At 52.4% G+C, this 57180-nt stretch carries 58 protein-coding genes (2 of these 58 running past the window's edge); 50 read left to right on the forward strand and 8 right to left on the reverse strand.

Annotated elements, in window-relative coordinates; translation table 11 throughout:
* From ACLD72_RS02435 to ACLD72_RS02445, 3 genes are all read right to left on the reverse strand, one after another.
* Positions 1-271: the 5' end (the start) of a glycoside hydrolase family 32 protein gene (locus ACLD72_RS02435; RefSeq protein ID WP_410998163.1), read on the reverse strand. The gene continues 1199 nt to the left of window position 1, outside the view; only the first 271 of its 1470 coding nucleotides appear in the window; it begins with the start codon at positions 269-271; the stop codon falls past the left edge of the window.
* A gap of 141 nt (positions 272-412) precedes the next feature.
* Complete coding sequence (locus ACLD72_RS02440; protein ID WP_410998161.1) at positions 413-1414, reverse strand: LacI family DNA-binding transcriptional regulator; 1002 nt, start codon at positions 1412-1414, stop codon at positions 413-415.
* Positions 1415-1522: 108 nt separating this feature from the next.
* Positions 1523-1753, reverse strand: coding sequence for a hypothetical protein (locus tag ACLD72_RS02445; protein ID WP_458475514.1), 231 nt, complete (start codon positions 1751-1753; stop codon positions 1523-1525).
* Positions 1754-1770: 17 nt separating this feature from the next.
* Between ACLD72_RS02445 and ACLD72_RS02450 the strand changes: the two genes are divergently transcribed.
* The 7 genes from ACLD72_RS02450 to ACLD72_RS02480 all read left to right on the forward strand — a co-directional run bounded on the left by ACLD72_RS02450 (position 1771) and on the right by ACLD72_RS02480 (position 9980).
* The gene (locus ACLD72_RS02450; protein ID WP_251589122.1) at positions 1771-2457 is read left to right on the forward strand and encodes a FadR/GntR family transcriptional regulator; all 687 of its coding nucleotides are present in this window, start codon (positions 1771-1773) and stop codon (positions 2455-2457) included.
* 59 nt (positions 2458-2516) lie between these two features.
* A complete protein-coding gene (locus ACLD72_RS02455; protein ID WP_410998157.1) occupies positions 2517-3746 on the forward strand; it encodes an MFS transporter in 1230 nt (409 codons plus the stop codon).
* A 12-nt stretch (positions 3747-3758) separates the two neighbouring features.
* Positions 3759-4541, forward strand: coding sequence for an ABC transporter ATP-binding protein (locus ACLD72_RS02460; RefSeq protein ID WP_410998155.1), 783 nt, complete (start codon positions 3759-3761; stop codon positions 4539-4541).
* A 173-nt stretch (positions 4542-4714) separates the two neighbouring features.
* Positions 4715-5674, forward strand: a complete 960-nt coding sequence (locus tag ACLD72_RS02465) for an AAA family ATPase (protein WP_410998153.1) — start codon at positions 4715-4717, stop codon at positions 5672-5674.
* A gap of 21 nt (positions 5675-5695) precedes the next feature.
* Positions 5696-6325: an RNA ligase family protein gene (locus tag ACLD72_RS02470; RefSeq protein ID WP_410998151.1), complete on the forward strand. Its 630-nt coding sequence runs from the start codon at positions 5696-5698 to the stop codon at positions 6323-6325.
* 313 nt (positions 6326-6638) lie between these two features.
* Positions 6639-7703 carry a suppressor of fused domain protein gene (locus ACLD72_RS02475; protein WP_410998149.1) on the forward strand — a complete coding sequence of 355 codons (1065 nt, stop codon included), beginning with the start codon at positions 6639-6641 and terminating at the stop codon, positions 7701-7703.
* A 15-nt stretch (positions 7704-7718) separates the two neighbouring features.
* A complete protein-coding gene (locus ACLD72_RS02480) occupies positions 7719-9980 on the forward strand; it encodes a hypothetical protein (protein ID WP_410998147.1) in 2262 nt (753 codons plus the stop codon).
* A 193-nt stretch (positions 9981-10173) separates the two neighbouring features.
* On the opposite strand, the gene ACLD72_RS02485 is transcribed toward ACLD72_RS02480, so the two are convergent.
* Both ACLD72_RS02485 and ACLD72_RS02490 read right to left on the reverse strand, forming a co-directional pair.
* Positions 10174-10779: a pentapeptide repeat-containing protein gene (locus tag ACLD72_RS02485; RefSeq protein ID WP_410998145.1), complete on the reverse strand. Its 606-nt coding sequence runs from the start codon at positions 10777-10779 to the stop codon at positions 10174-10176.
* Between the two features lie 28 nt (positions 10780-10807).
* Complete coding sequence (locus ACLD72_RS02490; RefSeq protein WP_410998143.1) at positions 10808-11044, reverse strand: RNA chaperone Hfq; 237 nt, start codon at positions 11042-11044, stop codon at positions 10808-10810.
* Between the two features lie 276 nt (positions 11045-11320).
* Here ACLD72_RS02490 and glpX point away from each other — a divergent pair, with 276 nt between their 5' ends.
* From glpX to ACLD72_RS02520, 6 genes are all read left to right on the forward strand, one after another.
* Positions 11321-12313, forward strand: a complete 993-nt coding sequence (glpX, locus tag ACLD72_RS02495) for a class II fructose-bisphosphatase (protein WP_410998141.1) — start codon at positions 11321-11323, stop codon at positions 12311-12313.
* A gap of 84 nt (positions 12314-12397) precedes the next feature.
* Positions 12398-12565, forward strand: coding sequence for a hypothetical protein (locus ACLD72_RS02500; protein ID WP_410998139.1), 168 nt, complete (start codon positions 12398-12400; stop codon positions 12563-12565).
* Between the two features lie 127 nt (positions 12566-12692).
* Complete coding sequence (locus ACLD72_RS02505; protein ID WP_410998137.1) at positions 12693-13214, forward strand: GNAT family N-acetyltransferase; 522 nt, start codon at positions 12693-12695, stop codon at positions 13212-13214.
* Between the two features lie 21 nt (positions 13215-13235).
* On the forward strand, positions 13236-13469 hold the full coding sequence (locus ACLD72_RS02510) for a hypothetical protein (protein ID WP_410998135.1): 234 nt from the start codon (positions 13236-13238) through the stop codon (positions 13467-13469).
* A gap of 125 nt (positions 13470-13594) precedes the next feature.
* Positions 13595-13756 (forward strand): hypothetical protein, encoded by a 162-nt coding sequence (locus tag ACLD72_RS02515; RefSeq protein ID WP_458475515.1) that lies wholly within the window; start codon positions 13595-13597, stop codon positions 13754-13756.
* 321 nt (positions 13757-14077) lie between these two features.
* Complete coding sequence (locus ACLD72_RS02520; RefSeq protein WP_410998131.1) at positions 14078-14587, forward strand: SecDF P1 head subdomain-containing protein; 510 nt, start codon at positions 14078-14080, stop codon at positions 14585-14587.
* Between the two features lie 5 nt (positions 14588-14592).
* Here the strand turns inward: ACLD72_RS02520 and ACLD72_RS02525 are convergent, their stop codons facing one another.
* The gene (locus ACLD72_RS02525; protein ID WP_410998129.1) at positions 14593-14766 is read right to left on the reverse strand and encodes a hypothetical protein; all 174 of its coding nucleotides are present in this window, start codon (positions 14764-14766) and stop codon (positions 14593-14595) included.
* 193 nt (positions 14767-14959) lie between these two features.
* Here ACLD72_RS02525 and ACLD72_RS02530 point away from each other — a divergent pair, with 193 nt between their 5' ends.
* The 21 genes from ACLD72_RS02530 (at position 14960) to ACLD72_RS02630 (ending at position 40717) form a co-directional block, all read left to right on the forward strand.
* On the forward strand, positions 14960-16537 hold the full coding sequence (locus tag ACLD72_RS02530) for a diguanylate cyclase (protein ID WP_410998127.1): 1578 nt from the start codon (positions 14960-14962) through the stop codon (positions 16535-16537).
* A gap of 64 nt (positions 16538-16601) precedes the next feature.
* Positions 16602-18197 (forward strand): DcuS/MalK family sensor histidine kinase, encoded by a 1596-nt coding sequence (gene dcuS, locus ACLD72_RS02535; RefSeq protein ID WP_410998125.1) that lies wholly within the window; start codon positions 16602-16604, stop codon positions 18195-18197.
* Complete coding sequence (locus ACLD72_RS02540; protein ID WP_410998124.1) at positions 18190-18900, forward strand: response regulator; 711 nt, start codon at positions 18190-18192, stop codon at positions 18898-18900. Before dcuS ends, ACLD72_RS02540 begins: the two co-directional genes overlap by 8 nt.
* 158 nt (positions 18901-19058) lie before the next feature.
* The gene (locus ACLD72_RS02545) at positions 19059-20414 is read left to right on the forward strand and encodes a 2-hydroxycarboxylate transporter family protein (RefSeq protein ID WP_410998122.1); all 1356 of its coding nucleotides are present in this window, start codon (positions 19059-19061) and stop codon (positions 20412-20414) included.
* A gap of 223 nt (positions 20415-20637) precedes the next feature.
* Entirely contained in the window at positions 20638-21915 is a 1278-nt protein-coding gene (locus ACLD72_RS02550; protein WP_410998358.1) for an NADP-dependent malic enzyme, read from the forward strand.
* Positions 21916-22263: 348 nt separating this feature from the next.
* The gene (locus ACLD72_RS02555; RefSeq protein ID WP_410998120.1) at positions 22264-23202 is read left to right on the forward strand and encodes a toxin Cry1Ac domain D-VI-related protein; all 939 of its coding nucleotides are present in this window, start codon (positions 22264-22266) and stop codon (positions 23200-23202) included.
* Between the two features lie 202 nt (positions 23203-23404).
* Positions 23405-23950, forward strand: a complete 546-nt coding sequence (locus ACLD72_RS02560; RefSeq protein ID WP_410998118.1) for a GrpB family protein — start codon at positions 23405-23407, stop codon at positions 23948-23950.
* Between the two features lie 24 nt (positions 23951-23974).
* A complete protein-coding gene (locus tag ACLD72_RS02565) occupies positions 23975-24865 on the forward strand; it encodes a PhzF family phenazine biosynthesis protein (protein WP_410998116.1) in 891 nt (296 codons plus the stop codon).
* 36 nt (positions 24866-24901) lie between these two features.
* Entirely contained in the window at positions 24902-25534 is a 633-nt protein-coding gene (locus ACLD72_RS02570) for a VOC family protein (protein ID WP_410998114.1), read from the forward strand.
* Positions 25531-25917, forward strand: coding sequence for a VOC family protein (locus ACLD72_RS02575; RefSeq protein ID WP_410998112.1), 387 nt, complete (start codon positions 25531-25533; stop codon positions 25915-25917). The genes ACLD72_RS02570 and ACLD72_RS02575 overlap by 4 nt, the downstream gene beginning before the upstream one ends.
* A 556-nt stretch (positions 25918-26473) precedes the next feature.
* A complete protein-coding gene (locus tag ACLD72_RS02580; RefSeq protein WP_410998110.1) occupies positions 26474-27490 on the forward strand; it encodes an NAD-dependent epimerase/dehydratase family protein in 1017 nt (338 codons plus the stop codon).
* Positions 27490-28563: a dihydrodipicolinate synthase family protein gene (locus ACLD72_RS02585; protein ID WP_410998103.1), complete on the forward strand. Its 1074-nt coding sequence runs from the start codon at positions 27490-27492 to the stop codon at positions 28561-28563. The genes ACLD72_RS02580 and ACLD72_RS02585 overlap by 1 nt, the downstream gene beginning before the upstream one ends.
* Before the next feature lie 45 nt (positions 28564-28608).
* The gene (locus tag ACLD72_RS02590) at positions 28609-30705 is read left to right on the forward strand and encodes an alginate lyase family protein (RefSeq protein WP_410998101.1); all 2097 of its coding nucleotides are present in this window, start codon (positions 28609-28611) and stop codon (positions 30703-30705) included.
* 161 nt (positions 30706-30866) lie between these two features.
* Positions 30867-32258 carry an ABC transporter substrate-binding protein gene (locus tag ACLD72_RS02595; protein WP_410998356.1) on the forward strand — a complete coding sequence of 464 codons (1392 nt, stop codon included), beginning with the start codon at positions 30867-30869 and terminating at the stop codon, positions 32256-32258.
* Between the two features lie 20 nt (positions 32259-32278).
* A complete protein-coding gene (locus tag ACLD72_RS02600; RefSeq protein WP_410998354.1) occupies positions 32279-33238 on the forward strand; it encodes a carbohydrate ABC transporter permease in 960 nt (319 codons plus the stop codon).
* A 36-nt stretch (positions 33239-33274) separates the two neighbouring features.
* Positions 33275-34099, forward strand: coding sequence for a carbohydrate ABC transporter permease (locus ACLD72_RS02605; RefSeq protein ID WP_410998099.1), 825 nt, complete (start codon positions 33275-33277; stop codon positions 34097-34099).
* A gap of 846 nt (positions 34100-34945) precedes the next feature.
* The gene (locus ACLD72_RS02610) at positions 34946-35944 is read left to right on the forward strand and encodes a Gfo/Idh/MocA family protein (RefSeq protein WP_410998097.1); all 999 of its coding nucleotides are present in this window, start codon (positions 34946-34948) and stop codon (positions 35942-35944) included.
* Positions 35928-36929 carry a sugar phosphate isomerase/epimerase family protein gene (locus ACLD72_RS02615; RefSeq protein WP_410998095.1) on the forward strand — a complete coding sequence of 334 codons (1002 nt, stop codon included), beginning with the start codon at positions 35928-35930 and terminating at the stop codon, positions 36927-36929. Before ACLD72_RS02610 ends, ACLD72_RS02615 begins: the two co-directional genes overlap by 17 nt.
* 44 nt (positions 36930-36973) lie before the next feature.
* Positions 36974-38302: a transcriptional regulator gene (locus ACLD72_RS02620; RefSeq protein WP_458475517.1), complete on the forward strand. Its 1329-nt coding sequence runs from the start codon at positions 36974-36976 to the stop codon at positions 38300-38302.
* Positions 38303-38407: 105 nt separating this feature from the next.
* Positions 38408-39706 carry a hypothetical protein gene (locus ACLD72_RS02625; protein WP_410998091.1) on the forward strand — a complete coding sequence of 433 codons (1299 nt, stop codon included), beginning with the start codon at positions 38408-38410 and terminating at the stop codon, positions 39704-39706.
* Between the two features lie 24 nt (positions 39707-39730).
* Positions 39731-40717 (forward strand): dihydrodipicolinate synthase family protein, encoded by a 987-nt coding sequence (locus ACLD72_RS02630; protein ID WP_410998089.1) that lies wholly within the window; start codon positions 39731-39733, stop codon positions 40715-40717.
* Here the strand turns inward: ACLD72_RS02630 and ACLD72_RS02635 are convergent.
* Positions 40692-43016: an Ig-like domain-containing protein gene (locus ACLD72_RS02635; RefSeq protein ID WP_458475518.1), complete on the reverse strand. Its 2325-nt coding sequence runs from the start codon at positions 43014-43016 to the stop codon at positions 40692-40694. The genes ACLD72_RS02630 and ACLD72_RS02635 overlap by 26 nt on opposite strands.
* Positions 43017-43533: 517 nt before the next feature.
* On the opposite strand from ACLD72_RS02635, the gene ACLD72_RS02640 reads away from it, so the two are divergent.
* The 5 genes from ACLD72_RS02640 (at position 43534) to ACLD72_RS02660 (ending at position 47969) form a co-directional block, all read left to right on the forward strand.
* A complete protein-coding gene (locus tag ACLD72_RS02640) occupies positions 43534-44109 on the forward strand; it encodes a DUF1572 family protein (RefSeq protein WP_410998085.1) in 576 nt (191 codons plus the stop codon).
* Between the two features lie 17 nt (positions 44110-44126).
* Complete coding sequence (locus ACLD72_RS02645) at positions 44127-45659, forward strand: YcdB/YcdC domain-containing protein (protein WP_410998083.1); 1533 nt, start codon at positions 44127-44129, stop codon at positions 45657-45659.
* Between the two features lie 416 nt (positions 45660-46075).
* On the forward strand, positions 46076-46492 hold the full coding sequence (locus ACLD72_RS02650) for a hypothetical protein (protein ID WP_410998081.1): 417 nt from the start codon (positions 46076-46078) through the stop codon (positions 46490-46492).
* Positions 46493-46547: 55 nt separating this feature from the next.
* Positions 46548-47108, forward strand: coding sequence for a GNAT family N-acetyltransferase (locus ACLD72_RS02655; RefSeq protein WP_410998079.1), 561 nt, complete (start codon positions 46548-46550; stop codon positions 47106-47108).
* A 51-nt stretch (positions 47109-47159) separates the two neighbouring features.
* Positions 47160-47969 (forward strand): GNAT family N-acetyltransferase, encoded by an 810-nt coding sequence (locus ACLD72_RS02660; protein ID WP_410998077.1) that lies wholly within the window; start codon positions 47160-47162, stop codon positions 47967-47969.
* Between the two features lie 109 nt (positions 47970-48078).
* Here the strand turns inward: ACLD72_RS02660 and ACLD72_RS02665 are convergent, their stop codons facing one another.
* A complete protein-coding gene (locus tag ACLD72_RS02665) occupies positions 48079-49326 on the reverse strand; it encodes an RICIN domain-containing protein (protein ID WP_251588980.1) in 1248 nt (415 codons plus the stop codon).
* 188 nt (positions 49327-49514) lie between these two features.
* Between ACLD72_RS02665 and ACLD72_RS02670 the strand changes: the two genes are divergently transcribed.
* The 11 genes from ACLD72_RS02670 to ACLD72_RS02720 form a co-directional block, all read left to right on the forward strand.
* Positions 49515-50075: a shikimate kinase gene (locus tag ACLD72_RS02670; RefSeq protein WP_410998075.1), complete on the forward strand. Its 561-nt coding sequence runs from the start codon at positions 49515-49517 to the stop codon at positions 50073-50075.
* A gap of 128 nt (positions 50076-50203) precedes the next feature.
* Entirely contained in the window at positions 50204-50635 is a 432-nt protein-coding gene (locus tag ACLD72_RS02675) for a VanZ family protein (protein ID WP_410998352.1), read from the forward strand.
* A complete protein-coding gene (locus ACLD72_RS02680; RefSeq protein ID WP_410998073.1) occupies positions 50632-51090 on the forward strand; it encodes a GNAT family N-acetyltransferase in 459 nt (152 codons plus the stop codon). Before ACLD72_RS02675 ends, ACLD72_RS02680 begins: the two co-directional genes overlap by 4 nt.
* A gap of 13 nt (positions 51091-51103) precedes the next feature.
* On the forward strand, positions 51104-51616 hold the full coding sequence (locus ACLD72_RS02685) for a GNAT family N-acetyltransferase (protein WP_410998071.1): 513 nt from the start codon (positions 51104-51106) through the stop codon (positions 51614-51616).
* 24 nt (positions 51617-51640) lie between these two features.
* Positions 51641-52156, forward strand: a complete 516-nt coding sequence (locus ACLD72_RS02690) for a hypothetical protein (protein ID WP_410998069.1) — start codon at positions 51641-51643, stop codon at positions 52154-52156.
* A gap of 40 nt (positions 52157-52196) precedes the next feature.
* Entirely contained in the window at positions 52197-52928 is a 732-nt protein-coding gene (locus ACLD72_RS02695) for an SDR family NAD(P)-dependent oxidoreductase (RefSeq protein WP_410998067.1), read from the forward strand.
* A 29-nt stretch (positions 52929-52957) separates the two neighbouring features.
* Positions 52958-53836 (forward strand): pentapeptide repeat-containing protein, encoded by an 879-nt coding sequence (locus ACLD72_RS02700; RefSeq protein ID WP_410998065.1) that lies wholly within the window; start codon positions 52958-52960, stop codon positions 53834-53836.
* Complete coding sequence (locus ACLD72_RS02705; RefSeq protein WP_410998063.1) at positions 53833-54753, forward strand: GyrI-like domain-containing protein; 921 nt, start codon at positions 53833-53835, stop codon at positions 54751-54753. Before ACLD72_RS02700 ends, ACLD72_RS02705 begins: the two co-directional genes overlap by 4 nt.
* Complete coding sequence (locus tag ACLD72_RS02710) at positions 54750-55448, forward strand: YjjG family noncanonical pyrimidine nucleotidase (protein ID WP_410998061.1); 699 nt, start codon at positions 54750-54752, stop codon at positions 55446-55448. Before ACLD72_RS02705 ends, ACLD72_RS02710 begins: the two co-directional genes overlap by 4 nt.
* A gap of 788 nt (positions 55449-56236) precedes the next feature.
* Positions 56237-56758 carry a GNAT family N-acetyltransferase gene (locus ACLD72_RS02715; RefSeq protein ID WP_410998060.1) on the forward strand — a complete coding sequence of 174 codons (522 nt, stop codon included), beginning with the start codon at positions 56237-56239 and terminating at the stop codon, positions 56756-56758.
* Between the two features lie 81 nt (positions 56759-56839).
* Positions 56840-57180, forward strand: the 5' portion of a protein-coding gene (locus ACLD72_RS02720; protein ID WP_458475519.1) for a GNAT family N-acetyltransferase. The gene runs 136 nt beyond the window's last position; only the first 341 of its 477 coding nucleotides appear in the window; the start codon lies at positions 56840-56842; its stop codon lies off the right edge, out of view.

Consider the following 57180-nt stretch of genomic DNA (forward strand, 5'->3'; position numbering starts at 1 on the left):
CCGCGCTGTCCCAGGCGGTCAGATCGGCGGACTTGGTATGGTACCAATATTTCATGCCATGTTCAGGCCCCAGAGGGAACCATTGATAGAATAGGTGATATTCGCCTTGATAGTATGAAAAGCCGTTCGGATCGTTGAGCAACCCTGTCGGGGGTTGGATGTGGTAATTTTGCCGCCAGACGCAGCGATCGACTTTATTCCGGAGCTCCGCCAACTCACCGGGTTTCGCCTGTGCAATCAGCCGGTATTTTTCTTCTCTCGTCATCTTCATTGATGTACTCCATTCTGAGTTGTGATCGATCACATCGGAACCGGTTCCACTCCAATGAAAAAAATATATCGGAACCGGTTCCAGTTGAAACCAAAATTTATCCGGCCCACCTTTATTAAGGTGGAACCGGTTCCTGTGAAACTATAATAACGGATGGGATAATAAGTTGTCAACGCTTTCCCGTTGGATTAGTTCAACGTCCATCAAGGTCAGCTTGTCAACCGCTTTCTCATTCACCAGCTGGATGATGTTGTCGGCCGCTTTTTTTCCCGCCTCATAATAATGATATTTCACTGTCGTCAGGGCAGGGTGGACGATTTCCGTGATATCGTATCCGCCAAAGCCGGTAACCGACATCTCCTCGGGGATGCGAATTCCCCTTACATGGGCCGCTTTAATCACGCCAAGCGCGATATTGTCGGTGGCGCACACGATGATGGAAGGCCGCGCGTCTTCGAGCAGCCGGGAGGCCGTGACCACGGCGTCGGACATTTTAAAGCTTGTCTCCAGGTAGCTTGCCTCACAGCCCGGACAGGCGGCCAAAGCTTCCCTGAAGCCTTCTTTTCTGCGTATACCAACAGCCTCGTCTTTTTCGGTAACCCCGAGGTAGACAATCTTCCGGTGTCCCTTGCTTAATACATGCCGCCCCATCAGCCGGCCGGCCTGTTGGTCGTCGTGAATCAAGCTGTGAATTTGCTCATTTTTCTGTCCCACCAGGATCACGGGGATGTCGATCTTCTTGATCGCCGTTAAGTGGGCTTCTGTGACTTGGGCGGCCAACAGGATAATGCCCGAAATTTTTTGCCGGGCAAAATCATAGATCGCTTCAATTTCCCGTTCCATATTCTGACTCGTATTCGAAATCAGCATTTGATAATGATGGCTCCGGAGTTCTTCATCGATCCCGATCAAGGTTTGCGAGGTGGCGAAGGAATCGAGGCGGGGAACCACGGTGCCGATAAAATTGGTTTTCTTTGCTTTCAGGCTTTGGGCAAAGGTGTTGGGGACATAATTTTGCTTTTTAATGATATGCTCAATTTTCTGCCGCGTCTTTTCGCTGACCGGTCCGCCGTTTAAGTAACGGGAAACCGTGCTTTTGGCCACGCCCGCCATGCGGGCAATATCAGAAATCGTGTTTATCATAATAACTCCTCTGCGAACAGTTCAACATGTAATATAATAGGCTTCCTCACTATTATACTCATTTCTGTTCCATGAGGCTAAGCTGGATCAACGGCCCTTTAAAAAAACTCAAGCAAGCGATGCTCCAAGCTCGCTTACTTTCTCTAGCCACTTGGCAAGCATGGCTTCCGTCGAGGAAGAAACCGGGCTGAACTCCGTTATGCGCACCGTTTTAATGCCGCAAAAGCCCAAAATATTACGCTTCATCACGAGATGGCCCGCCCGCCAGTTAACCCAGCGGTTGTACAATAAGGATGGAATTTTTTGTTGTGTGATGTTTAGCCGTGTGATAAACTTCATAAACAGGAGATGATCAGATGAATGATAAATTGTCGTTTAAGACGATAAGCCATCACAAGCTTGTGGATGATGTCGTCAATCAATTGCAGCATAAAATTTCGAGGGGGGATATTCGTCCCGGAGATAAAATTCCGACGGAGCCGGAGCTGATGGAGATGTTCGGAGTAGGGCGGTCCACCATCCGGGAAGCGATCCGCGTTTTGGTGCACGCCGGACTGCTGGAGAAAAAACAAGGGTTCGGGACCTATCTCAAAGCCAGCCCGGTTATCCAGGAACCCCTTGTGCAGCGCTTGCATCGCGCTGAGCTCATGGAGGTGTACGAGGCAAGAAAGATGCTGGAGTTGGAGATTTCCCGATTGGCCGCTCTCCGCCGCGATGAAGAGGATCTGCAAAATATGCGCAAACATTTGGACGAGCGCGGCTTGGCCCTGCAGCAAAACGACCGGGAACTCTACGCCAAATCCGATATCGAGTTTCACATGGCCGTGGCGATCGCCAGCAAAAACGGCGTGATTATCGATTTGTTCCGTACTTTTTCCGAGGTGCTGTCCGATGCTCTGCGCAAATTAAACAAGGAATACGGTTCGCATGATCCGCATTCTTATTATCACGAGCAGTTGTACGAGGCGATACAGCAGCAGGACCCGGATCTTGCCGTAAAGTGGACGCTTCTTAATCTGGAAGGCACGATTGCCGAGCTGTAACCTAATTTTTTTTGTGTTCAAACATCTGATGATAAGATGTTAATGATCGGAGGAGAACAATGAAACCTTTAACATGGCAAGCCACCGTATACTCCATATTATTTTCGGTCAGCCTGGTCCATCTGCTGAACGACTCGATTCAATCCGTTATTCCCGCCATATTTCCGGTTCTGCAACAATCGCTGCAGTTGAGTTATACGCAAATCGGTTGGATCGCCTTTACTTTGAACATCACGGCTTCCATGTTTCAGCCGCTGATCGGGTTATACACGGATGCGAAACCGAAACCTTTTTTGCTGCCCGCCGGCGTCGTGTTTTCTTTGCTCGGAATGGTTGTTTTGGCTTTCGCCTCCGATTTTTGGCAGGTCATTTTGTCGGTTGTTCTCATTGGAGTCGGTTCTTCGGTGCTTCATCCGGAAGCTTCCCGGGTCGCTCATCTGGCGGCCGGACCCCGCAAAGGGTTGGCCCAATCCATCTTTCAAACCGGGGGGAACGTCGGTCAGGCCTTGGCTCCGGTGTTTACGGCCTTGATTTTCGTCCCGCTCGGGCAGTTTGGCATCATATGGTTTACGTTGGCCGCGCTGGCCGCGATTATCGTGCAAATTTACGTTGCTCGTTGGTATCGGGGGTATCTCCAGGGGCAAGCCGTAAAGAAAATAGAGAATCTTCCAAGGGAAAACCGGCTGCCCGCAGCGAAAGTGGCTTACGCCATCGGAGTTCTGATTATGCTGCTGTTTTCAAAATTCGTATATATGGCCAGCATGACCGGTTTTTATGCGTTTTACCTCATTGAAAAACACGGAATAAGCACGGGGCAAGCGCAAGTTTTCCTGTTTGTACTGCTGGTCGCCGGAGCGCTGGGAACCTTTGCCGGAGGGCCGATGGCGGACCGGTTCGGCCGGCGCAACATGATCTGGTTCTCGATTTTGGGCACGGCGCCTTTTTCGATGCTGCTTCCTTTCGCCAATCCGTTCTGGTCCGCGGTGTTATGCTTTTTTATCGGATTTATTTTGCTGTCGGGCTTTTCCGTGATTATCGTTTACGCGCAGGAACTGCTGCCGGGGAAAGTGGGCACCGTTTCGGGACTGTTTTTCGGCCTTGCTTTTGGACTCGGCGGCTTGGGATCGGTCGTACTCGGCACTCTGGCCGACCATACGAGCATCACGTTTGTCATTCAAATTTGCGCGTACCTGCCGCTAATCGGTCTGCTCGCCGCATTTCTTCCGACGGATGCCGCGTTAAGGCTGAAACCGGCAGCGATCGAAGCATCGATTACCCCAAATGCATAGGAGGAACTGATTATGACTAATCGAATTGAGATCAAAGACGTCCTTTGGAGACGCGAGCAAAAAATCATTTTAAAAGACATCAACTGGACGGTCCGCAAAGGAGAGCATTGGGCGATCCTGGGATTGAACGGTTCGGGAAAGACGACGCTGCTTAATATGATCACCGGCTATCTTTGGCCGACGCAGGGAGAGATTACCGTGCTGGGCCATCGCTACGGGACGGTCGATTTACGGGAGCTGCGCAAGCGGATCGGCTGGGTAAGCTCGTCCTTTCAGGAACGGATTCACCCGGGCGAAAAAGCGCAGCATCTCGTGATCAGCGGGCTGCACGCATCGATCGGATTATTCGATAAACCGGGGGAAGGACAGGTTCAAAAAGCCGTCCACCTGATGGAAACGCTCGGCTGCGGGCACCTCATCGACCGCGGGTACCAAACCTGTTCGCAAGGCGAAAAACAAAAGCTCCTGATCGCCAGAGCGTTGATGGCTTCGCCGGAGCTGCTGATCCTGGACGAAGCCTGCAACGGACTGGACATTTTGTCCAGGGAATCGCTGCTGCAAGCGATCGCCAAACTGGCGAACCAAGAGGATGCACCCACGCTTTTGTATGTGACGCATCATGTGGAGGAAATATTGCCCGAATTTACGCACACCTTGCTGCTTCGCAAGGGCAGCGTATTTGCCGCGGGAAGAACCCCCGAGGTGATTAACGGCGAGCGGTTGTCGGATTTATTTGAAACCCCCGTGCAGGTCGATTGGAGAAATCAGCGAGCCTGGCTGTCGCTTGTGCAGTAGGGCGTCCGGACAAGAACTGCCTCGATCCCTATCGGCGGGAGTCCTATCGGCGGGTTCATGCATTTATTGCCTGATTCCGCCTTTTTGCTGTGAGAAAATAGGCGCATTTTGCACACATTCCGCAACTTTTTACCGATATACATCATATTACATGGTGAAAGGAGGTGATAACGATGAGTACCGTACACATGCTGGCCGGGATTCCGGGCAGCGGCAAAAGCCACTACGCCAAGGAGTGCTGCAAGCGGCACCGCGCCGTACTGGTGGCGACGGATTCCATCCGGGAGAGATTGTTCGGCAGCGAAGCCAAGCAAAAAAATACGTACCTGGTGTTTCAGCAGGCCCATGCGGAGGTCGAACAAGCGTTGGCGGCGGGAAGAAATGTCGTGTTCGACGCGACCAATGTCGGCCGGGACCGTCGGCTCCAATTTCTGCAAAAATTCAAGGATGTCCCCGTAGAATGCCATATCTTCAACACTCCGTACGAAATCGCCAGGGAAAGGACTCGGGCGAGAAAGCGCAAGATCGAGGATAAGGTGCTGGAGAAGTATGCTAAGAACTTTGAATTCCCCGTCCTGGGCGAGGGTTTCACACGCCTGCATATCGTCCATGCGCCCGCGGAGGTGAAGCTGGACAGAGCCGGACTGGAAGGAGTGTTGGCGGGCAAACCGGACCATGACGAGCTGTTCGGATATCTGCGCGCCTCTCCTTATTTCGCGGCCATGCTGGGGTATGACCAGGAGAACCCGTACCATTCCAAGACGTTGTCCGCGCACACTTACGCAGTGCTGGAATATATCAACGCCTTTTATGAAGGGGAATATCTGCTTCAAATGCAGCTCGCGGCGCTGTTTCATGATGCGGGCAAACCGTTCTGCAAGGTGTGGAAGCCGGCCCGAGGCTATTATTCGTATTTCGGACATGAGCATGTATCGGCGGAGATCGCCTGCCATGTGCTGAAGGAGCTGGGCTATGACGATGATTTCATTTTGCGTGTCGTAAATATGGTCAGCTTTCACATGGAGATTCTGCACGGCGGGGATGCCGGCGCGTCGAGGATTTATCATTTGCTGGGCGGGCATCTGCTGGCGGAGCTGTATTTTTTCGCGGAAGCCGATACGTATGCTAAATAGAAGGGAAAGGGGGGATGATCCATGAGAATGAAATATCCGAAAACGATGCATCTGCCCTGGTCGAGAAGCTATACGGACGACGATAAAATATTGCGGAGCACCGCACATTTTGCCGGGCAAGAGGTCGTCATCACCGAGAAAATGGATGGGGAAAACACCACGATGTACCCGGATTTTATCCACGCCAGATCGCTGGACAGCAAAGATCATTCGTCCCGGCATTATGTCAAAACGCTGCATGGGGGAATACGTTATCTGATCCCGGAAGGCTACCGCCTGTGCGGGGAAAATGTGTACGCCAAACACTCGCTGTCTTATTCTTCTTTGCCGGGTTATTTTATGCTCTTTTCGGTGTGGAACGAGCGCAATCTTTGCCTGTCCTGGGATGAAACCGAGGAATGGGCGGCGAAGCTGGGCATTCCTCACGTTCCTGTCCTGTACCGCGGACCCTGGAGCGAGGAGGCCGCCAAAGCGTGCTACACGAAGCGGTCGCGCTGCGGCGGCGAGCAGGAAGGGTATGTCGTCCGCTTGGCCGCGGCATTCGCCTATGAGGATTTCAAACGTTCCGTCGCCAAATTCGTGCGGAAAAACCATGTACAAACCGATGAGCACTGGCTGAGCAAACCGGTTGAACCAAACGGGCTAATATAGACTAAATTTGAGTTAGGAGGGGGCTATCATGTAATCCTAAAGCTGTTTTTCAAAATTGCGTCATTGGAACTATTCACCTCGAATATTAAATAGGGATCACGGACTTATATGTGATAGGTCCAAGGAATCCTTTCTCCTTCCCGGCGACCTCGTTAATTGATCATACATAGCGCATAGCCTTATACTAATACATCAGCAGGCTATGGAAATCCCTTCCTTCATATAATCCGCCTATGGAAAATAGGGGATCCAATCTCCTGATTTTTATACATATTAATAGTGGGAATCAACTTTATATTTGGAGGAAACAACAATGAGCGAAGAAGAAGTGGTTACGACCGGTTGGGACGCCATTGAGGCGCAAATGCAGCGGATTTACGAAGACCAGGAGCCGAAGCATTACGGTACACTGATTAAATATGTGCTGGGAGGTCCGGACCCGCTGGACGGGATCAGCGCCTATATGGCGGATAAGCCGGTTCCGCATTGGCATTTTGTCACTTTCGGGTTCTCCGAGCTGTACGGAAAGGAATCCGAGGATACTGAGTACAGCGGGTATGGCTTTGAACTGACCTTCCGGCTGACGCGCGCGGAGGATGAGGAAGAGCCGCCGGCCTGGGCGCTGAATTTGCTGCAAAATATGGGGAGATATGTGTTCAGAAGCGGAAACGTGTTTAGAGCGGGCGATTATTTGGATGCCAACGGGCCGATCTGCGTCGGCGACGATACGCAGTTGACCGCCTTGGCATTCACCTGGGACCCGGAGCTGCCGGAAATCGACACGCCGAACGGAAAGGTCGAGTTTTTGCAAATGATCGGTATTACGGGCGATGAACTTGAGGCGATGCAGGCTTGGAATACGCGGGGGATGCTGAAGGCATGCGAAGGACAGCTGCCGGGTCTTGTCACGGATCTATCGCGCGATTCCGTGCTGGAGGTTCCGGCGATTGCCGAAGCGGTGCAAAACGGAATGGAGCGGGACGGCTCGAGCACCGGCTTTTTATTTGTGGATCAGCTCGCCTGGGAGCCGGGGAAAAATCGCTTGTTCGGCAAAACGCCGGCCGCGCTTACGCTTGGAGCCAAACAGGCCGGAGTTGTCGGGAAACTGATCCGGGGCCGGATCCTCAAAGGCAAGGATCTTACTCTGGTAGGCCAGGGGATCCGGGTTGTCCTGAAGCCGGGAGAGCAGGCCGGATTCGAAGCCGGAGAGGACGAGGTTGTGCTGCGGCTGGATGAAGCGTCCGTCGCCGAGCTCGCCGGGCAAATGCAGCCGAAGGAAGCAACGGTTAAGCTTTCTTCCTTAAAAGGGATGGTCATTCAAGTCGTAAAAACGCATATCAAGGATCAGGAAGGTAATGTGGTAACGACGATTGGATAGGGGAGAGAAAACAGGATGAAAAAAAGCGGACTATCTCTCATGAACCTGGTATTTTTTATACCTGCGATTATTCTAAGCGTTCTCGTGTGGAACGACTACAATGGATATATCACGAATATCGATGATCATCTGCCGTCTCTGGACGGCCTTTACTTTTTGGATGAAGGCAGAAAAGCCGTCGGTTTAAGCGATGAGCACGACGGGACGCGCTACCGGGTTCATCTGTTTGATACGGCAACAGGGACACTTATCAAGGAAACATCGGTGCGCTCCAATATCCATGGGCCGTTGGATGCCGCGTCCTATCAGCAAGGCGGCGTGATTATCCCGACCTATGACGACAGCTTGGGATTGCAGCTTAATTTTTTCCGGCCCTCAGGCGAGGTGGATGAGCTTGCTCAAGGTACGCTGCAGGTTCCCGGATATTTAAGCTCTGGCGTTTATTCATGGCGCGGAAGGCTGCTTATTACCGGAGAAACGCCGGGTTCGGCATTGTATCTGGCCCAGGTGAAGGAGGGCAAGCTCGATACAGTACTCTTGAATAGTCCGGACCTGCTTCCCGCCAGGCCGGTCAGGCTCATGGAGGTACACGGCAGCTTCGACAACGATCAGCCGCTCCCGATCTTTGAAGCGGATTTAAAAGATGACAGAACTGCTTATATAAGCGGGATTTTGGACAAAAACAACCAGCCGGCCTTGTTGATGCAGTCGAAGGAGGAAACTTCTTTTGATGCCCGGGACAGGGCCGGAGCTAAATTCGCCCGCCATTTTGGGATCGACAACACGAAGCTGGTCAAAGCCGATACCCGTTATCCGGGGCAGGCGCATTTTTATAATGCTGTGAAAGAAGAATGGGGAAACGCTGTTCCGACGCCAAAGCCGGTTTATCAAGCCAAGGTTTTTCTGCTGAACGAGCGGGAGGTGCTGATTGCCGGATCGTCCGCGGAAGACGAACTCAACGGCAGCGTTGTGGGCTATGTGTTTAACGAGAAAACCGGCGGGTTTACGGATGTGACCGGACTTGCCGGCCAGCTTGCTTATGAGGATTTGCAGAACGCGGAGATGCGCTTTTTTAAGGAGCCGGATCGCGATATGCTTTATTTCTCCATGGAGCAGAAGTCGGCCGGAGCCTTTGACGTGAAGAGCGGTGCCGCACAGGTTGTCACGACGGATCAGGCCAAGCGGTGGCTGCTTGCGGACGGAGAGGACCGGATCTCGCCGAGAAGCTTCTGGAATTACGTGCGGCAGGGAGACGCGCTGGTTGTCAACTGGGTGATGTGGCTGGTCTTGCCGGTGCTTAGCTATATCGGGTTGGCTGCGCTTGTGCGCATTTTAAGGAGCAAGCAGTCCCGCCAAATCGCCGAGGGGATTATTCTTCCCGGCACCATCCTTCGGATGGAGGAAACGGGTGTTTACGTGAACGAGCAGCCCCAAGTCCGGTTTACCGTCCGCTTCGAGGATGAGGGACGAATGAAAGAGGTTGCGATCAAGAAAGTGATTTCTTTTTTGAATGAGGTGAAGGTCGGGAACTCGGTCGTCATCAGCTATAACCGGAAGAAGAACAGCGCGGTTTTTGTGACCGGTGAGGACCTGCCGAGGCAAACGGAGCCGGAAATCATCCGGGACGCGGTGCTGCGGCGTATCGAAACGTGCGGAAACGTAAACCGCAGCAAGGTGCTACAGCTACATTTCACGGCTGGGGGCAGTGAATTTAGCGTGCCGGTCGTGCAGCCGCCCGGATTTGAATATCGTGTCGGAGAGCGGGCGAATCTGGCCTTGGTTCAAGGGATGGCGAGAATCCACAGCTACGGGAACGATGTGCGTCTCGAAGCATCCGGGCAGATTTCCGCGCAGGGTGAGGTCATCCGTATCGAGGAATTCCCGGTCACGATCGGGAATCGGCAGTTGATGATGTTGGAGGTTATGGTTTCTGAGGGAACGGAGCGGATACGCAAGGTGAACAGTCTTTTTGTGCCCAAAGGACTTCCCGTGAAAGCTGGGGCGGTTATTCCGATCGTCATGCGAAAAGAAGATTACGAGAAGGAGCTACGGCTGCAAAAAGGGAAGCAGGGAGCCGCCAAAGTGACCTCGGTCCAATTCGACGGTACGCTTGGCGAACGTCCGCTGGCACAGATTACGGCGGAAAGAGAGGGAGTAAGTTACCGTATCCACCAGTCCATCGAACCGATATACGGGGTAGTGACCGGGGACGAATTGTGGATCGCCTATGATGAGAATTCGCGGGAAGCGGTTATTTTAAACTATTCATCACTGTAGAGGTGAAACGATCATGTCGGTATGAATTCCGGGCAAAACGGAAGGCTCGGAGCGACGATCTTGCCGACCACAGCCGCCAAAACGGGCGGATTTCGATTTAGGGGAAGGTATTTTCTATATGTTTCTATGTCCGGAGGATCGGCTGACGGCCACGGTGTATCAGCAAAGCTGAGCTATGGCCCCTCCGGAAAACTTAACCTATCTTGGCTCCGTAAGAAAGCGAAAACAAAACGGACTGCTCCCTGTCCATTTTTAACCCGGTAACATCAAAGGTTTTAAAATTCACGCCTTCCATTTTGGCTCCCCGGATGTCGGCACCCTGCAGTTTTGCTTTGGCAAGCACGGCCATGGTCAGATCGCAGTCTCTTAGATCGGCTTTATCCAGGTTGGCTCCGGACAAGTCCGCTTCGTAAAATTTAATCCCACGCAAGTCCTGTTTCACCAGACGGGCATGCCGTAAATTTGTATAGGACCAATCGCCCTGTAAAATCGTGATCCCATCCATATGGCAGCCGGAAAAATCCGAACCGGTCATTTTGCATGTGTCGAATTTGGCAACAAACAGATCGGCGCCATGAAAGTTGCAGTTCACAAAAGCGGATTCTTTATGAATGGAACCGTTTAAAGACGCCCCGCGAAAATCGCACTCTACAAATCGGCAGTTGCCCGACACAATCTCGTCCAGTGATCCATTAGAAAATGAGCAGCGGTTAAATGTGCAGCCGATGAGTTCGCCGTATTTTAAATCTTGCGTGCTAAAGTTTACTCCTTCATAGGTCTGATTGCTGTATTGAAACATTGAACGCCTCCTGTGTTTCGTTAGAGAGTTAGTTGGTAGTTTTATTTGTCGGTTCGGCAATGATCGTGGATAACGCGTGTTTGTAAATCATGCTCTGTTTACCGGAGAGTGTGCGAAACAATATGACATATTTATCGAATAATTCAACCGTTCCCTTGAGGGGTACGCCATTTTTGGTGATGGCCGTGCATTCCAGCCTCTCTTTCCATAGGAAGTATAATTGTTGATCTTGATCCAATTCCTTGTCTCCGTGATTTTCAAGCATCCATGATCCCTCTCCTCGCTTAAAAAATGGGTTCTTTCTCATTATATATTAACGAGCCATTATTCTGTGGAATCGCACCTTAAATATAGCATACGGTTGTCAAGTACCTGTATGTTTAGCGCCAAAAGTCAAGGGTAATATTTTTCTCATTCCTATAAACCTCATCTATATCCATATTAAAATATATCAATTTCTTAAATGGTTCGATTCGTATTATAGTGGAACTACAAAAAATTACCTAGTCCCTGAATGGATAAAGAAAGGTGGAGAATTAGTTTGAACCGTGAATTAGAGTTGGCGGTCGTTCGCGTTACGGAAATGGCCGCGCTGCAATCGGCGCCATGGATTGGCAGAGGAGATAAGATCAGCGCTGACGATGCGGCAACCTCGGCGATGAGAAGCACGCTCGACTCCTTATCCATTAAGGGAACCGTCGTCATTGGCGAAGGCGAAATGGATGAAGCTCCGATGCTGTACATCGGAGAGAAGGTGGGGAACTGGCACGGCGTGGAGGTTGACGTAGCGGTGGATCCGCTGGAAGGCACCTCACTGGTGGCGAATGGCCTCAGCAACGCTTTGTCGGTCATCGCAATCGCCCCGAAAGGCAATTTGCTGCACGCGCCCGACATGTATATGGAAAAATTGGCAGTAGGGCCTGCATTGGCAGGGAAGCTTAGTTTGCTTGATCCTGTGGAAGTTACGTTAGCTAAAGCCGCCGAAACGCTAGGGAAGAAAATATCCGATTTAAGCGTAATGGTGCTTGACCGCGAGAGACATCAAACGTTGATTGACACGCTGCGCAAGTGCGGCGTGCGGATTAATTGTTTGCCCGATGGCGATGTCGCCGGCGCAATGGCCCCTGCTTTTCCGGAAACGGGAATTGACCTTTATCTCGGCTCGGGCGGCGCGCCGGAAGGCGTTTTGGCTGCTGCCGCACTGAAGGCTTTGGGCGGCGAATTCCAAGGCCGGTTAATGCCGGACGGCCCGGTTCAATACGAGCGCTGCATCTCGATGGGGCTTGCCGACCCCTATCAGGTATTGTTGATGAAAGATCTGGTGGGCGACGATGATGTCATTTTTGCCGCCACCGGCGTAACAAATGGAGATTTTTTGGGCGGGGTAAGGAGCCTGACGAACCAACGCGCCGAAACGCATTCCATGGTGCTGCGGGCCAAAACCGGAACGATGCGGTTTATCAGGACCGTTCACCACCCTGCGAAACATGCCGGCCACGATGGGGAATTTTTCGATAGAGCTATGGTGATCTGACGAATTCCCCCTTTATGCATAAACAAGTATGGAAAGTGCATCCTAAAGTTCGAGGAGATCGTAACCTAGGAGGTGTTTTTTCGAATGGAACATAAGCCAAACCAGCAAGCCAAAGCGGAGGAACAAACAGCGAAAATCAACAAAACCCGGGAATCCGGGGAAAACGATACGGAATTTGCCGAAGATTTCAGCGCCCACGATTACCGCTCCGCTTTTAAAAATCCGAAAACGGGTGAGGAACGGCTGTACTAGCGGATTGGGGGATGAGTGATAGGATTGGGTCAGGAGGATTTTGGCCTCCTGGCTTTTTTGTTTATTTTCTCATCGGTCCTATGATGTATAATCATGGAAGAAGGTTGAACAAGAAAGGACGTTTTTGATGAACACTCTCGCGTTAATTGAACCGGCGAAAGCATATCAAAGCCAATACATCGAAATGATCGAGGAATGGAAGGAAACCGGAGAGAAGCTGGTTCCTTTTGTGCTGAGATTCGATTACGAAGATTTCGATTCATTTCTGGAGCGATTAAACATTTTAAGGGACGGCCCGATAGAAGATGGAAAGACGGTAAACAGTTCAACGTTTTGGCTTGTTGAGGATCATGAAAGGGTGGTTGGCGCGGCGAATATCAGACACAGACTAAACGATTCCCTGCTGAATATCGGCGGGCACATCGGATATGGAATAAGACCTTCGGCCAGAAAAAAGGGCTACGCCACAGAGATTCTCAAACAGGCATTAATACACGCCAAATCAATGGGAATATCGCGCGCTTTGGTGACTTGCGACAAGGATAATATCGGATCGGCAAAAGCGATTCAAAAAAACAACGGCATTTTGGCTTCCGAGGCGGTCGTCGGCGGAGTTGAGATACAACGTTATTGGATCTCTTTAACTTAATATTAAAGCGAGGGCTAATTGATGAGAAACCATGAGCTTTTTCCGGTCATTGAAAGGTTAGAAAAGTGCAACATTACATATTCTCTGGGCGGCAGCGCGCTATTGTATTATTTGAAATTGGTTGATGCCATAAATGATTGGGATATCACCGTAGATTGCGCAAAAGAAACCCTTATCGAGGCCATCCAAGACTATGACTGGGTGGATCAAAAAAGCGGAGATCATCCATTTGCCAGCCAGTATCGGATCAATTAGATTCGCTCAATATTGAATTCATAGGTTATTTTGCCTTACATACGGATCATGGAGTGCTGCAGCTGCCGGTGAGTCATTTGGGGACGTGGGACGGCATTCCTATTTCTAGCCCTGAAATATGGTACGTGGCTTATTATTTGATGAATCGAACAACCAAAGCAAATCTGCTGCTAAATTATCTGAAAGAAAACAAGGATAAAGCGAATGCTGCCTTAATACGTGAGTTGATTAATACAAAGATGTTAAATGATGAATTGGAACAAGAATTGGGCTTTCTATGTAATTAACCAAAAAATGAGGGCTTAACCTAAAAAACAGTGCTTTACGGCCGGCTACTGGACGACCAATGGCGGTCTAAACCCAGCCTCCTCAAATAGCGGAACTTTATGCCCTTATTATCCGGAAATGCTCATGTTGATCCTCATTAGCGGGATTTTTTGTCCTTATTTTCCTAGGAATGGTCCAGTTTGCGGGCATTTCGTTGCGATTTGAGAAAGTAGCGACATTATTTTCCGCTATTTCTATTTGAATGGGGGGATCGCTGAAATAACGCCATTTTTTGCCGTTATGTTTCGCCTAAAAGATACTCCGAGAGGATTTCAATCCTCATGCTGCACGCGGAACCCACGGATCGAAGGGTCATTAGCAATTTTGTGATCGATTATGAGCACATGACCGATTACAGCCCGGAAACTGAAAAAAAGGAGATCAAGTTAATGAAATTCAAGGTTATTTTACTTTTTATGCTGATATTTTTAAGCGGCTGTCAAGTTTTGGATGTTTTTGAGCAACAACCACAAGACAAACCGACAGTTACTTTTGAAGATAAGGACCGGAACGTAATGGCGACCGGGGCCGATCTAAGTTCAGTTTCGTTATCTTTCGGCCCCACAGGCAAGGAATATTTTATAGTCGGACGATTTAAAGAACCCAAGAAGCTGGAAGAGATCACTCAAAAACTGTTAGGTGAAGAATTGTCCATATACTGCGATGAAGAATTAATTACTTCCCCCATCATACAGCAAGTGCTGACATCGGGAGAGTTCAGCATAGGCGGGGAATATTCCCTGGAGGAAGCAAAAAGTTTGGTTGATAAGATCGAACAAAGCATGGAATAAAAGGTTCAACAAAAGGCCGCACCCAACAAATGCGGGCTTATGCCGTACAGCGAGTCCTGTTGTTCCGTCTTCCGGACGATTTCCAGCAATCTGGCTTTGGCTTCGGGATCGTCCCACTTTTCTTCAAAGGCGGGCACGATCCAGGCGGGCCCTTCCACGCTGTAAATCTCAATGTTCATTAAGCCGGCGTCCGTTAATTCCTGCCTTAGATGCCGCTTGGTTTTAGCAGCCTTTTTGCCTCGGCCATCGCGGCCAAACGATCTTCTCTACGTGTATTTCGCCGTACCGTATAGACTCGGGTGCGTTTCTGAAGTACGATGATAACAGTTTGGCAGCAGGTTAATTTATCACGAGGAGTAGGAAGCCGGCTTCATGCACATTTCTAAACAATCCATCAAAATCAGTCTTTCCCTAGTATTGTCTGTCATGGTTTGCTTCTCCATTCTGATCACCATGTCTATCATGACATACATCCAATATAATAATGAAAAACATTCCCTCTTCCAAAATACGATGTCGCACAATCTATCATCGGCGCAAAAAATGGCCGTCACGACCGAGGCGCTTTTTTCATCGATGCGGAAAACCCTCCATTCCGTAACCAACATTGCGCAAATCCGCACCATGGATATATCCGATAAGGAGGAATTGCAGCACATTTTTGATCTTGTACTGCAAAGCAGTCCGTATTTCAATTCGATATTTTGGACGGATGAAACTGGACAATTTCAGGTTGTTTCTCCTTATGGCAGCAATATGAACAATGCTCGGGTAACGACGAAATGGGCTCTGGAAGCTTTAAAGGGGAGGAAATCCTACATCTCCGATCCATATGTGAGCCCTACAGGACGCTTGATCGTTTTTGTAAGCGAGCCGGTTTTTGACGAACTTGGCAGTTATCGCGGCATGATCGGGGGGACGATTTACTTGGAGAAGGATAATATCCTGCATAGTATTTTTGGCTCAAATGCGGGTAATGAAACGGATTCCTACTCCTATATCGTTGATTCCGCGGGCAAGCTGCTTTACCATCCGGATAAAAACCGCTTGAGGGAAAATGTGCCTGAAGAGGTGGTACGGCAGTTTCAGGCGGGCAATAGCGGTGAACTGCATTTGAAAAATACGCAGGGCGATGATTATTTGGCGGGTTACGCGAGAGTCGCCATCAACGGCTGGGTCATTGTCATGCAGACCTCCAAACTATCGATTATGGCCGATGTCAACGACAACCTGCTGCACTTGATCCGGGGCATGCTCGTTCCGATTGCGGTCATGTTGATCCTTGCCGGATATATTGCCGCCAAAATCGCCGCGCCATTTGCCCGGTTATACAAAATCACGAAAGTTATTGCCGCCGGACAAGATGTTTCTTTGCAGGAATTCAAACCGCATTGGAACCGGGAAGCTGATCAATTGAACCGGATGATGAAAGCGGCGGCCGAAACGCTGGCGAAGCAAACTTCTTCGTTGCAGCAGGAAGCGATCACCGATCCGTTAACCGGACTGTTCAACCGCAGAGAAATGGAACGCAACCTGGATTTATGGGATAAAAGGGGGGATCGGTATGCTATATTGCTGCTGGATATCGACCACTTTAAGGCGGTAAACGATACGTATGGTCATCAAACCGGCGATGAAGTTTTAAAAACGGTCGCCAGCGTGATCACGGAGTCCAGTCCTGCAGAGGCGGTATGTTCCCGTTATGGCGGGGAGGAATTTGTCATCCTCCTTCGTGAGCATGATATGGAGCAGTTATACGCTATCGCCGAACGAATTCGCCTAACGATAAGCACCGAGCCAACCCCTTTTTCCCGGAAGATTACCGTCTCCATCGGCATCTCATCATCTCCGGAGCATGGCGTAAGCCGCGTTGAGGTGCTTCAAGCGGCGGATGAGGCTTTGTACCGTGCCAAACGCGAAGGGCGTAACCGGACGATCGGATTCACATAACCTTCACTGACTTTTGGCGAAATAACGGGGTATAATCAAAGAAAACTTCGAAGGATGGCGAAATATGAAATTCTTCGGCCGAACGTTGCGTTTGCAAACGACGATTACCCTGATGGTCTGCTCCGTGCTGGCTTTGGTCCTGCTGGCCGTCTATTTGCTGTTTAATATGAAAATCTCCGGGCTGACCCGGGAAGATTTGGAGCATAAAGCGATTACAATCGCCCGCACGGTGTCCAAGGATCCAACCGTTCAGAGCGCGCTAAACGGCCAGGCCGACGCCAAGCTTGTGCAGGAGTTTACCGAAGAAATCCGCACGCTGAACGGGGTGCAGTTCATCGTCGTTATGGACAAGCAAGGCATCCGGCTATCCCATCCCGATCGGGATAAGATCGGGCAGCATTTTATCGGCGGCGATGAAGCCGAAGCGCTAAACGGGAGGGAATCCGTATCCATCGCCAAGGGAACCTTAGGGAAATCCGTGAGAGCGTTTTCTCCGGTGATCGTTGGCGGCAAGCCGGTTGGCGCGGTTGCGGTTGGGCTGGCGCTGAACGATGTTAATTCGGCGGTGCGGCAGAATCGCTGGATTATTTATTTGGGGATGGCTGCCGGCGGCGTGCTCGGCGTGTCCGGGGCGGTGCTGCTGGCCCGCAGGCTTAAGCGGATGATGTTCGGCATGGAACCGGACGAAATCGCCAAGCTGCTTGAGGAACGCAGCGCGATGCTGCAATCCGCCAAGGAAGCCATCATCGCCGTGGATGCACGGGGGTATATCACGTTGATCAACGCCGAAGCGAGGAGACTTATCGGTATAACCGAAGCCGGTGGCAACGCGCAGGAGCTTTGCCCGCTGCTGCGCATGGACAAGGTGCTGGAGACCGGGGAGCCGCTGAACGACATGGAGATGGAGCAGGACGGGATGACGCTGCTGGCCAATGTTGTCCCCGTCAAAGTGAACGGGCGAACCCAGGGCGCCATCGCCACGTTTCGGGACAAGACCGAAATCGACGTTCTGATGGAGCGGTTGTCGGGCGTTTCGCTGTATGTCGAAGCCCTGCGGGCCCAGACTCATGAATTTATGAACAAGCTGCATGTCATGGCCGGATTAAACCATATGCGGCGCTACGATCGTCTTGAGGAATATCTGAGCGGAACCATCCGGCATTTCCAGTCGGAGGCCGGTATGCTCGTGAAGCAGGTGAAGGAACCCGTGATGGCCGGCTTTCTGCTGGGCAAGCTGAGCCGGGCGCGCGAAGCCGGGGTGAAGATGCATATTCTCGAAGAGGACGTGCTGCCGGAATGCGCGGATGCGGAAACGGCCCATGAGCTGGTCACCATTGTGGGCAACCTGCTGGAAAATGCGCTGGAGGCCGAACCGGGCGAAGACAGCAAAGATATTTCCGTCGGCTTTTCCCATGAAAACTCGCAGTTAACCGTGACCGTTAGCGACAACGGCGCGGGCATCCCGGGAGAGATGATCAAACGGATCTACGAGCAGGGCTTTTCGACCAAAGGCAAGAGCAGAGGCATCGGCTTGTACCTGGTGATGCGCGGCGTCAACAAGCTGGGCGGGCATCTTTGGTGCCAAAGCGCACAAGGCGCGGGAACGAAATTTATCGTACGCATACCGTACGAAGCAAAAGCATGGGGGACTCATGATTAATGTACTCATTGTTGAAGACGACCCGATGGTTGCCGAAATGAACAAATTTTATTTGGAGCAGATTCAGGATTTCCGGGCCGAAGGTTGGGCCGAATCCGCCGAGCAGGCGCTTGGTCTGCTGGATTCCGCGCATTACGACCTGCTGCTGCTCGACATTTACATGAAGGGAAGCAGCGGGCTGGAGCTGCTAAGCGAAATCCGCCGCAAAGCGCTGCCTACGGATGTAATCGTCATCTCGGCCGCCAGAGACAAGAGCAGCATCCGGCAGGCACTGAACAACGGGGCGGTTGATTATTTGATCAAGCCGTTTGAGTTCAACCGCTTTCGCATGGCTATGGACGCGTATCGCAAGCGGGCTACGCTATTCAAGCAAGCCGATAGCATGGTCCAGTCGGAGCTTGACGCGATCACGCATGCCGCCGCGAACGACGGTCAAAGCCAACCGCTGCCCAAAGGCTTCACCCGCAAGACGCTCCAAGCCGTATGGAACGCGATCGAGGCGGCTTCTGCCGAAGGCTTCACAAGCGTGGACATCTCCGCGGCGACGGGGATTTCCCGGGTTTCCGCCGGCAAATACATGACCGAGCTGGAGGCCAGGGGCATCCTCGAAATGGAGCTGATCTACGGGACCGTAGGCAGGCCGGTGCAGAAGTACAAAATAACGCCGCACGGAAAGATCCAAATCACGAAATATTTGCAATAAAGTACGCCCTCCTTGCGCGAGCAAGGGGGGTTGTCTATTTTGTGACAGCGCTTACTTTAAAAACTTTAAAAATTCGATCAATATCTACATAAAAACAAAAGCGCTTACAAAAAAGCTATGATGAGGCTGAATTTAATCAAAGGAGGCCTATTTCCCCTATGGAAAAAACTGTACAGACGCAGGCCATTTCGCGTGAACCGAAGTCACAGCCTGCCGACAAGGCGGACGGTTTGCTGTCCAAAGTGCTCAGCGTAAAGATCGGTGTGATTCCTTTGCCGATTTACATCGTGCTGGCTCTGGTCATTTTCGCTGCCGCCGCCGTTGGCGAGCTGCCAAACGACATGATCGGCGGCTTGGCCGTCATCATGATTATGGGCGTGCTGCTGAGCCATCTCGGTTTCAAGCTCCCGCTGCTGAAGAACATCGGCGGTCCGGCGATTTTGTCCCTGATGATTCCGTCGTTCCTCGTTTTTTGGAATGTGCTGAATCCTCCGGTCGTTGACGCCGTGCACACACTGATGAAAACGTCCAACTTTCTTTATCTGTACATCGCCTGCCTGGTGGCGGGAAGCATTACCGGGATGAACCGCCAGACGCTGATCAGCGGGTTTATCCGGATTTTCATTCCGATGATCGCGGGTACGGCCGCCGCCGTTGCGGTCGGACTGGGCGTGGGCATGCTGTTTGGCTATACCGCCCACCACACGCTTTTCTACATTGTCGTTCCGATCATTGGCGGCGGCGTAGGCGAAGGCATCCTGCCTTTATCGATCGCCTTCTCGCAAATTCTTGGCGGAGAATCGGGGCAATATGTGGCGCAGATGATTCCGGCTGCAGTTATCGGCAACGTCTTTGCGATTATCGGGGCGGGTATTCTGAAGAAAATGGCCGACAAAAACCCGTCGATTACCGGCAACGGCGTTCTTGTCCGAGAGAAGGGCGGTAAGCAGCTTGGCGGAAGCCATTACGATGCGGAAAAAATCGATTTCCCGCTGATGGGCGGCGGCCTGCTGTTTGCCTGCAGCCTGTTTATCGCAGGTAGCTTGCTGTCACCCTATGTTGGCATTCCCGGCCCGATTCTGATGATCTTTGGCGCGGCGCTGCTGAAAATTTTCAGGCTGCTTCCGTACAAAATTGAACAAGGCGCGTACCACCTTTACAAATTCGTGTCCGGCACCCTGACCTGGCCGCTGATGGTCGGTCTCGGCATTTTGTACATCCCGCTGGAGGATGTTGCCGCGCTTATTTCCATTCCTTACGTACTCGTCTGCGCATCGGTAATTGCCGCGATGATTGTGACAGGCTATATAGTCGGAAAATGGATCCGGATGTACCCTATAGAAGCCGCCATTGTGACAGGCTGCCGCGGAGGGCTCGGAGGAACGGGTGATGTGGCGATTCTTTCCGCATCGGGCCGGATGGAACTGATGCCTTTTGCGCAAATCTCCACACGAATCGGCGGGGCGCTGACCGTTGTCGCGGCCACGCTGCTAATCTCCGTTTGGGGAGGCTGAACTTAAGGATTTATTGATTGGATAAGAGCATTGTTATACAAAAATACAAAATCAATTTGGGAGGCGACCCGCGATGAATCAAACGCTGGATCATTCTTACTTGTTTTCGCTGCGCGTGCAGTACAAAAGCGGCAGCGACTATATGGCAAACCTGGTGAACATTGTGGAGACGTATCAAGGAACCGTGCTCCAAGTCGAGCTTCAGGACCCGAACGAACAAGGGATGGCGGAGGCCGAGGTGAAGATCTCGGTGCAATATCAGGAGGACAGAGAATTGATCGAAACTGCGGCGCAAAAGCTTGGCGGCGGCGATATCGTGGAGCGGTTAATGGAGATTATGCAATTGCATGAGGGCGGAAAGCTGGAAACGACGCTCAAGCATCCGATTCTCAGCAAGGAAGATCTCTCTAAGGTATATACGCCGGGGGTTGCCAAGGTTTGCCAGGCTATTGCCGAGGACCAGGAAAAGGCCTATCAGCTTACGACAAAAAAGAACACCGTCGCCGTCATTTCGGACGGAACGGCTGTGCTCGGCTTGGGAGATATCGGACCGAAGGCGGCGATGCCGGTCATGGAGGGCAAGGCGGCGTTGTTCAAGCAGTTTGCCGGGGTGGACGCCGTTCCGATCTGCCTGGATACGAAGGATACGGAGGAGATTATTGCGATCGTAAAAGCTTTGGCTCCGACCTTCGGCGGCATCAATCTGGAGGATATCGCTTCGCCCCGTTGCTTTGTCATCGAGGAGCGGCTGAGAGCCGAGCTGGACATCCCCGTATTCCATGACGATCAGCACGGAACGGCCATCGTGGTGCTTGCGGGATTGTTGAACGCGCTGAAGGTATGCGGGAAAAATATCCGCGAGGTCAAAATCGTCGTCAACGGCGTTGGTGCTGCGGGCATCTCCATCTCCAAAATGCTGCTGCAGGCGGGCGCGGTCAATTTGATCGGCGTCGACCGCGAAGGCGCCATTAATCGCAACGTAGCTTACGCGAACCAGCACTGGAGTGAATTTGCTAAATATACGAATCCGCACAATGAACAGGGACCATTGTCGGAAGCGATCAAGGGAGCGGATGTGTTTATCGGGGTCTCGGCTCCAAACGTGCTGAAAGTCGACGATCTGCGGAACATGGCCAAAGATCCGATCGTGTTCGCCATGGCCAACCCGACGCCGGAAATCGATCCTTTGCTTGCCGCGCCCTATGTCAAGGTGATGGCGACCGGCCGCTCCGACTTTCCGAACCAGATCAACAACGTGCTTTGTTTCCCGGGGATTTTCCGTGGAGCTCTCGATTGCGAGGCCACGGACATCAACGACGCGATGAAGCTGGCGGCGGCGGAAGCGATCTCCTCCGTGATTGATCCTTCGGAGCTAAGCGAAAACTATATCATCCCGGATGCGTTTGATTCCCGTGTGGTGGAACGAATCCGGCTGGCGGTGGCCAAAGCTGCCATAGACAGCGGCGTAGCGCGCAAAAATTTGCTTGTCGAGATAAAGTAAAATGGCGGGCTAAAACCCGGACTATATTCGGAAATGGCAAGTGATGTCGGCTAAAACTAAAAAAATAAGCGAGGCTGTCGCCCCATGGTTGTAAAAGGTATGATCATGGCAGGAGCTCAAGGCCGCAACCGACCCACCTGGGATATGAGTTATCTAAGGTTGGGTCGTTTTCGTTTGATGAAACTTTGAAGTCGTCTCTTGCAGCTCCAGAAAATATTTGGTAATGTTAATTTATTACTTTTTACCTATGAATCCTTGGAAGTCCGAGAGTCTTAAGTCATTGAGATAGGACTGCTAGGTTTGTAGTGACGCCTCGCGCTAGTTACATCATTATAAGGAGAATGGAACATGAAGAAAGCACCAATCATTGCTATTGCATTTGCTTTAATAGTAGTGTGTGTGGCCGGTTTTATGGTTTGGAAAATTAACGATGACAAAGTGAAAAAAGAGATGGCTATCCTAGCGGATATTTCTAGTATTCAAGAGCAGGTAAACACCCTTTATCAAGACGAACAAAAAAAGAATCTGGCTGATCCGATTGACAAAGATATGATCCAAAGAGTACATAATTTATTTGCAGCCTATGATAATAAAGAGCTCTCTCCCGAAGCTTCCGCACTATTAGCCAAAGCCTCTTCGGACATAAGTGATGTAGATAAGATGTATGCTTTAAAGCAGAGCATAGATAATCTGTTCGACGAGAATGGAGCAATCGTAGAGTCACCTGACATAGAGTCCAGCAAAAGTCAGCTGGAGGCATTGAAGTCGGATAAGCCAGCCTTTGTAGCTGATTTAACGATTAAAATAAATGAGGCTGCAAGTCAATTCAAACAAATCTCGGCAGCAACCAAGAAGGTGGATTCATTATTTACATCATCAGAAAAAACGGCTGTCAAAAAATCCATCAAACAAACCGAAATTAACGAGGCAAAAGCAAGTGTAAAAAAGATTAAACAACATAAAGCAAAAACAGATTTATTGTCGTATGTACAAGTTGCTGACGTATATCTGGATGCTAAGATAAAAGCAGAAGCAAAGGCAAAGGCCGAAGCGGAAGCTAAAGAAAGAGCTACAGCCCAAAAAAATTCTTCTTCTAAAAAATCTAATGACACTTTAGATCTTAAAGGATGGGTACCCTATAGTACAGGGGATGCAGCCACCTTGCTGAAATATCTAGCATCGGGTGATGTTGTTGAATATAACGGCCAATATTGGGCTTCTCCAGAACTGGTAAATATGATGGCGAACGAAGAGGTTGTATATATTCAAGATATAGCAAATGATTAGAACAAGCCTATCACCAAGCATGCTGTAGCAATATTGTAACGAAAAGACGGCAAACCTTGCATTCAAGACATTTCTTGAGCTAGGGCTTGCCGCTTTCTTTCGTTATGCAGACCAATTTGCTCTCTTACGCTTGCGGAATTGTATATGAGGAGGGCGGCACAAGGTAGATCAACGGAGTTGTAAAAAAAAGGAGCTGTTAAACATGGAGGACCAATGGAAAATAGCCAAGTATGATCCGGCATGGAAAGATTTATTTTGGCAGCTTGGTGACAGGTTGAGAAATACGCTTCAAGAAACGGCGTTACGCATCGATCATGTCGGTTCGACGTCGATTGCAGGAATGGACGCCAAACCGATTATCGATATCCAAATATCCGTTGCCGTTTTGGAGGATGAACTCAGCTATCGCGATAAAATCGAATCATTGGGATTTCAATGGAGAAGCGATAACCCGGACAAGTCCAAACGCTATTTTCGCGAAGTTCCCGGGAGCAGAAGAACGCATATTCATGTAAGGCGCGCCGGAAGTTTTGCGGAACAAATGACGTTGCTTTTTAGGGATTATTTAAGGGAACATCAGGAGGAATACAAGAAATACGCTGATGAGAAGCATCGGCTGATGAAATTGTTTGCGCATGACCGTCCCAAGTATGTGGAGGGCAAGGGCCCCATCGTATGGGAGATATTGCACCGGGCCCATCTCTGGTCGCAAGAAACCGGATGGCAGCCGGGAGAACCTGATGCGTAAACCGGAATGTTTGGAGGAGAAAACGTGAAAAAAGTAAAAGTTCTGCATTATGACGCCTTTTCATCCGTTGTCAATCAAGGAAATCCGGCTGGGGTGGTGCTGGACTGCCAAGGTTTGAACGAAGACGACATGCTCCGCATTGCGGGGAAAGTCGGGTTCAATGAAACCGTATTTGTCCTGAAGTCGGACAAAGCGGATTTAAGGCTAAAGTATTTTACGCCCGGACACGAAATGAACTTATGCGGTCATGCTACCATCGGCGCATTATATGCCCTGAGAACGCGGGGGGTGCTTGAGGACAAAAACAACTTCCATATCGAAACCAATGTTGGCGTGCTGCCCGTTTCTTTTGAAAATAAGGATGAACAGATTTTGATTACAATGAAGCAAGACGCTCCCCGCTTTATTCCGTTTGAAGGGGATGTACAAAAATTGGCCGAATCCATCGGCTTGGCTAAGGAAGATCTCGATCTATCCAAACCGATCGTGTACGGCAGCACAGGGACATGGACGTTGTTGATTCCCATCAAGGAGTTAAGTAAGTTTAAAGCCATGCAGCCCCGTAACGAGAAATTCCCTCAGATTTTGGTCGAAAATCCGCGCTCATCCGTACATCCGCTTTGTTTTGAGGCACATGACGAGAAGGCCTTGATGCATGCTCGGCATTTTTCTTCGCCTTATTCCGGTACGGTGGAGGACCCGGTCACCGGCACGGCTTCCGGCGTGATGGGGGCGTATTACCTGAAGTATATCGACGATCGGCTGCCTTTGCTGGAATTTGCGGTTGAACAAGGCCAGGAAATAGGCAGGGACGGCAGAGTTTGGGTGAGAGTGGTGCGCAATGGCGGCAGTATGGACGTTTTTATTTCGGGGACGGGAGTGTTTGTAAAAGAAATGGAAGTTGCGATGGAGTAAAGGAGGCGACAGCTTATCATTATTAAACAGCTAAAATTGAAAACCAATAAATTTAGCGAATTGAAATCATTTTATCGCGACGTGCTTCGATTTCCTATTCTGGAAGAAACGAATACTTCATTTTCCGTGGATGCGGGGGAAACCGTGGTTATTTACGAAAGCGGTGATTTGCATACGTTTTACCACTATGCTTTTTTTGTGAATAAAGCGCATTTTGATAGAATACTTGAAAAAATTGTTGAACATAGCCCATTATTGGCGGATGAAACGGGTCAGACCGAGTTTATGTCAGGAGTGTGGAAAAGAAAACAAGTGTATTTTAAGGATGCTCAGGGCAATATTTTGGAAATTCTCCCTACTGGAGAGGAATTGTCCGCTGAAAAGACTTGGGTTCGCGTGCAAGAATTCGGCGTTCCCGTCGATAATCTCGATGAATTCATTTCTGAAGTCAATCAGATATCCAATATATTCCCCAAAAATTCCGATCATTTTTGTTTTTATGGGGATGAGAGCGGGGTTCTGGTCCTTGTAAAAGAAGGCAGACCGTGGTTCCCCACGGATCTGCCGGCGATTTCGTCACCGGCGGAATTGATCGTCGTCGACGATTGTCAAATGGAAGTGGAGAGTGGGGGCTTTAAATTGAAAGCTCACCGTGAAAGAACGCCATGATTCACCATGTGGAACTTAATGTTTCGGATTTGCCGGCTACGATCGATTTTTGGGGCTGGCTGCTAACCGATCTTGGCTACAGGGAATATCAAAAGTGGCAATATGGAATCAGTTGGAAACATGGGGAAAGTTACATCGTTTTTGTCCAAACGGAGGAAAAATATCTGGATATCCCGTACCATCGGAAGCGGACCGGACTTAACCATCTCGCATTTTATGCCCGTTCGCGGCGACATGTCGATGAGCTGACGGAAAAACTCACGGAAAAGGGAGTGACGGTTTTGTATAAAGACAAGCATCCTTTTGCCGGTGGGGAAGGCCATTATGCCGTTTTTTGCGAAGATCCGGACCGGATTAAAGTGGAGTTCGTCGCGCCGGAATAACGTAAAGAAAAATAAGCAGACGCCTTGGCTGAAAGAGACGAAACTCTTGGCCGGGGCGTTTTTTATTGGCGGGAGAAACGTAACATTGGTTTGAGGCGCGAAGCCTAACGGAAGTGAGGGACGTTATTTGTTGCAAAACAGGGCTGCGAAAATTTTAACGGACCCAGATGACCTTATTCGCTATAAATTCTCCAAAATAGACTCATCTGGAGCTAAATAACGTCTCCTCGGTCCGTTACGGCGGGAAATACCAGGGAAATGAGCAAATAAGGTCTTTCCAGTCCGTTAGGGTTTCGCACTGGTTTTGCGCTGGCTTCTCACTGGTTTTGCACTAGGGAAGTCCACCTCGAAATATGGAGCCGCCAGGCGGCCGACAGTCATCCAAACATGCCCCGGACCACTCAACGCGCGCATAAGGAGAAGTTCGCACGGCCTCACATAGCACAGGCAATTTAGGACGATATATGGTCGTTGTCTCGTATTCCCGCCGCTTCTAACATAAAGGTAACGCAGCAGGACATTTGAAAAAAATAGTTGCGCGGAAGAGGTGGGAGCTGTGAAAACGGTAAATGAGCTGGAGCAGTGTTTAAGCGAGCCGTCCGACCGGCTTGTTGGGGACCTGGCCAAGCTGGACGGCGATTTCCTGATCCTGGGCGTCGGCGGAAAAATGGGGCCCAGCCTGGCGAGGCTGCTCCGGCGGGGGCTGGCGGCGGCCGGAAAACCGGCCAAAATCACGGGGGTGTCCCGGTTTTCGTCGGGGGACCTGAGGAGTGAACTGGAATCGGTCGGGATCGCTACGCTGGCGGCCGATCTGCTTGATGAGCAGGCGCTGGCAGGCCTGCCGGAAGCGCAGAACATCATTTACATGGCCGGCAACAAATTCGGGACGACCGGCCGCGAATATTTCACCTGGGCGATGAATGCGTATTTGCCGGGGCGGGTGGCCGAAAAGTACAAAACTTCGCGGATCGTGGCCTTTTCGTCCGGGAACATTTACCCGCTGACCGACATTAAGCTGGGCGGCGCATCGGAAGAGACCGCACCGTCGCCGATCGGTGAGTACGCACAGTCCTGTCTGGGGCGGGAGCGGGTATTCGAATATTTTTCCCGCAAAAATGGGACTCCGCTGGTAAACTTCCGTTTAAATTATGCGATCGATATGCGGTACGGCGTGCTGCTGGAGGTCGCCAAGGCGGTCAAAGAGGGCCGCCCGATCGATCTGAACATGGGAATGGTCAACGTGATCTGGCAGGGGGATGCCAATGAAATGGCCATCCGTGCGCTGCTGCTTTGCGAGTCGCCTCCGGTCACGCTGAACGTAACCGGCCCGGAGACGGTATCGGTGCGCTGGTTGGCCGAACGGTTTGGCGATGCCTTTGGCGTGAAGCCGGTTTTCGCCGGCGAAGAGCAATCGACTGCGCTCCTAAGCAACGCTTCGGCCGCCCATGCCAAATTGGGTTATCCGCGGGTATCGCTCCGGCAGATGATCGAATGGACGGCGGGATGGGTGGAAGCCGGAGGAGAGACGCTTAGCAAGCCAACGCATTTTCAGGAACGGGCAGGTGCGTTTTGATGGGAGAAAATTTAAAACCCGAAATTCAGCAGCTGCTGCATCGCGGGACCGTGATTCCGGCCCACCCGCTGGCGCTCGATGCCGGCCGCCGGCTCGATGAACGGAGACAACGGGCGTTAACGAGGTATTATATAGCGTCCGGGAGCGGCGGAATCGCCGTAGGCGTGCATACGACGCAGTTCGAAATCCGCGAACCGGGGATCGATCTGTATGAGCCGGTGCTGCGGCTTGCCGCCGAAGAAGTGGAGCGGGCGCGGCTGGGCCGCCCGTTCATTAAAGTGGCGGGGATCTGCGGGCCGACCGGGCAAGCGGTGCGCGAAGCGGAAACGGCCGCCGGACTGGGCTACGACTTGGGTCTGGTCAGTAACGGCGGGCTCATAGACTTGAGCGAAGCGGAGCTGATTCACCGCTGCGAAAAGGTATCGTCGGTTATTCCGGTGTTTGGCTTTTATTTGCAGCCGGCGGTTGGCGGCAAGCGGCTCAGCTATGCGTTTTGGCGGGAGCTGGCGGAGCTTCCCGGAGTGAAGGCGATCAAAATCGCGCCGTTCAACCGGTACCAGACGCTGGATGTCGTTCGCGCGGTGTGCGAGTCGAGCCGCGGAGACGACATTGCGCTATACACGGGCAACGACGACAACATTGTGGCCGATCTGCTGACAGTGTACCGGTTCCGGACCGCGGACGGACAATGGGCGAAGAAAAACATCGCCGGCGGCCTTCTGGGGCACTGGGCGGTGTGGACGTCAAAGGCGGTGGAAATGCTGGAGGAAATCATCGCGCTGCGCGAGCGGGGGGAAGTCCCTTCCGCCGAATGGCTGAGCCGGGGAGTCAGGATCACCGATGCGAATGCGGCTTTTTTTGACGCGGCGAACGGGTTCAAGGGCTGTATTCCCGGCATTCATGAAGTGCTGCGGCGGCAAGGGCTGCTGGCGGGCAACTGGTGCCTCAATCCGGACGAACAATTGTCGCCGGGACAAATTGCAGAGATTGAACGCGTCTATCGCGCATATCCTGATCTTAATGACGATGAGTTCGTCCGCAGGCATCTGGACGAGTGGCTCAATGAAGCGTAGGCTACCGTATTTGAGCAAAAACCCGAATCACAAAAAAGGAGGCGGATGAAGCCGGTGTTGCCAAACGATACCGCAGCGGGAAAGAGATCACTGGAGGCGAGGCGTTTCTACTGGAAGGAGGAAGATCGCGGGTTTATTGCGGACGCTTGCCGTAGGCATTGGCCGGAAGAGGTGCGGGAGGTGATCCACCGGGCCGAACTGGCCTGCCGGAACACGTTTATTTTTACCCATCGCTGGGATATGGAGCGCTGCGAGGAAGAGGTCGTGTTTCCGGGGCGGATCAACTGGAATTATCGTCACCGTGGCGACCTGGAGTGGCTTGTGATGCTGAACCGGGCGAGATATATGGGCGAGCTGGGGCAAGCCTATTGGCTCACTGGAGAAGAGCGGTTTGCGGAAGGCTATATTCGCTTGCTGAAAGATTGGATGACGCAAAACCCGCTGACTGAGGAAGAAGTGCGAGGCAGCGCCAACCGGGCCTACAACGTAAAAGACACCTGGCGCAAGCTGGACAGCGGCATCCGGATCACGCACTGGTTAAAGGGGTACTATTGCGTCTGCGTCTCCGGGCTTTGGGGCGAGGAAGAGGAGGCGTTGTTCAAGGAGGCGGTCCGCCGGCACGGCATGTACCTGAGCCTTGCCTATACGCCGCATGATAGACAGAGTAATTGGGGGTTTTTGGAGACGAACGGCTTGTTTCAGTTGGCTTTGCTGTTCCCCGGGGTTGAAGGTGCGGACGAGCGGCTGAGGGCGGCGATCCGGCGTCTTGAAGAGATGTGCCCGCTGCAGGTGTTCGAAGACGGGCTGCATAACGAGCAGTGCAGCATGTACCACCATGAGGTGCTGCACTGCCTGTTCGAATCTGTGCGGCTCGGGGAATTGAACAGCGTGCCGCTGCCGCCCGTCTTGAAGGACACCTTGAACCGGATGTACACCGCTTCGCTGGCACTGGTGCAGCCAAACGGGCATCAGCCGGCCTTAAGCGACAGCGACATGACGGACATCCGCGATGTGCTGGCGCGAGGAGCGGTTTTGTTTGGGCGCGGCGATTTGAAGTCGCAAGGTTACGAGACTCTCGATTATGAAGGAATTTGGTTTTTCGGCCCCCAAGGCTTCGCCGATTATGAGCGGCTTCCGGCGCGGGAGCCGGAATTCGCCTCGATCGGGCTGGCGCAAAGCGGATATGTTTTTATGCGCAGCGATTGGCGCCGCTCGGCCCGCTACTTGACGTTTGACGCCGGGCATATGGACGTGATCCGGGCGCACGGACACGACGACCTGCTGCAGATCAATTTGTTCGCCTACGGGCGGGAGTTCCTGACCGATGCCGGGCGCAACACCTACATGGAAAATGCATACCGTCAGTATTTCAAAGAGTCGCTTCAGCACAATACGTTATCCGTCGACGGCAGGACCATTTCAACCTATGTGGACTCCTGGAAATGGCGGGACCCGGCACGCCCGCTTGATGTCTGGTGGCGGCTCACCCCGGAATACGATTACGCGCAGGCCGGCCATGACGGGTACTGGCGTTTGCCGCATCCGGTGCAGGTGCTGCGGCAAATTTTGTTCGTCAAACCGGATTATTGGGTCGTGGTCGATACTTGCCGTGCGCATGGTGAGGTGGAGCATGATTACAGGCTCCCGTTTCATTTTGCCGAGGGGCTGGAACTAAGCTTTGAGGAGGACGGCCTCTCCAAAGCCTGCTCCCCGAACGGAAGCGGCCCTTCGCTGCTCTTGATTCCGCTGGGGCAGGTAAAGATGGAGGTGGAGCCGTGCTGGATTTCCCGGAACTACAACGAAAAAACGTTCTCAAGCAGACTTGTTTTCCGGCAAAAGGGGAGCGGCTTCACCAAATTCGTAACGGTGCTGTATCCCGCCGAGCGCACTGGGGAGGCGACGCCTACCGTAAGTGAGCTGGAAGTGTTGGACAGCTATGGCAACAAGGTTGCGCCGCACCTGGCTACAGCCTTGTCGATCGCGCGCGAAGGCGAAGGCGGCGCGGAAGATGCGGTTTTGTTCTCCCATCAGGGGCCGCGCGGCTACCGGTTTGCCGATGTCCACCTGAGCGGCGACGTGCTGCTGGTGCGAAAAACCGTCGCGCCCGGCGATGCCGTCCGGACATACACCGTGAAGGTTTGAAATTTTTTAGGTCGTTTTAAGGACGTTCACCTTTAGTAAGCGCGCAAGTACTTTGAAAATAAGGAAACCACACTCGCCAAGGATACTATAGAAAAAAATAACAAGGGGTGGAAATTCGACCTGGGGGGATGCACATGGAACGGCTGATCATCAAACGGTTAATGGGTAAACGGGCGGGCCTTTTATTAACTTTTTCATTGATATTCGCACTGTTCATATCGGCCTGTTCGGGCGGTGGAGGAAACGGGGCGACCACGGGGGAGAACGGTGGAGCGGGCGAACAGGCCGGGCAGCAAAACCAGGGGCAGAAGGGGCAAGGCGGGGCTGCGGAAACGGTGGAGCTTCGGCTGGGCTATTACTCTTCCGCCCAAACGGATACCAAAATGCAGGAGCTGATCGGCAAATTCCAGGAAAAGCATCCGAACATTAAGATCAAAACGGAATCCTCGCCGTACAATCAATTTTTTCAGAAGCTCGATACTCAAATCGCCGCCGAAAGCGCCCCTGATGTTTGGTTGTCCGACGGCGTGTTCGTGCCGAAATACGCGGAGCGCGGTGTGCTCAAAGATCTGACTGAGTTGATCGAACGTGACCTTAATAAGGACGAATATTACGGGCTCGACTTTAACAAAGACGCAAACGGCAAATACTGGGGCGTCCCGCAAGGCATCCAAATCGCGGTGCTGTACTACAACAAAGACATGTTTGATGAGGCCGGCGTCGCCTACCCGACCGAGGATTGGACCTGGGATGACCTCAAGGCCGCCGCCGAAAAACTGACCAAGGATTCCGCCGGAACTTATGCGACCGATGCCGCTTTTGACAAAAACAAAATCAGCCAGTACGGCCTGACGTTTTTCAGCATTACCGAAGGTTGGATGACCGTGCTGAAATCGTACGGGGGCGGCGTGCTCGATGAAACGTTAACGAAGTCGATCATAGGTACGCCGGAAAACAAGCGGGCGATGGAATGGATTGTCGACGGCATGCAGCGCGAATTGTTTACGGCGCCTTCGGATTTGAAAAGCTTCCAGAGCAACATGGCTCCGTTCCCAAGCAAAGCGGCGGCGATGCGGATCGGCATTTACGCCCGCACGATCGATGCCAACAACGCGGGATTGAACTACGACGTAACGCTGCTCCCGAAGGGGCCGGAAGGCAAACGTTTTTCCCCGGTCATCGCCAACTCGTGGGTGATCAACAAAAAGGCGGAGGGCGCCAAAGCGGACGCGGCCTGGGAATGGGTGAAGTACTGGGCGACGGAAGACGAGGTGCAGAACGAATGGGCGTCGCTCGGCGAAGCGGTTCCGGTGAAAAAATCGGTGGCCAATTCCGCGCGGTTTTTAAGCGGCAAACCCGACAACAAGCAGGCGTTCCTGGACAGCTTCGAATTTGCCGGGATACTGGACGTCAACGCGGTGTGGAGCGAATGGGTCGGAAAGTTCGGCGACAGCGTCAACCGGGCGTTTGAAGGCGAGATCGGCGTCGACGAGGCGCTGAGCCAGGCGGATAAGGACGTGCAGCAGGTGCTCGGCGAATTTTATAAGAACTAGACGGAAAGCGCGTGATAAGCATGTTGAAAAAAACGGAAACCGTGCGGATCGAAGGCGGACAGAAGTCCGCCCGCATCCGCAAAAAACGACTTAATCACGATGGCAAATGGGGCCTCCTGATGGTGACCCCTTATCTCGTGCATTTTATCGTGTTTGTGTTGGGCTCGCTGCTCGCTTCTTTGTATTTCAGCTTTTCCAAGTACGACATTTTGAACTCGCCGCAGTGGACGGGGCTGGACAATTACCGGAAGCTGCTGAACGAGCCGGTGTTTTGGAAGGCGCTGGGGAACACCGTTTATTTCACGGTGTTGTTCGTGCCGCTGCAGACGGTGCTGGCGTTGATTTTGGCCGTGGCGCTGAACCAGAAGCTTAAAGGGCTGAAGTTTTTTCGGCTGGCGCATTTTTTGCCGGTGATTTCCTCCTGGACCGTCATCATGTACGTGTCCGACGCGGTGTTTAACCCGCGGTTCGGATTTGCCAACGCGCTGCTGCAAACCATCGGCCTGACGCCGCAAAAATGGCTGCAGGATGAGCATCTCGTCATTCCGCTGCTCGTGATGATCGCGGTGTGGAAGGGGATCGGCTACATTATGGTCATTTACCTGGCGGGCCTGCAGAACGTCCCTTCCGATGTTTATGAAGCCGCGGAGATCGACGGCGCGGGGACGCTGCAAAAGTTTCGCCGAATTACCGTGCCGCTGATTTCGGGCACGACGTTTCTGGTCCTGATCATGAGCACGATTTCGACGTTTCAGGCGTTCGAGCAAATTTACGTCATGACCGGCGGGGCGCTGGACGCTTCATCCGCAGGTGGTCCGAACAAAGCCAGTCTGGTGCTGATGATCTATCTCTATCAGGAAGGCTTTTCGTTTCTGCGTATGGGTTATGCTTCGGCGATCGCCTGGGTGTTGTTTGTCATCTTGTTTATGCTGACGGTCGTGCAAATGTCGCTGCAGAAGAAGTGGGTGCATTACGAATGAGAAAAGACGCCAAAGCGGAAGGAGGGGGGCTGGCGCATGAAATGGGACCGCTGGCGGGACGTCACGGGATATGCGGTGATGATTTTAAGCGCGCTGGTGATGCTCACGCCTTTTTTGACGACGCTGTTTAATTCCTTGAAAAGTTATGCCCAATATACGAAGGTGCCCCCGGAATGGATTCCTTCACCCGTGCAGTGGAGCAACTATGCCGAAGTATGGAAAATGGGACCGTTCGGACAGTATACGCTAAACAGCGTCATCATCACGGTGTTGTCGGTGGTTGGCGCGCTGATTTCCTGCTCTATGGTGGCGTTCGCTTTTGCCAGGCTGAAATTTCCTTTGAAAAATACGCTGTTCCTCGTCGTGCTCGGGACGATGATGATCCCGCCGGTCGTGCTCATCATTCCACAGTTTGTCATCTTCAAATCGCTGCATATGCTGGATACGCTGACCCCGCTGTGGATTATCGAATGGCTGGCCCAGCCGTTTGGAATCTTCCTGATGCGCCAGGCCTTCCTCGGCATTCCGCGCGATTACGAGGAGTCCGCCCGGCTCGACGGCTGCAACCCGTTCCAGATTTACCTGCGCATCTTTATGCCGATGTGCAAACCGGCCTTTGCGACGCTGGCGGTGTTCACGTTTATGACGAAGTGGAACGAAATTTTGTCCCCGGCGATCTTCCTCACCTCCAAAGAAAACTTCACCCTGCCGATCGGCATTTTGTCCATGTCGGGCCAATGGTCGGGAAACGAGCAATATATGGTCGCCGCTGCGCTGATGAGCCTGATCCCGATCCTGCTCGTGTTTTTGTTCGCGGAGAAATATTTTGTGCAAGGCAGCAACTCCGCCGGGATAAAGTAGGCCGGTGGAGTTGTGCCGGGGCAGTAATTCTGCTGGGACAAAGTAGGCCGGTGGAGTTGTGCTAGGGCGGTAATTCTGCCGGTATCAAGTAGGGCCGGTGGAGTTGTGCCGGGGCAGTAATTCTGCTGGGATAAAGTAGGCCGGTGGAGTTGTGCTAGGGCGGTAATTCTGCCGGACAGCAGCTCCGCCGGTATCAAGTAACGTGAGTACGACTCAAGCAAAAATATAACGAAAAAAATGTCCCTATTTTGGCGGTATCCTCCCAGTTTGAGTTTAATAGAGGAAATTTTTACCGCTATTTTCTAGAATCGCAGGGAAATGGCCGTTTTCGCACCATTCGTTGGAATATAAGGACATAAAGTGTCGCTAAGGGTGGTGAACATGCTGAGATTTGGAAAATAGGACCATAAAATTCCGCTATTTTTATGGGGGCTCATTTGTCGGACCGCAGTGCGGTTGGCTAACGGACTCAAACGACCTTATTGGCCCGAAAAAACGGGGTTTCAACTTCTAACGGACAGGAGCGCTCTTATTTGCCCAAAAATGGAGGAAATCGCGCGTTTGAATAGCAAATAAGGTCTCTTGTGTCCGTTACATCCTGAAAGCTCGTGATTTCGGCGAAATAGCGGCGCTGGTGTCCGTTAGGATGCCGCTGGCCTCAACGGCCGGTCGAGTTGAGAAACGAGCCGCACCGTGAGCAGTAATGTGGTCTGTAGCATGAACTATAGCATGAACTATACCATGAACTATACCATGAACTATACCATAAGCCGCACCATGAACCGCACTGTGAACCGACCGTGAACCGCATCGTAACCATTATATTTTGACCGGGGAGGGAACAGGATGGCCTACCGGGTGGCCCTGATCGGGGCGGGCATCATATCGGGACATCATTTGGAGGCGATCGCGCAGATGGGGTCCGAGCGGTTAACCGCCGTGGCCGTGGCGGACACGGATGAGGCGAAAGGCCGGGCGGCCGCGGAAAAATACGGCCTTGCCTTCTACGCCGGCTATCGGGAGATGGTCCGCGAGCAACGGCCGAATATCGTCATCATTGCGCTTCCTCACTATCTCCACAATGAGTGCGCCGTTTTCTGCGCGGCGCATGGCTGCCATCTGCTGTTGGAGAAGCCGATGGCGCTGAACGTGGCCCAGTGCGACGCGATTCTAACCGCCGCAAGTGAGGCCGGGGTCAAGCTGATGGTCGGACACACTCAGCATTACTTGCCGGCTAACTTACGGGCAAAAGCGCTCATTCGCAATAAGCAGCTCGGAAAACTTGTGGCGATCCACGATACGCGCCATCTGCCTTACTACAGCGACAACCGGCCCCGCTGGTTTTTCGAGAAGGCCAAGGCCGGCGGGGGAATCATGATGAACCTTGGCGCTCATTCGATCGACAAAATCCAGTGGCTTACCGACAGCCGCATTCGCAAAGTCAAAGCGAGTCTTAGTTATGAAGGCGGGCTCGGCGACGTGGAAGGAAGCGGAGTGGTTTTTGCGGAGACGGTGAGCGGCCTGGGGGCGGTCATCGTCCAGTCGGGATACGAAGGCGTGGCAAAGGACGAAACCGAGTTGATCTTCACCGGCGGAATGGCGAAGTTAATTTCCGCCAGAGGGCTGTGGATCAGCCGGAACGGACAGTATGAGCCGGTTACGGGCGGCGGCTGCGGCGATTCCGCCGACCCGTTTTGCCTACAGCTCCAGGATCTGCTGCAGGCCATCGAGCACGGTGCAGAGCCGGACAGCTCCGGCGTTTACGCACGTTCCGTCATCGCTGCGCTCGAAGCGGTGTACCGTTCGCATGAGACGGGGGTGGAACAAATTGTGCGAAGTATGTAAGCCGCATGAAGATCACCAACACTACTTAATCGATGCGCAGCCGGATACACTGTGTGCATCGGACACGCCGGAAACGCCGTGTGCACCGGACACGTTGGATGCGCTGTGTGCACCGGACACGTTAGATATGCTGGATGTCCCGATCCCCCATACTTACCTTGCCCCCGGCATCAATGGCATGAAGTTCAGCCTGTGCTCGACAGGGCTGAAATCGCTGACGCTGGAGGAGGTGCTGGCCGCGTGCGAGCGGCTGGGGCTGCATGGCGCCGAGCTGTGGATCGGCCATCTCGAAGAATACGCCCACCGGGGCGGCACTCCCGCCGATCTCCGCCGGCTCCTAACCAGGCACCGGTTGGCCGTTCCGGCGATCAGCGAGTACACGTACTTTTCCCGGAGCGACAGCGAATCCGAGCGGGATGCAACCCGCATCAGCCAAGCGGCGCGCTGGGCCGCGGCGGTCGGCTGCCCGCGCATCCGCACGTTTGCGGGGCATCTGGCCTCACGGGAGGCGAGCGGCGAGCAGTGGAGCCGGGCTGTCAGCGGCATGGATAAAGCGCTAAACGCTTGCCGCGAGCAGGGAGTCAAGCTGGCGGTGGAAATCCACAACCGGACGTTCGCCGATACGGCGGACAGCCTCGTGGCGCTAATCGGGCAGGTGGGGCAACCCGGGGAGCTCGAGCTTATTTACGACGGCTTTAACCTGTTTGTCGACCGGCTCGATCCGCTGCCGGTGCTGAAGCGGTTTTACGGCTTTATTACGCATGTTCACTTTAAGGACTACCGCTGGAACCATGACAACTGGGCGTTAAGCAAGCCGGTTCCCGTGCTGCAGGGTGATGCGGATCACCGCTCCATTTTGGAGGAGTTGCGGGCACAAGGCTACGACGGCTTTATTTCTTTTGAATATTTCGGGGAGGATGTTCTGGAGCTTACGCGGCAATCGTATGCCGAAGTGAGGGAGTGCTTGTCCCGCTCGATAACCTGAACCGAAAAAGACCATACAAGCGGTAAACGGAGGTGACGGTCGTCATGAACATGAAGGTGGCGGTGATTGGCCCGCACGATCTGGTGGAAACGGTGCTTCAGGCGGGTGAGGTTTTTCATGAGTTGTCCATGTTTCCCGCGCCTTATCAGCATGAGCAGGATACGCTGAACGTCGTCACCGGCGTGCGGGAACGGGCGGATATTTTGCTGTTTACCGGCCCGATCCCATACCAGCTGGCGCTGGATAGCGATCCCGGGCTGCCGATGGTGCATGTGCATTATTCCGGAACCGCGCTGTATAAGGTGCTGTTTGATTTTTTCCGGCGGCGGCCGACGGCCTTTGACGAGGAGGTCCGCATCAGCGTCGACGTGCTTCAAACGCAAGAGCTGGCCGAACAACTTGACGAACTGGGCCTGACACGCCGGCAAATTTACGTGAAATCCTACGCTCTCGGAACCCGTCATGACGACCTGGTTGCTTTTCATTACGATTTATGGAAAAAAGGCCGCGTAACCGCCACCGTCACCTGCGTGACTTCGGTTTACCAGCAGCTGTCCGAACTGGGTGTTCCGGCTTTCCGCGTCATCCCCACCCGATCCTCGATCCGCGACTGCCTCAGCCGGGCGCTGCTCGAAGGAAAAAGCCTGCGGCTCAGCCGCACGCAAATCGCCATCGGCATCTTAAGCATCGACCATTATGAGCGGGTGCTTAAGGAAGCGGTCTCCGAATACGATATCCAGCGCAAAAAAATCGTGCTTCAACAAATTTTGGTCGATTTCGGCGAGGCGACGCAGTCGCTGATCAAATGGAACGATTCGGGGGAAGTGTCTTTTATTACGACGCACGGCATCATCGAGCAGGTGACCCGGAAATTTCAGGGGGCCCCGCTGCTGTTGGAGGTGATGGAACGGCTGCAGTGGAACGCGAGCATCGGCATCGGGCTTGGCCGGACGGCCAACGAAGCGGAAGGAAAGGCCCGGGAAGCGCTGCTGAAAGCCAAGGCGGGGGGCGGGGGCAACTGCTTTCTGATTATGCAGGACGGTCTTGTTTACGGGCCGCTAGGATCGGAACTGACTTTAAAATATTCGGCGCGCAGTGAGGACCCGGAGCTGATCTCTTTGGCGAAAAAAGCAGGGCTTAGCGTCGGCACGATCAATAAGCTGATTTCGCTCTGCCGCCGGCTGGGCACCTCGACCCTGACCGCCGCGCAGCTAGCAGAGGGCTTTGGCATTACGCTGCGCAGCGCGCGCCGCATTATGGCCGCGCTCGAAAAATACGGCATCGCCTCGATTGTAGGCGAGGAACAGCCGGTGGGGCGCGGCCGTCCAAGGCAAATATACACGCTCAACCTGGACAATATCCGCTCCGGATAAATCCCAAATTACCGGTGCAAATGTTAAAAATTTGCCGGAATAAGGATACGGTCCGCCATTTCTGAATACACATCTTCATGAACCTAATGATCAGAGGAGATGAAGATGATTAACCACCTTATTTTGCCGGCGGGTCCGCCGCGGATTTCACGGAAGGACGCGGTTCGGATCCGCCAGGATTATGAGCGGTTCAGCGAAACGGGGCTGCCGGAGCGGGTCGAACTCTATTTGCTCGAACAGTACGGACTGGATGTATCTTCGTGTTACGGGCCACGCCCGATTAAAAACCCTTTCGGCAAAGCCTCGGGCCAACTATCGCTCAGCGCGCACCAGGTCCAGTCTGATGCGGAAGCAGGCCTCGGCTTTGTCGTGCTCAAAACGGTCATCGCGGAGGACGAGCAGGGCGACCGCTCAATGAAGGAATGGGCCGTCAAGGAGACGCGTATGGAAGTGGGCCGGATCGTGGGCAAAGAAACGGGGGAACCGGGGTGGAACGTGACCTGGCACGGCCGGGGCTGGCATGGCAGTTTTAATGAATATTTGAGCTTCGTCCGAGAGGCGATCCAACTCGGGCGGGAGCGGGGAACCGTGGTCGTGCCGTCCTGCAAATACCATCTGCCTGCCATAGGCGAGGATTTTCGGCTGGATGAATACCGTTATACAACGCGGCGCTTGGCGCAAGTCTGGAAGGAGTCCGGCGAAGCCGGTCCGCTCCAGCTGGAAAAAGATTTCAGCCCGACCCTGGCCGGCTCGGACCGGGCCGCCGAGCGCCCGGCGATTATACGCTGGCTCAGAGAGGTGCCTAAGGCGATCCGGTCGGCGCTGCCGGACGGGGACATCCGGCTGGGCATCAAGCTGATGAACACGCTGTTTGATGATGAGTTCCAATTGCAGACGATAAGGACGCTGGTGGAGGAAGGGGCTGCCGGGGCGGATTATATTGTGTATGCGAACCGGCTGTATGACTCCGGGCGGCAGGCTGCCGGCGGTGGTAATGCCGGGGCGGCTTATGGCGGGCCGGATCTTAGCGCGCGCAATCTGCGGATTTTGTCCGGGCTGCGCAGGCTGGAGCTGGAAGGCGAGCTGCCATCCCCCGTGCCCGTCCTGTCGGGAACGGGCAACGTGCACTCCGGCAAAATGGCGCTGGAGTATGCGCTGCGCGGCGTTTCGAGCCTGCAGATGCATACGTTGTTTCAGTTGCCGGGCGACGTCTACAGCATGAAGCGGGGCTCCAAAACGCAGCGCGCGCTGCATGAATTATTTTTCCATCCCGATGTAGGGTTGGTTGCTTGGATGCTTCATTTACGCGAAACGGGCGAAATCGCCGGCCGCGGCGGGACAGCTTCATTCCGCGAGGTGACGAACTGGTATCGGGACCGGGGACGCGCTTTTTTTCTGGAGTAGAAAAAGAAAAGGAAGGTTGTATGAATGAATAACACGGATGCCGTGAAAAAAGCATGTGCTTGGGGGTTGATCCCCGCCGTGCCCGTGCCCCGCTATTATACGGGACAAATCCATGCGAAAGCGCAGGAAGCCTACGCACAGTATCTTTCGGAACAGCCGATTGCCGGCGCCGCCGTTTGGGCGCACACGGGCAGAGGGCTGCATTTGGATCGGCATGAGCGCAAGCAGGTGCTGGAGGTTTGGAAATCCGCGCTAGGGGGACAAAAACTGTTGATCGCCGGGGTGGGAGCGATTCCCGACAACCGGCTGCTGGGGAGCATGAAAATTCGCCAGTGGGAACGGGACAGCCTGGGCATGGCGGCCGATGCGATTCATTGGGGGGCCGACGCCCTGCTCGTGTTCCCGCCGGCGATTTTCAAGGAGTTGCCGCCCGGGGAGCGGGATGAGGCGATCGTGAGTTATCACTGCAAGCTGTCCCGGTTCGGCTGCCCTTTGGTGCTTTTTTATTTGTACGACGAGGCCGGAGGCGTGTCGTATTCCGCAGAAGTGCTGCGGGAATTGCTCGCGCTGCCGCGGACACTTGGCATTAAAGTGGCCACGCTCGACAGCGTCATGACGCTGCAGGACGTATCCACGCTGATTTCGGCCGAGTTCCCGGAGAAGCTGCTCATCACCGGGGAGGACCGGATGTTCGGTTACTCGCTGATGCGCGGGGCCCGCAGCGCCCTGGTCGGATTGGGCGCCGCGTTCCCGGGCATTCAGCGCGATCTGATGCAGGCGTTCGCGGAGGGTAATTTCGAAGTCTTTCTGGCGCTCTCCTCACGCGTTGACGCTTATGCCGAGCACACGTTTATCCAGCCGATGGACAAATACATTTTGCGGATGCTGTGGTGCCTGGTATTATCCGGCGTCATCCCGGAGGAAGCCGCGCATGATATCACCGGTTATGAAATGACCCGCGAGGAAATCGAAGCGCTCCGGCAAGTTATTGCGGATCAGGCGTTGTACTAGGTGTCGCCCCTGACCACGCGGCCGTCGCGTTTCGCCGCTCATCGTAGGCGGACGCCCAGTAGTAGCCGGGGGCCACGATCCGCTGCGGCCAGAAACCGGCTTCACCGGACGGGAAGGTCAACGCTTCGGAGCTTCCGGCGGCGATACCGTCCGCATCGGTCCGCATTTCGATGTATCGGCCTCCGCTTCGCGTAAACCGGCCGTATACGGCAGCGGTCACGCTATCGCCGGTATCCAGGTCGACGATGTGCAGCGATACCTCGGCGCGCGTCCCGTTAAAGACTACATCCATATCGCCGATGATCATCGGCCGCAGATACGTGGATGCCGTGGCACTTGAGGTTTCGGAGCTGGCGGGGCCGACATTTCCGCTGATATCCATGGCCGCAACTTTGTAGTAATAGGTCGTATCCGGCAGCAGGCCCGAATCCATGTAGGTCAAATTCCGCGAGCTTCCGGCGAGACTGTGTTCATCCGGGGGAAAATCCGGCTCTGTGCTGCGGTAAATCAAATAATGCTCAATGTCGGAGTCGTCCGTGGCCCGGCCGAAGCTTAGGTTGATGCTTTGATAATCGAACGCCGCCGCCGCCGGATCTTCGCTTAAAGCGGATGGGGGCGAGGTATCCTCCGGCGTAACGCGCCACAAATGACCGTCCGGTCCCCAGACGGAAGGCAGCCAGCGGATGGAATCGTAGTGGTGCATGGCGATGCCCGCAAACGCGGGATTGCCGTTGAACGCTGCGTATACTTTATCGAGCTCCGCTTCCATGTAAGTCCGGCCCTCTTCGCGGAAGGTGATCGTTTCAGGATCGCCGCTGTTTGCGATATCAAGCGTTTCCACGCCGACCACGACGGAATTCGGCTTGCCGATCGCATTGGCGTAAGCCAGTTCGCCTTGCGCCTGGGCGATGATGCCGGCGCTGCCGTCCGCGGTATCGCGGTAATCCATGATTGAAATATAGTCGCTGATGTCCTGAACATGCTCGGACAGCCATTTCGTTTCGCCGTTCCACGTAATATCGCTGGAGCTTGCGCCGCTGTCGAACCAGCGCGGGATGGCCGGCCCGAAGGGCAAATCGATGCCGGCGGTGTCCCGGCGGCCGATCATTTTTTGCAGGACGTCCAGGTATTGCCGCTGAACGGAGGGCTTTTCGGCTCCGAATTCGGGCAGGATATAAGGTTCAATGTCCACGTTGACGCCGTCAAAGCGTTCGTCCGGCGCGGAGGAGATGTTGTAGTTGATCACCTTTTCCATTTCACGGATCGCATGCTCGTGGTATGGTGTAAGCGCTCCCAAATATGGGGGAGTGGTACCGCCGGCGATGCAGGCATGAACATGGTACCCGTTGTCGTGCGCCCACCGCACAAAATCGCGGACTTTTTCCGGATATTCCTCAAGGATGTCTACCCCGCCATAGGGGAACACGCCGACATAAAAAGTGGTGATCGGGTCCGAGTCGAAGGTGGAGGTGTCGTCGGCAAACGCTTTTAGCGCGGTCCGCGAACCCGGATTAAGGAACAGGTTGTAGGCCGCTTTTTCCCAAATCCACATGGCCCGATCCTGTTTTTCCAGCGTAATATCCTCGTGCGTTCCGCTTCCGGTGGAAGCATAAACGGTTAGGCTGCGGCCGATATTCCCCCGCGAATCAACGGCCCTGGCCTCGATGCTGGACGTTTTGTTGCCGAGACCTCTTGTGCTCCAGTTGTATTTGTAAACTTCTCCGGATTTCCCGGCCCGTTTCCACGCTCCTCCGTTAATTCTCACCTCCACTTTCGTCAACGGGTTTGGGGAGGCAACGGAGACTTGAACCGTCGTACTGGAACCTTTGACCTGCCCTCCGTCGCGCGGGCTGATGATGGTCACAACTGGCTTCACCGCGTCCGGATTGTTTACGGTGATGACGACAGGGGCGCTGGTTACGCCATAACGTGTGGTGCTTTGCGTTCCTTTGGCGGCCAGGGTGATCTCTCCGTCGTACCGGCTCGTATCCAGTTCGGCATACCATGTGCCCGATTCCGCGCCGTTTTCCCCTTCCATGCGGGTATCCAGTTGCTCGGTGCCGCCTACGATCAGTTTGATGGCGTAAGCTTCGGTGTAGCGGCCGGATACGCTGATCGTCCCGACGTCCACCTCCTCGCCGTCTGCAGGCGTGTCGATGGTCAAGGAGGACTCGGCCGATGCGGCGGGAAGCGAAGCCAGGGGCCACAGGGGAAGCAATGCCGCGGTCAGTAGCGCGATGCACAGCCTAAGCAACCAACAGAAAACGCCGCCTTTCCGCTTTAAACGATGAGCTAACATCTTCATCTTCCTCACTTTCACGCGGATGAGCACCCGCCGATTTTTTCTCATTGTAGCGGCAATATTTGGAAAGGGAAATATCCGTATATCGTCCTTTAAAGGGAGCTTGTCTTGGGGATCGGAGGGGGAAGTGGGGTTGCGGTTTGGCTGATTGGAAATATCCAATCAACCCTGCTATTTGGAGGCAGGCCCCAAATTCTATTGGATATTTCCAACGTGAATTGAACAGCGATTCGTTTTATGGCAGAGAATGCCTATTAAAGATGCTATACTAGGATTATCCGGCGAATAATGGAGTTATTTTTGGCGATTTGGAGCAAGATCCCAATGGCGTGCTGACCCATTCCATCACCGAATTGATGCAGGCGTTAGAAGCCATAAAGCTGTAGAACTGGATACCGGCGAAAGCAGATGCCGAGCACCGGTTGATCCGTTTCGGAATCGTATTTCCCAGGAGCGGGTATCCATGTTAAGATATATGAAAATTCTGGAAGGTAAAAAGAAGGAGGAACATCCCATGGACGTAAATCAAGTCTATCTGGAAAGTGTGGAGAAGCTATTTCTGTACTATAAAACGCTGGGAGAAAAAGCGATGGATCAATTGGAACCTGACCAATGGTTTGTCGCTTTTAACGAGGATTCCAACAGTATTGCCACGATCGTAAAGCACTTGTGGGGAAACATGCTTTCGCGCTGGACCGATTTTCTTACGTCCGACGGGGAAAAGCCTTGGCGTAACCGCGATGCCGAGTTTGAAAATGATATCCTAAGCCAAGCAGAACTGCTGCAAAAATGGAATGAAGGCTGGGAGTGCTTGCTCAGCGCCATTCGTTCCGTCCGCCCGGATCAATTGACGCAAATTGTTTATATCCGCAATGAAGGGCACACCGTCATGGAGGCGATCAACAGACAGCTGGCGCATTACCCTTACCATGTCGGGCAGATCATTTATGCTGCCAAGATCCTGAAGAAAACGGACTGGGACAGCCTGTCCATCCCAAGAAACCGTTCCAAACCATACAATGAGGCAAAATTTTCCCAGGATAAGGCCGTCAAAAACTTTACCGACGACGAACTGAAGCGCTTGAAGTAAGGGGGGAAGCCACACTCATGGGCACTGATTTCAATCAACTTCGCCAAATCGCGCAAACCATTGTCACAATCCCCCCGCATTACCGGCTGGAGATGGAGGACAGCATCCCCCAGGAGGAAGAGCGGGAGCGATGTTATATTTGGGAAGATCCCGGCGCTGAGGAGCATCAAATTGAAGTTTCCCTCGACATCGCCACGGGAGTTCTTACCCGGCTAAGCATTAACGGGCCGGTAGAGGATAGCGGGACGGAAGCCGAAAGCTTTATGGCGGATGAAGACAAGCATAAGCTGGCGAAAAAGGCTGCGGATGCCTTTGTAGCCGAGTATCATCCCGATCCTGGCAAACTGACCATCTGCGAAACTATGAAAAGACGAATTCCGTATACGTTTGCCTATCGCCAGGAAGCCGGGGGCTTGCCGCTCCCGGACACGGGGTGTGAACTGACGGTGGATCACCGCTTCGACGTCACCCGTTATCGGCTGGAAAGCCGGCTGGACAACGCGATTCCAATTCCGGATTGGCCCAATGCCATTACGCCTGAAGCACAAGTTTTAGAGAACCTCAAACAACGTCTGCGGATGAAGCCGATCATTTTGAACCTGCATCCTTCCATCTATGAAATGAAGGTCACCGAACCGGAAGACCGGCTTGTTTATGAGCCGGAGCCGGATCATGCCCTGATCGACGCGACCACCGGCCGCGACCTGTTCGGGCCTGATCATTATGTTTTGCCGCCGAGCCGCCCGCTATCTTCAAGTGAGAACATAACGCAAGCGCCGCCTCTTTCGGAAGAGTCCTGGGAGCAGCGCCTGGGCATCGACATGAACCGTTATGTCCTGGAAAAATGTTCGGACGATGGGGAAAGAGTGAAGCGGATTTATCAGCTTAAGACGCAAGAGGAAGAGGAGAATGAACGGGATCCTCTGTCGGCGGAAGGTTATATGGAGCGAAAATGGGGAGACAAGCTGCGCTTTTTTCGCAAAACTTCGATTATGGTACAGGTGGAAAAATCGACGGGACGGCTGGTTGGTTACCACCATACGGGCTGTGGCGAAGCAGGAAGTCCCACGTTAAACCGAGCCGAATGCTGGGAAGTGGCGGAACGGTTTTTGCGGATGGTTTTCCCGGACTATATGAAGTATCTCCAATTGCAAATTGATGCCGAGGACGAGGCGGAAGAGGAGCGCTCCAGGGAATTCTTCTACCTGCCGGTTTATATCCATGGTGTCCCCGTCCATCTCGAACGGGTGACGATCAGCGTGTGCACTGCTACCGGGACCGTTTGCATGTATATGGGGACTTCTTATGAAATGATCGAGGCTCTCGCTTCAAGGCAATTCCAACCGGCGATTACGCCCGAACAGGCCTTCGATTTATATAGCGCGCAGCTGAAGCTTCGTCTGGAGTGGTTTTTGGATCGTGATCAAGAGCCGCCGGAATATCGGCTTGTGTATCAATCCGATCCTGCGGTGACGAACAGCCTGGGGGAAAAGCGCCGCCTCGCTTTTATCGACGCGGTGACCGGAAAGTTTATTATGCGGAAGGAATAGGCAGGAAGTTCGGTTCAACCTAGAAATCGGCGCTTGACAGCCGGGTACTGGAAACGACTCTAACCGTCGGTAGGACCAATCATCGATAGGACCAGCCAGCAGCAGGACCAATCATCGATAGGACCAACCACCGGCAGAGCTCTAAAATAGCGCCACTTTATGTGCTTATTATCTGGAAAAGATCACGTTGGTTCTCGTTAGCGGCATTTTTTGTATTTATTTTCCTATGAATGGTCCAGAACGCAGGCAATTCCTTGTGATTCGAGAAAATAACGACATTAATTTCCTCTATTTCACTCAAATGGACGGATATCGGTGAAATAAAGCCATTTTTTGTTCTTATGTTCTTTGCTGGAGTTTTTTTAGACTCGGCGTAAAAATTAGGCCTTAATCCGTCTTAGAGGAGCGGTTTGTGTATGAAACGGATATGGATTGTCTTGGTGTTCGTATTGGTCGTCGGATGCCAGAGCTCGGCGGAAGCAATCCCTTTACGCCCCATTTCCTTGTCGGAGGTTTATCCCGGCGATATTTTGCAAGTCGATAAAGTGATTTTGGTGGATGGCTCCACGGGAGCAAGAAGGGCGATCGAAGACCGGCAGCAAATTACGGAATGGATTAGCCGCATGAAAGATATCGAGCTGACGCCCGATGAGAACCAGGAAGACAGGACGGGTTTTATGTTTGGCATAAGTTTATATGAGGGAGAGGAAAAAAAGCTAGGGTTTATTCCAAATCTCATCCAAGGCGTCTACTATAAACCTAACCCCGAATTTGAGGGATACATCAAAGCGCTTTTTGAGAAGCATTTTAAAGCATACGAGCCTAGTGATTGAAACCGGAGATACAACCGTATTCCTGCAGAATGACTTAAGAAAGGAGCGATAAAAGATGAAGTACTTCAAAAAAATGGAAGCGGACAGGCTGTATTTGTCCCCGGTAAATCCGGAGGATATAGAAACATACACGAAGTGGATCAATAACTTATCTTTGTCTGTGAAAATAGGTTCTTCCGCTGAAGTGTTCAGTTTGCCGCGGGAAAAAAGCGTACTCGAAAATATGGCCCGGGAAGGGCAAAATTTTGCGATCGTGTTGAAAAATAATGATGAACTGATCGGGAATTGCTCTTTGTTTGCCATCGATCAGACCCGAAGAGTCGCGGAACTCGGTATTTTTATCGGCGAAGATCGGCAGAGAGGAATGGGCTACGGGGCGGAAGCCATCAAGCTGCTAAGCGAATACGGCTTTAAAATACTAAACTTAAACAATATTATGCTTCGGGTTTTTGAGTTTAACGAGCCGGTCATCAAGTGTTACGAAAAAGCCGGGTTCCGCCTCTTCGGAAGAAGAAGCCAGTGTTATCTCGTTAACGGAAAAACTTACGACGAATTGTATATGGAAATTTTGCGAGATGGGATGACCTCCTGTTATCTGGATGCTGTGTTGCCTTAAAAGGGGAAAAATGATATTTCTATCACCAATATATTTTTTGCGAGGTGGGACATGCCCAATTTGCCGTCGGAAGCTTTAATCCAACAAATCGTGTCATCCGAAAACGATTATATGTATGATCGGATGCTGGCCATTCAACGCAGGCCGGGCAATCCCGAGGGAATTGAACTCCGCCGGTTCGGCAACGCCTTGTGCATTTACAGCCGGACCATGCCCTGGCCTTCTTTTAATACTGTAAAAGGACTAACCGCCGGGGACGTGGATTTCATCGACCCGATCATCGAGTTTTATCAATCGAGAGGACGAAAACCCCAATTTGAACTCGTCCCGTCGCTTGTGGATCAGAATATATTTGCCCGTTTGGCCGAACGCGGATTTTATCAATCGGGATTTCACACCTCTTTATACCTCTCAGAGCCCCAAATTCCCCAAATCGACGAGCAGAATGAAATCACCGTTAAGGAGCTTCAGGAAGACGAGTTTATGACCTATGCCATGATTCATTGCCGGGGAACCGGGCTATCGGATGATGGCATCCCTTATGTTGCCGAAAATAACAAGGTGCTTTATGGCAGGCCTGGCTGGAAATTTTATTTGGCCTATGTGAAGGAGGAGCCTGCCGCCGCCGGCGTGATGTATATCAAGGACGGCATAGCTTCGTTTACGTTTGCGGCCACTTTGCCGCAATTCCGGAATCGTGGCTTGCAGCAAAGGCTGTTGCATCGGCGGATCGCGGAGGCATCCCGCCAGGGGTGCAAGCTGGCCGTCGGCCAGTGCGCTTTTTTATCGCAAAGCCACAGAAACATGGAGCGGGCCGGCATGAAAATCGGCTACATCAGAACAAGCTGGACCGCACGGTAAACGGAAAGCGGAGGGAAGGAAGTGTATATTGATTTAACGCATGAAAAAACAGGAAACCCTCCGCTTAACGCTTCCGGGTTTCCCGTTTTTTCGTTCGGTTATGCGCCGTTTAATTCACTTTCGTAAACAACCATTTCTGCGCATCCGTACCGTTGTCGGTGTACTGCTGAACCGCCGCCCCGTCCGCCGTTGAGGAGCTGGACACGTCCATGACCAGGCCGCTGACTTTGGAGACCAGCTTATAGTAACCTCCGCCTACATCGACGATCTTCCACCGCTGGGCATCGGTTCCGTTATCGTTCCACTGCTGCAGCTGCACGCCGCTCGCCTTACTTGAACTCGGCACATCCAGTACCTTGCCGCTATGCATCGCCGTCAGCTTATAATAGCCGTTGCCCATATGCTCTACCTTGAAGCGCTGGTTGGTTGCGGTGTAATTGGTCCACTGCTGCATTTTGGCCCCATCCGACATGGAAACCTCCGTCACATCCAGCACTTTGCCGCTGGCTTTAGAGGTTAAAGTATAAACGGCGCCGCTTTCAATGTTGGTTGAATTACCCGAGGCTTGATATACCCGAACATAGTCAACCAGCATTTGCGACGGGAAAGGCGTCGAACCGTCCGGACTTCCGGGCCAATTGCCGCCGACCGCAAGATTCAGCAGGATGAAAAACTGCTTTTGGAATTCCTCGGTGTTCCCGGTCCCGTTTTCGATATAAAATTCATTGAATTGATTGCCGTCCACGAACCAGCGAATGTATTTGGAGTCCCACTCGATGCTGTACGTATGATATTGGGAAAAGTCCAGGTTCCCGGATGTCCGTCCATAATCCGCGTGCCCGCCCGCATCCCAATGTACGGTGCCGTTCACGAACGGATTGTGGTTAACCCGTTCCATAATATCGATTTCCCCGCAATAAGGCCAGCCGACCGAGGAAATATTTGAGCCGAGCATCCAAAATGCCGGCCACAGCCCTTGTCCGGAGGGAAGCTTGATTCTGGCTTCCACTTTTCCGTAAGTAAAGTTTTTTAGCCCCTGGGTTTTGATGCGGGCCGAAGTGTAATTCATGCCGCCGTAAGATTCCTTCTGCGCCGTGATAACCAGATTGCCGCCTGTCACCTGCAGGTTCTGCGGCCGATTGGTGTAATACTGTAGCTCGTTGTTCCCCCAGCCTCCGCTGCCGGTGCCGATTTCGGCGGTCCAGTTGGCCGTATTCAGCGAGGAGCCGTTAAATTCGTCGCTCCAAACGAGTTTCCAATCGGTTGCGGCGGAAGCGCTGGGATTTGCGGCAGGGAAAAAAGACAGGATGAGAGTAAACAGCAGAAACAGGTAGAGAGGTTTGCCAAGCTTCAACATCAATTTCACTCCTTTTTAAAGTTTGTTCAAAAAACATCACCAAATGACAGCGCTATCATAAAATTACATTTCCATTATAAGGTGAGAAATGTTATTTTTACAACTAGAATTTTCATAATTTCCAAAATAGGTTTATAGGATTCAGAACATGGATGTATAATCATGGGAATAAGGTAGGAGGAGGAGCTATGAAATTCATCGTTTTGTTCGGGCCGCAGGCAGTGGGCAAGATGACCGTTGGACAGGAGCTGGCGAAAATCACGGGACTAAAATTGTTCCATAACCACATGACCATAGAATTGGTTTCCCAATTCTTTGACTACGGCATGCCGGCCGGGAAAAGATTGGTCAGCTTGTTCCGCCGGGAAATATTTGAAGAAGTGTCGAAAAGCGATCTTCCGGGGTTGATTTTCACTTATGTGTGGGCGTTCAATTTGCAGGAGGATTGGGATTATGTCCACCAAATCAGCGGCTTATTCGAATCCAGAGGCGCGGAGGTGTATTGGGTCGAGCTTGAAGCGGATTTGGCCGCAAAGCTGGAACGAAACAAGGATCCACACCGGCTGCAGCATAAACCTACGAAAAGAAACATTGAACGTTCCGAGCAAGATTTGTTGAAAACCATGGAAAAATACAGACTGAACTCTTACGAGGGCGAGATTCAGAAAGAAAACTTTATGAAAATCAACAATACATTCCTAAGTCCGGAAGAAACCGCAAAGGCCATTCGGGAAAAGTTTCGGTTATAATGGAACAAAGGAGAAACCACATGAACGAAAGCGAATATTTTGATGTTTTTGCGCCGGACGGGATCAAGCTCGGCACGGAGATGAAGGAGCTTGCAAAGGAAACCTGAAGGGAGATTATCGTGGCATTGATGAGATCCGCGCGCAGCAAGGCATTGATTTTGCTTATCGGTTATTCGCTGCTATTAATCTACTGGATGCTTTTTGGATTCGGCAGAGTGTCCCATAGTACGTACATGTATAATCTCAAGCCGCTCTCCACGATCCGCCTTTATCTTCGCTCGTATGATTTTATGTCCGGAATCTGGCTGGTCAATTTGGTTGGAAATATCGGCGTCTTCGTACCGTTTGGCATCCTGCTGCCATTCGTTTTTCGAGGCAACCTGAGAAGGTCATCGGCCGTTTTTATAACCGGTGTTTTTGTGTTGGAGTCGCTCCAGCTTCTATTAAAAAGAGGGAGCTTCGACGTAGACGACTTTATCTTAAATACTTTAGGTTTTGGGCTGGGATTAGGAGTATATAAAATCTGCGAATGGATGATAAAAAAGGAGAATATCTTATGAGCACCTCTATTTCAATCAAACAAGCCGGTCAGGAGGATTTGGAGGGACTAGCCGTTTTGTTTAATGAATATCGTATCTTTTATGAGCAAACTTCCGATATGGAGGGAGCCACGAGATTTTTGTCGGAACGGCTGTCCCGGAACGAATCCGTCGTATTTCTAGCCGTCGATCAGGTCAATCAAACGCCGGTCGGGTTCACGCAGCTGTATCCGTCCTTTTCTTCGATATCGATGAATCGTTTGTGGGTTCTCAACGATCTTTACGTTCGGGAGGAGTACCGCAAACAGGGGGCGGGGAAGCTGCTGCTGGAAGCGGCTAGAACTTATGCGCTGCAGACGAACGCCAAAGGACTGGAGCTGTCCACGGCCATCGCCAATGAGCGGGCCCAACGGCTCTACGAAAAAAGCGGATATATCAAGGATACGGAATTTTATCACTACTTCTTAACTTTGTAGCCGGAGGTATAAAATGAAGATCGATTTTCCCGTCTCGGACAAGCTTCATTTGCGGCTAACGGCACCCGAGGATATTGAATTTGTTCTTGCGGCCGAGCAAGATGAGCAGAACCGGCAATTCATCACCCTTTGGACGAAAGAGCGTCATCTACAGGCATTGGATCAAAAGGATTGCCTGCACATCATCATCGAGGATGTAAGCCACCGCCCGGTTGGATTTGCGATGCTGTTTGGTATCGAAAGCAGCAATCAAAACATTGAACTGAGAAGGATCGTAATCGTCGATAAAGGCAAAGGATACGGAAAAGAAGCGCTGGAATTGGTTAAAAAGTTGGTTTTTACCGGCCTTAGGGCCCATCGGCTGTGGCTTGACGTGAAAGATTTCAATTTACGGGCGCAGCATGTTTACGAATCGGCCGGTTTTCAAATTGAAGGGAAGCTGAGGGAATGCGTAAAGGTTAATGATCGATACGACTCTTTGTTTGTTATGGGTATGCTGGATCGGGAATATTTCGGGCGGTCCTAAAAAAATCCGCAGGAGATGAGCGGTGTGGAGCATGGGGAATTCGAGGAACTGTTTTTGAAAATTACGTATCACCGGATGTGCGATATGTATTGGCCAAAGTTAAAAATCGCTTTGCACGGGGTTGACCGGGAAACTTTATGGCACGAACCTTACCCGGCGGGAAATACGCTGGGGGGGATCGTTCTGCATGTGTGCGAGCACATCGCCAGAAGCTGCTTAAGGCTGCAAAATTTAGAGCGGCAATTAAAGCCCGGTTTCGAGAACTATTTTCCGGCCAATGGGCAGACGGACGAAGAGTTGCTTGCTTTATTCGAAGCCCAACTGGATGCTTGGAAGCTGCTGATGATGAAATACTTAAGCCGCGAACAGGCTCTCGATCAAGAGCAGGTTCACCAGCTGTATCATCTGGCCGAACATACCGGTTATCATCTCGGGCAAGTTCTGGACCGGGTTCAAGCTGCGACCGCCCGAAAGTTTTCTTTTACCCAGCAGGGTGTGAACGAAGCCTATTTACGGAAAAAAATCGACGCTAAAGCATGAACCGGCAAGGCCGGGAAATGTGGAACTAAGGAGAACGACCATGTTATCGACACGGAAAATTATCGTTACCGGCGCAGCTTCCGGCATCGGAAAAGAAATCGCTCTGCAATGTTTACAGGAAGGGGCTTCCGTCATTGCGTGCGATTTAAATGAGGAGCGGCTGGGCGAGTTGGCGCGGACTGCCGATTCCCCGAACTTGTTTACGTATAAGGTGAATGTACGCCATTATGACGAAGTGGCCGCGCTGTTTGCGGCTTTGGATAGAGAGCATGGCGACGCTGACGGTTTAGTGAATAACGCAGGAATTTATCTTGGAAAAAGCATACTGGACTATAAGCAAGAGGAGGTCGACGGCGTACTTGATGTCAATATCAAAGGCGCTGTGTATTTTTCGCAATTTTTTGGAAAAAGAAGGCTTGAGCAGCATAAGCAGGGGGTTATCGTCAACATGTCCTCCGTCTCCGGCCTGGAAGGAAGCTCTGACGCCGTTTATGGACTTTCGAAGGCGGCCATCTTGGGACTTACCAAAAGCTGTGCTATGAATTTTGCGCCTTATGTCCGCATCAATGCGGTCGCTCCCACCATGGTGGACACGGCGATGATGGAGCGTATTCCGGAATGGCGGAAACGGGAGTATGTCAGCCACCAATTGGTAAATCAGCCGCTGACGGCGGAGGACGTGGCCCATACCGTGATCTTTTTGTTGTCCGATAAAGCACGGCATTATACCGGAGCGACGTTTGATATTAACAGCGGCTGCTATTTAAGATAAACGTGAAGATAGTGGGGGAGATTGGAAAAATGTCTGGAGAGCATCTTCATAAGGAACGGCCGCAAGGCAGAAGCAGGGCTGATCTGCAAGCCGACTGCGAGAATTGCTTTGGCCTGTGCTGCGTGGCGCTGCCTTATGCGGCTTCGGTGGATTTCGCGGCCGATAAAGCGGCGGGAGAGCCTTGCTCCAATCTGCGTGGCGATTTCCGCTGCGGCGTCCATGACAGCCTGCGGCGGCGGGGCTATCGGGGCTGCACGGTTTACGATTGCTTCGGGGCGGGGCAGAAAATATCGCAGGTAACCTTCGGCGGAGTCAGTTGGCGGGAAGCCCCGGAGTCCGCGGCGCTGATGTATGAACTGTTCCCGGTGATGTGGCAGCTTCACGAACTGCTCTGGTATTTGGACGAAGCGTTGGCGCTGGATCCGGCCGGTTCGCTTCATGAGCGGCTTCGTTTGGCTTATGACGAAACGGAACGGCTCACCCGTTTGAGCCCGGCCGAGCTCCAACAAGCGGATGCGGCGGTGCAGCGTGCGAAGGTTAACGAGCTGTTGCTGGAGACCAGCGAACGGGTACGGAGCTCCGCACTTCGCGGGCTCAAGAATACGGCGGGCCGCCGCAAAACCTACGGGCGCGGCGCGGACCTGATCGGCGCCAAACTCAAAGGAGCGGATCTGCGGGGGGCAAACCTCAGAGGAGCCTATCTGATCGCCGCCGATCTTAGGGATGCCGACCTTAGCACGGCCGATCTAATCGGGGCCGATTTGCGCGATGCCGATCTGCGTGGCGCGAACCTGTCGAGTTGCCTTTTTTTGACCCAAATGCAGCTGAATGCAGCAAAGGGCGACGGGCGCACCAAGCTGCCGCCGCAATTCGTCCGCCCGGACCATTGGAACGGGGGCGGCGCATGAGCGATTACTTGGACCGGATCGAAAGTGTAAAGGCGTATATGTTGCAAAATTTAGGCGAAAGGCTGAGCCTGGAGCAATTGGCTGAGGTATCCCATTTCTCTAAATATCACTTTTCGCGGGTGTTCGCCGCAGCAACGGGGCTGACGCCGATAGCTTATATGAACCGTCTGCGATTAAACCAAGCGCTGGCTTATTTGCTGGAAACCGATAAAACGGTGCTGGAAATTTCCGCGTTGTGCGGGTTTGAATCGGCCTCGAATTTCAACGCCGCATTCAGGAAGCATTTTGCCAAAACACCAAGCGAAGTTCGCCGGGAGCGGCAAAAGGACCGCAATTTTTCTTTATCTTTCCGCAATAACCAGGAAGCCGAACCCGCTGCCTCCCTGTATGATTCGAATAAGAATCGTAATTTTTTGAGGAGGGTTTGGCAAATGAATGTAACGATGAAGGAATTGCCCGATTTTGAAGTGGCTTTTGTGAGGCATGTAGGCAGTTATCTGGAGACGTACAAGGCTTGGGCGCAGCTGGGCGAGTGGGCGGGCCAAAACGGGCTGTTTCCGCCGGAGCAAGCATTTATCGGGATTTCTCTGGACGATCCGGCTGTCACGGAAGAATTCGCCTGCCGCTACGATGCCTGCGTAACCGTGCCGGATACGCTAAACCGGGAGGACGCTCCGCCCGAAGTGCAGTTCAGGACGCTGCCGGGGGGACTTTATGCGATGTTTTATTTTTACGATACGCTGGATAAATTCGCGATTTTGTATCAAAGTATCTTTGGCGGATGGCTGCCGAATAGTGAATACGACCCGGACGACAGGCATTGCCTGGAGTTCAGCATGAACAATCCCGCGGACGATCCCGAAGGCAAGGCAAAAGTCGAATTGTACGTTCCGGTAAAGAGGAGGACTAGCTTTTGAAGTATACGCACATCTTGTTTGACGCGGATGAAACGCTGCTTGATTTCTCGAAGGCGGAAGCATTTGCGTTAAGCGAAGCGTTAAAGCATGAAGGGGTAACCTGCACCAACGAAGTGGCTCAGGCGTATAAGACGATTAATAAACAGCTGTGGACCGAATACGAGCAGGGTAAAATCGGCCAGGACAAGCTTAGAACGGAGCGGTTTGAACGTTTGTTCCGCGAGCTGGACCTTGCCATTGGCTCCGGGGTTGGCCCGTTTAGCAAACTGTATACGCAGTTTCTGGGGAAAGCTTCTTTTTTAGTGGAAGGCGCCGCTCCGGTCTGCCGGGACTTGATCAATTCGGGCCTCCGCTTGGCGATCATCACGAACGGCATCAAAGAAGTGCAAATGAGCCGGATTCAAGGCTCGGAGCTGGCCGGCTGCTTTGAAGCGATTATCGTGTCCGAGGAAATGGGCTTCCATAAGCCGCAGCGAGGCATTTTTGATTATGCGTTCGACAAACTAAGGCTTACGGACAAAACCCGAGTGTTGATGGTCGGCGATTCGTTAAGCTCGGATATCCGGGGCGGAGCGGATTACGGGATCGATACCTGCTGGTTTAATCCGCTGCTGCAGCCGAATGCTTCCGGCGTCCGGCCAACCTATGAGATACAGCGCCTGGAGCAAATTCGCGAGCTTGTTGCGGGGGCGTAAGGCAGTTGGGGCAACGCAAATAATGAATTCCAAATGGCTGGTCTGTCCGCTTTCCTGGGGCAGGCCGTTTGTTTTTTTAGAGAGTAGCTCTTCTTGGTAGAGTCAAATGCAAAAGTGCATCTTATTTTCGAAATATTCGCTTATTTTAACCTATGAGATGCAAAAGTGCAGTTGTTTGGAGGGTAAATGGCAAAAACTAGTAGATTATTCGAAAATGAACTGCACTTTTACACTTCATCAACCTGGGCGGGGAATTTTGGTCAAATCCAACTGCACTTTTGCATTTCATGCGATTTCGGGGAGGAGCACGCATGACAGGATATTCAGAAAGTACCGAGAATATAGTTATTCAGCAAAGGTTTCGACTAAAGGAGGTCTGAGAATGAATTCAGTTGGATCTATATAAGTTGAACTATTGATTGTACGGATCGGGGCAGCCGTGTGAAATGTTCTTACGATCGCTGTTGTTCGCGGATTTCTCTAATTGAACTAAATTCAGAACGGTAGAAATCCGTTCACAAAGGCGACCACTGCCGTTTCTTCAGAATCATTTCACACTCTTGCCAACTTCGGCATTTCTTTAGTTCAACTTATATAGTATTGGAGTGTTTGGTATTCTACCCGCATTGATGCTGCTGGTGTATATTGTAGTTGTTTGTTTAGGGATCTATGCCCTTGTCTTGTTCATCAATCTCGCTCGCCGGGGAATCGAGGCGTTGGATATTTGCCTGTACGAAAAGCGGGGAAGGTAATCGCCGTTAAAATCGAGGATGGAGGAGGGCCGACCTATGGATGTTTGCATATCGGAAATTTTGCCCGAACATAGAGAGCTTTTTCTGAACTTGTATAACTTGTATTTGTACGATTTATCCCAATTTACGGGCGAGGACCCGGCGGAGGATGGGAGATTCGATACGTCGAACAATGATCTGTATTTGGAGCGAAAAGAATTGTTCCCCTACTTTATACACTGTTCCGGCAATGTGGCTGGTTTTGTCCTCGTCTGTGCGCCACCATTTGTCCCTAACGGGATCGATTACACGATACAGGAGTTGTTTTTGCTGAAAAAATACCGGGGCCGGCAGATCGCGCAAACGGCGGTGGCCGAAGTCATACGGCGGTTGTCGGGGCGGGTGCGGGTGGAACAGCTTAAGAACAATGCCGCGGCCGTAGCGTTTTGGCGGAGTTTTTACAAACGGCATGCGATCATTTATGCGGAAACCTCCGAAAGTGTGGAAATCGAGGGCGTGCCCGGGGTTCACGAAATGCTGGCCCAGACGTTTACGTTGAGTTCAAATTCCCTCAAATAGAGTATAATTATTGGGAACGTACTACATCCGATTAAATCAAAGTAGAGCCAAACGGAGTTGAATATGAACCTACCAAATCAAGTGATCAGTCTTAGTTTATACGATGAAAAATACCTTGAGGCGCTAGAACGCTTTGAGCTTCCCGAAAATCAGGCAGAATTTACCGCCCTGCCCTCTGAGGCGCTGGACATGTCCGTAAACGACCCTGACCGCTATCCGGTAGTTATTTTGGCGGGCGGGACAACGCTGGCCGGATTTTTCGTACTGCATCGGAATTCCGATTTCGTCCCCCTTGTCGAGAATCCGCGGGCGCTGCTGCTGCGCGCCTTATCGATCGATTTCAGGCACCAGGGAAAAGGCTACGCCAAAGCGGCGATGCTGCAGTTGCCTCCGTTTGTCCGTGAGCATTTTCCTGAAGCGGA

This window comes from Paenibacillus lacisediminis, assembly GCF_046567315.2.

What these genes read in the sequence shown, in the direction of transcription:
- ACLD72_RS02440 (WP_410998161.1), bottom strand. Translation starts at nt 1,414, where the DNA reads ATGATAAACACGATTTCTGATATTGCCCGCATGGCGGGCGTGGCCAAA.
- ACLD72_RS02445 (WP_458475514.1), bottom strand. Translation starts at nt 1,753, where the DNA reads ATGAAGTTTATCACACGGCTAAACATCACACAACAAAAAATTCCATCC.
- ACLD72_RS02450 (WP_251589122.1), top strand. Translation starts at nt 1,771, where the DNA reads ATGAATGATAAATTGTCGTTTAAGACGATAAGCCATCACAAGCTTGTG.
- ACLD72_RS02455 (WP_410998157.1), top strand. Translation starts at nt 2,517, where the DNA reads ATGAAACCTTTAACATGGCAAGCCACCGTATACTCCATATTATTTTCG.
- ACLD72_RS02460 (WP_410998155.1), top strand. Translation starts at nt 3,759, where the DNA reads ATGACTAATCGAATTGAGATCAAAGACGTCCTTTGGAGACGCGAGCAA.
- ACLD72_RS02465 (WP_410998153.1), top strand. Translation starts at nt 4,715, where the DNA reads ATGAGTACCGTACACATGCTGGCCGGGATTCCGGGCAGCGGCAAAAGC.
- ACLD72_RS02470 (WP_410998151.1), top strand. Translation starts at nt 5,696, where the DNA reads ATGAGAATGAAATATCCGAAAACGATGCATCTGCCCTGGTCGAGAAGC.
- ACLD72_RS02475 (WP_410998149.1), top strand. Translation starts at nt 6,639, where the DNA reads ATGAGCGAAGAAGAAGTGGTTACGACCGGTTGGGACGCCATTGAGGCG.
- ACLD72_RS02480 (WP_410998147.1), top strand. Translation starts at nt 7,719, where the DNA reads ATGAAAAAAAGCGGACTATCTCTCATGAACCTGGTATTTTTTATACCT.
- ACLD72_RS02485 (WP_410998145.1), bottom strand. Translation starts at nt 10,779, where the DNA reads ATGTTTCAATACAGCAATCAGACCTATGAAGGAGTAAACTTTAGCACG.
- ACLD72_RS02490 (WP_410998143.1), bottom strand. Translation starts at nt 11,044, where the DNA reads ATGCTTGAAAATCACGGAGACAAGGAATTGGATCAAGATCAACAATTA.
- ACLD72_RS02500 (WP_410998139.1), top strand. Translation starts at nt 12,398, where the DNA reads ATGGAACATAAGCCAAACCAGCAAGCCAAAGCGGAGGAACAAACAGCG.
- ACLD72_RS02505 (WP_410998137.1), top strand. Translation starts at nt 12,693, where the DNA reads ATGAACACTCTCGCGTTAATTGAACCGGCGAAAGCATATCAAAGCCAA.
- ACLD72_RS02510 (WP_410998135.1), top strand. Translation starts at nt 13,236, where the DNA reads ATGAGAAACCATGAGCTTTTTCCGGTCATTGAAAGGTTAGAAAAGTGC.
- ACLD72_RS02520 (WP_410998131.1), top strand. Translation starts at nt 14,078, where the DNA reads ATGCTGCACGCGGAACCCACGGATCGAAGGGTCATTAGCAATTTTGTG.
- ACLD72_RS02525 (WP_410998129.1), bottom strand. Translation starts at nt 14,766, where the DNA reads ATGAACATTGAGATTTACAGCGTGGAAGGGCCCGCCTGGATCGTGCCC.
- ACLD72_RS02530 (WP_410998127.1), top strand. Translation starts at nt 14,960, where the DNA reads ATGCACATTTCTAAACAATCCATCAAAATCAGTCTTTCCCTAGTATTG.
- dcuS (WP_410998125.1), top strand. Translation starts at nt 16,602, where the DNA reads ATGAAATTCTTCGGCCGAACGTTGCGTTTGCAAACGACGATTACCCTG.
- ACLD72_RS02540 (WP_410998124.1), top strand. Translation starts at nt 18,190, where the DNA reads ATGATTAATGTACTCATTGTTGAAGACGACCCGATGGTTGCCGAAATG.
- ACLD72_RS02545 (WP_410998122.1), top strand. Translation starts at nt 19,059, where the DNA reads ATGGAAAAAACTGTACAGACGCAGGCCATTTCGCGTGAACCGAAGTCA.
- ACLD72_RS02550 (WP_410998358.1), top strand. Translation starts at nt 20,638, where the DNA reads ATGGCGGAGGCCGAGGTGAAGATCTCGGTGCAATATCAGGAGGACAGA.
- ACLD72_RS02555 (WP_410998120.1), top strand. Translation starts at nt 22,264, where the DNA reads ATGAAGAAAGCACCAATCATTGCTATTGCATTTGCTTTAATAGTAGTG.
- ACLD72_RS02560 (WP_410998118.1), top strand. Translation starts at nt 23,405, where the DNA reads ATGGAGGACCAATGGAAAATAGCCAAGTATGATCCGGCATGGAAAGAT.
- ACLD72_RS02575 (WP_410998112.1), top strand. Translation starts at nt 25,531, where the DNA reads ATGATTCACCATGTGGAACTTAATGTTTCGGATTTGCCGGCTACGATC.
- ACLD72_RS02585 (WP_410998103.1), top strand. Translation starts at nt 27,490, where the DNA reads ATGGGAGAAAATTTAAAACCCGAAATTCAGCAGCTGCTGCATCGCGGG.
- ACLD72_RS02590 (WP_410998101.1), top strand. Translation starts at nt 28,609, where the DNA reads ATGAAGCCGGTGTTGCCAAACGATACCGCAGCGGGAAAGAGATCACTG.
- ACLD72_RS02595 (WP_410998356.1), top strand. Translation starts at nt 30,867, where the DNA reads ATGGGTAAACGGGCGGGCCTTTTATTAACTTTTTCATTGATATTCGCA.
- ACLD72_RS02600 (WP_410998354.1), top strand. Translation starts at nt 32,279, where the DNA reads ATGTTGAAAAAAACGGAAACCGTGCGGATCGAAGGCGGACAGAAGTCC.
- ACLD72_RS02605 (WP_410998099.1), top strand. Translation starts at nt 33,275, where the DNA reads ATGAAATGGGACCGCTGGCGGGACGTCACGGGATATGCGGTGATGATT.
- ACLD72_RS02610 (WP_410998097.1), top strand. Translation starts at nt 34,946, where the DNA reads ATGGCCTACCGGGTGGCCCTGATCGGGGCGGGCATCATATCGGGACAT.
- ACLD72_RS02620 (WP_458475517.1), top strand. Translation starts at nt 36,974, where the DNA reads ATGAACATGAAGGTGGCGGTGATTGGCCCGCACGATCTGGTGGAAACG.
- ACLD72_RS02625 (WP_410998091.1), top strand. Translation starts at nt 38,408, where the DNA reads ATGATTAACCACCTTATTTTGCCGGCGGGTCCGCCGCGGATTTCACGG.
- ACLD72_RS02630 (WP_410998089.1), top strand. Translation starts at nt 39,731, where the DNA reads ATGAATAACACGGATGCCGTGAAAAAAGCATGTGCTTGGGGGTTGATC.
- ACLD72_RS02635 (WP_458475518.1), bottom strand. Translation starts at nt 43,016, where the DNA reads ATGTTAGCTCATCGTTTAAAGCGGAAAGGCGGCGTTTTCTGTTGGTTG.
- ACLD72_RS02640 (WP_410998085.1), top strand. Translation starts at nt 43,534, where the DNA reads ATGGACGTAAATCAAGTCTATCTGGAAAGTGTGGAGAAGCTATTTCTG.
- ACLD72_RS02645 (WP_410998083.1), top strand. Translation starts at nt 44,127, where the DNA reads ATGGGCACTGATTTCAATCAACTTCGCCAAATCGCGCAAACCATTGTC.
- ACLD72_RS02650 (WP_410998081.1), top strand. Translation starts at nt 46,076, where the DNA reads ATGAAACGGATATGGATTGTCTTGGTGTTCGTATTGGTCGTCGGATGC.
- ACLD72_RS02655 (WP_410998079.1), top strand. Translation starts at nt 46,548, where the DNA reads ATGAAGTACTTCAAAAAAATGGAAGCGGACAGGCTGTATTTGTCCCCG.
- ACLD72_RS02660 (WP_410998077.1), top strand. Translation starts at nt 47,160, where the DNA reads ATGCCCAATTTGCCGTCGGAAGCTTTAATCCAACAAATCGTGTCATCC.
- ACLD72_RS02665 (WP_251588980.1), bottom strand. Translation starts at nt 49,326, where the DNA reads ATGTTGAAGCTTGGCAAACCTCTCTACCTGTTTCTGCTGTTTACTCTC.
- ACLD72_RS02670 (WP_410998075.1), top strand. Translation starts at nt 49,515, where the DNA reads ATGAAATTCATCGTTTTGTTCGGGCCGCAGGCAGTGGGCAAGATGACC.
- ACLD72_RS02675 (WP_410998352.1), top strand. Translation starts at nt 50,204, where the DNA reads ATGAGATCCGCGCGCAGCAAGGCATTGATTTTGCTTATCGGTTATTCG.
- ACLD72_RS02680 (WP_410998073.1), top strand. Translation starts at nt 50,632, where the DNA reads ATGAGCACCTCTATTTCAATCAAACAAGCCGGTCAGGAGGATTTGGAG.
- ACLD72_RS02685 (WP_410998071.1), top strand. Translation starts at nt 51,104, where the DNA reads ATGAAGATCGATTTTCCCGTCTCGGACAAGCTTCATTTGCGGCTAACG.
- ACLD72_RS02695 (WP_410998067.1), top strand. Translation starts at nt 52,197, where the DNA reads ATGTTATCGACACGGAAAATTATCGTTACCGGCGCAGCTTCCGGCATC.
- ACLD72_RS02700 (WP_410998065.1), top strand. Translation starts at nt 52,958, where the DNA reads ATGTCTGGAGAGCATCTTCATAAGGAACGGCCGCAAGGCAGAAGCAGG.
- ACLD72_RS02705 (WP_410998063.1), top strand. Translation starts at nt 53,833, where the DNA reads ATGAGCGATTACTTGGACCGGATCGAAAGTGTAAAGGCGTATATGTTG.
- ACLD72_RS02715 (WP_410998060.1), top strand. Translation starts at nt 56,237, where the DNA reads ATGGATGTTTGCATATCGGAAATTTTGCCCGAACATAGAGAGCTTTTT.